This is a genomic window from Photobacterium sp. 2_MG-2023, assembly GCF_030547675.1.
GTDB classification, from domain to species: domain Bacteria; phylum Pseudomonadota; class Gammaproteobacteria; order Enterobacterales; family Vibrionaceae; genus Photobacterium; species Photobacterium arenosum.
This window is the reverse complement of the sequence record NZ_JAUOQQ010000009.1, coordinates 115,343-171,907: the sequence shown is the minus strand read 5'-3', so window position 1 is coordinate 171,907 and position 56,565 is coordinate 115,343. Positions and strand designations below refer to the sequence as shown.

At 48.7% G+C, this 56,565-nt stretch carries 41 protein-coding genes and 3 pseudogenes (1 of these 44 running past the window's edge); 24 read left to right on the top strand and 20 right to left on the bottom strand.

Annotated features, from left to right (window positions below; all coding sequences use genetic code 11):
• Positions 1-504: 504 nt before the first annotated feature.
• Both Q4491_RS09710 and Q4491_RS09705 read left to right on the top strand, forming a co-directional pair.
• Positions 505-666 (top strand): annotated as a pseudogene (locus Q4491_RS09710) (IS66 family transposase); the annotation flags it as partial.
• 340 nt (positions 667-1,006) lie between these two features.
• Positions 1,007-3,004 (top strand): hypothetical protein, encoded by a 1,998-nt coding sequence (locus Q4491_RS09705; protein WP_192017276.1) that lies wholly within the window; start codon positions 1,007-1,009, stop codon positions 3,002-3,004.
• A 313-nt stretch (positions 3,005-3,317) separates the two neighbouring features.
• On the opposite strand, the gene Q4491_RS09700 is transcribed toward Q4491_RS09705, so the two are convergent.
• The 6 genes and pseudogenes from Q4491_RS09700 to Q4491_RS09675 all read right to left on the bottom strand — a co-directional run bounded on the left by Q4491_RS09700 (position 3,318) and on the right by Q4491_RS09675 (position 8,314).
• The gene (locus Q4491_RS09700; protein WP_303457023.1) at positions 3,318-4,313 is read right to left on the bottom strand and encodes a GlxA family transcriptional regulator; all 996 of its coding nucleotides are present in this window, start codon (positions 4,311-4,313) and stop codon (positions 3,318-3,320) included.
• A 22-nt stretch (positions 4,314-4,335) separates the two neighbouring features.
• Positions 4,336-4,553, bottom strand: a pseudogene (locus Q4491_RS09695) (hypothetical protein); the annotation flags it as partial.
• Positions 4,554-4,564: 11 nt separating this feature from the next.
• Positions 4,565-5,656, bottom strand: a complete 1,092-nt coding sequence (locus Q4491_RS09690; RefSeq protein ID WP_192017274.1) for an alkene reductase — start codon at positions 5,654-5,656, stop codon at positions 4,565-4,567.
• A 10-nt stretch (positions 5,657-5,666) separates the two neighbouring features.
• Positions 5,667-6,296, bottom strand: a complete 630-nt coding sequence (locus Q4491_RS09685; RefSeq protein ID WP_303457020.1) for a GrxB family glutaredoxin — start codon at positions 6,294-6,296, stop codon at positions 5,667-5,669.
• Between the two features lie 80 nt (positions 6,297-6,376).
• A complete protein-coding gene (locus Q4491_RS09680) occupies positions 6,377-7,564 on the bottom strand; it encodes an MFS transporter (protein ID WP_303457016.1) in 1,188 nt (395 codons plus the stop codon).
• An 81-nt stretch (positions 7,565-7,645) separates the two neighbouring features.
• A complete protein-coding gene (locus Q4491_RS09675) occupies positions 7,646-8,314 on the bottom strand; it encodes an SDR family oxidoreductase (protein WP_192017271.1) in 669 nt (222 codons plus the stop codon).
• A 120-nt stretch (positions 8,315-8,434) separates the two neighbouring features.
• Between Q4491_RS09675 and Q4491_RS09670 the strand changes: the two genes are divergently transcribed.
• The 3 genes from Q4491_RS09670 to Q4491_RS09660 all read left to right on the top strand — a co-directional run bounded on the left by Q4491_RS09670 (position 8,435) and on the right by Q4491_RS09660 (position 11,638).
• On the top strand, positions 8,435-9,352 hold the full coding sequence (locus Q4491_RS09670; protein WP_192017270.1) for a LysR family transcriptional regulator: 918 nt from the start codon (positions 8,435-8,437) through the stop codon (positions 9,350-9,352).
• Between the two features lie 344 nt (positions 9,353-9,696).
• On the top strand, positions 9,697-10,779 hold the full coding sequence (locus Q4491_RS09665) for an L-dopachrome tautomerase-related protein (protein ID WP_303457012.1): 1,083 nt from the start codon (positions 9,697-9,699) through the stop codon (positions 10,777-10,779).
• Between the two features lie 76 nt (positions 10,780-10,855).
• Complete coding sequence (locus tag Q4491_RS09660; protein ID WP_303457009.1) at positions 10,856-11,638, top strand: glycine betaine ABC transporter substrate-binding protein; 783 nt, start codon at positions 10,856-10,858, stop codon at positions 11,636-11,638.
• A gap of 27 nt (positions 11,639-11,665) precedes the next feature.
• Here the strand turns inward: Q4491_RS09660 and Q4491_RS09655 are convergent, their stop codons facing one another.
• From Q4491_RS09655 to Q4491_RS09625, 7 genes and pseudogenes are all read right to left on the bottom strand, one after another.
• Positions 11,666-12,589, bottom strand: coding sequence for a LysR family transcriptional regulator (locus Q4491_RS09655; protein WP_303457006.1), 924 nt, complete (start codon positions 12,587-12,589; stop codon positions 11,666-11,668).
• 258 nt (positions 12,590-12,847) lie between these two features.
• On the bottom strand, positions 12,848-12,973 hold the full coding sequence (locus Q4491_RS09650) for a hypothetical protein (RefSeq protein WP_303457039.1): 126 nt from the start codon (positions 12,971-12,973) through the stop codon (positions 12,848-12,850).
• A pseudogene (locus Q4491_RS09645) lies at positions 12,962-13,117 on the bottom strand (hypothetical protein); the annotation flags it as partial. The pseudogene Q4491_RS09645 and the gene Q4491_RS09650, both read right to left, overlap by 12 nt.
• An 86-nt stretch (positions 13,118-13,203) precedes the next feature.
• On the bottom strand, positions 13,204-14,427 hold the full coding sequence (locus Q4491_RS09640; RefSeq protein WP_303457003.1) for an MFS transporter: 1,224 nt from the start codon (positions 14,425-14,427) through the stop codon (positions 13,204-13,206).
• Positions 14,428-14,919: 492 nt separating this feature from the next.
• Positions 14,920-16,944: an alpha-amylase family glycosyl hydrolase gene (locus tag Q4491_RS09635; RefSeq protein ID WP_303457000.1), complete on the bottom strand. Its 2,025-nt coding sequence runs from the start codon at positions 16,942-16,944 to the stop codon at positions 14,920-14,922.
• Between the two features lie 90 nt (positions 16,945-17,034).
• Positions 17,035-19,629 (bottom strand): alpha-amylase family glycosyl hydrolase, encoded by a 2,595-nt coding sequence (locus tag Q4491_RS09630; RefSeq protein ID WP_303456997.1) that lies wholly within the window; start codon positions 19,627-19,629, stop codon positions 17,035-17,037.
• Between the two features lie 399 nt (positions 19,630-20,028).
• Positions 20,029-20,628 (bottom strand): cysteine hydrolase family protein, encoded by a 600-nt coding sequence (locus Q4491_RS09625; protein ID WP_218384978.1) that lies wholly within the window; start codon positions 20,626-20,628, stop codon positions 20,029-20,031.
• Positions 20,629-20,842: 214 nt separating this feature from the next.
• Between Q4491_RS09625 and Q4491_RS09620 the strand changes: the two genes are divergently transcribed.
• Both Q4491_RS09620 and Q4491_RS09615 read left to right on the top strand, forming a co-directional pair.
• Positions 20,843-22,246 carry a lysine decarboxylase gene (locus Q4491_RS09620; protein ID WP_303456991.1) on the top strand — a complete coding sequence of 468 codons (1,404 nt, stop codon included), beginning with the start codon at positions 20,843-20,845 and terminating at the stop codon, positions 22,244-22,246.
• Between the two features lies 1 nt (position 22,247).
• A complete protein-coding gene (locus Q4491_RS09615) occupies positions 22,248-24,749 on the top strand; it encodes an AMP-binding protein (RefSeq protein ID WP_303456988.1) in 2,502 nt (833 codons plus the stop codon).
• Positions 24,750-24,816: 67 nt separating this feature from the next.
• On the opposite strand, the gene Q4491_RS09610 is transcribed toward Q4491_RS09615, so the two are convergent.
• The gene (locus Q4491_RS09610) at positions 24,817-25,677 is read right to left on the bottom strand and encodes a LysR family transcriptional regulator (protein ID WP_192017263.1); all 861 of its coding nucleotides are present in this window, start codon (positions 25,675-25,677) and stop codon (positions 24,817-24,819) included.
• Positions 25,678-26,375: 698 nt separating this feature from the next.
• On the opposite strand from Q4491_RS09610, the gene Q4491_RS09605 reads away from it, so the two are divergent.
• Complete coding sequence (locus Q4491_RS09605; protein ID WP_192017262.1) at positions 26,376-27,254, top strand: hypothetical protein; 879 nt, start codon at positions 26,376-26,378, stop codon at positions 27,252-27,254.
• Positions 27,255-27,317: 63 nt separating this feature from the next.
• Here the strand turns inward: Q4491_RS09605 and Q4491_RS09600 are convergent, their stop codons facing one another.
• The 4 genes from Q4491_RS09600 to bcsE form a co-directional block, all read right to left on the bottom strand.
• Positions 27,318-28,928 (bottom strand): methyl-accepting chemotaxis protein, encoded by a 1,611-nt coding sequence (locus tag Q4491_RS09600; protein WP_303456981.1) that lies wholly within the window; start codon positions 28,926-28,928, stop codon positions 27,318-27,320.
• A 184-nt stretch (positions 28,929-29,112) separates the two neighbouring features.
• Entirely contained in the window at positions 29,113-30,774 is a 1,662-nt protein-coding gene (gene bcsG, locus Q4491_RS09595) for a cellulose biosynthesis protein BcsG (protein WP_303456978.1), read from the bottom strand.
• A 22-nt stretch (positions 30,775-30,796) separates the two neighbouring features.
• Complete coding sequence (locus Q4491_RS09590) at positions 30,797-30,943, bottom strand: hypothetical protein (protein WP_192017259.1); 147 nt, start codon at positions 30,941-30,943, stop codon at positions 30,797-30,799.
• A complete protein-coding gene (gene bcsE / locus Q4491_RS09585) occupies positions 30,940-32,520 on the bottom strand; it encodes a cellulose biosynthesis protein BcsE (RefSeq protein WP_303456973.1) in 1,581 nt (526 codons plus the stop codon). Before bcsE ends, Q4491_RS09590 begins: the two co-directional genes overlap by 4 nt.
• A 483-nt stretch (positions 32,521-33,003) precedes the next feature.
• Between bcsE and Q4491_RS09580 the strand changes: the two genes are divergently transcribed.
• Genes Q4491_RS09580 through Q4491_RS09555 form a run of 6 tightly spaced genes read left to right on the top strand, consistent with a single transcriptional unit; the run spans position 33,004 to position 43,813 of the window.
• Complete coding sequence (locus tag Q4491_RS09580; protein WP_225445319.1) at positions 33,004-33,192, top strand: hypothetical protein; 189 nt, start codon at positions 33,004-33,006, stop codon at positions 33,190-33,192.
• Positions 33,189-33,974, top strand: a complete 786-nt coding sequence (gene bcsQ / locus Q4491_RS09575) for a cellulose biosynthesis protein BcsQ (protein ID WP_303456969.1) — start codon at positions 33,189-33,191, stop codon at positions 33,972-33,974. The genes Q4491_RS09580 and bcsQ overlap by 4 nt, the downstream gene beginning before the upstream one ends.
• Positions 33,975-33,978: 4 nt before the next feature.
• Positions 33,979-36,600 carry a UDP-forming cellulose synthase catalytic subunit gene (gene bcsA / locus Q4491_RS09570; RefSeq protein ID WP_303456966.1) on the top strand — a complete coding sequence of 874 codons (2,622 nt, stop codon included), beginning with the start codon at positions 33,979-33,981 and terminating at the stop codon, positions 36,598-36,600.
• A gap of 3 nt (positions 36,601-36,603) precedes the next feature.
• The gene (gene bcsB, locus Q4491_RS09565) at positions 36,604-38,892 is read left to right on the top strand and encodes a cellulose biosynthesis cyclic di-GMP-binding regulatory protein BcsB (protein ID WP_303456963.1); all 2,289 of its coding nucleotides are present in this window, start codon (positions 36,604-36,606) and stop codon (positions 38,890-38,892) included.
• On the top strand, positions 38,889-39,998 hold the full coding sequence (bcsZ, locus tag Q4491_RS09560) for a cellulose synthase complex periplasmic endoglucanase BcsZ (RefSeq protein ID WP_303456960.1): 1,110 nt from the start codon (positions 38,889-38,891) through the stop codon (positions 39,996-39,998). The genes bcsB and bcsZ overlap by 4 nt, the downstream gene beginning before the upstream one ends.
• Positions 39,989-43,813: a cellulose synthase subunit BcsC-related outer membrane protein gene (locus tag Q4491_RS09555; protein ID WP_303456957.1), complete on the top strand. Its 3,825-nt coding sequence runs from the start codon at positions 39,989-39,991 to the stop codon at positions 43,811-43,813. Before bcsZ ends, Q4491_RS09555 begins: the two co-directional genes overlap by 10 nt.
• Before the next feature lie 81 nt (positions 43,814-43,894).
• On the opposite strand, the gene Q4491_RS09550 is transcribed toward Q4491_RS09555, so the two are convergent.
• Positions 43,895-44,260 (bottom strand): VOC family protein, encoded by a 366-nt coding sequence (locus Q4491_RS09550; RefSeq protein ID WP_303456954.1) that lies wholly within the window; start codon positions 44,258-44,260, stop codon positions 43,895-43,897.
• Positions 44,261-44,350: 90 nt separating this feature from the next.
• On the opposite strand from Q4491_RS09550, the gene Q4491_RS09545 reads away from it, so the two are divergent.
• Complete coding sequence (locus Q4491_RS09545) at positions 44,351-45,034, top strand: YafY family protein (protein ID WP_303456951.1); 684 nt, start codon at positions 44,351-44,353, stop codon at positions 45,032-45,034.
• Positions 45,035-46,217: 1,183 nt separating this feature from the next.
• Here the strand turns inward: Q4491_RS09545 and Q4491_RS09540 are convergent.
• Positions 46,218-47,120, bottom strand: coding sequence for a hypothetical protein (locus Q4491_RS09540; RefSeq protein ID WP_303456948.1), 903 nt, complete (start codon positions 47,118-47,120; stop codon positions 46,218-46,220).
• A gap of 789 nt (positions 47,121-47,909) precedes the next feature.
• On the opposite strand from Q4491_RS09540, the gene Q4491_RS09535 reads away from it, so the two are divergent.
• From Q4491_RS09535 to Q4491_RS09495, 9 genes are all read left to right on the top strand, one after another.
• The gene (locus Q4491_RS09535) at positions 47,910-49,175 is read left to right on the top strand and encodes an ABC transporter substrate-binding protein (RefSeq protein WP_303456945.1); all 1,266 of its coding nucleotides are present in this window, start codon (positions 47,910-47,912) and stop codon (positions 49,173-49,175) included.
• Between the two features lie 140 nt (positions 49,176-49,315).
• Positions 49,316-50,236, top strand: a complete 921-nt coding sequence (locus Q4491_RS09530; protein ID WP_120512530.1) for a carbohydrate ABC transporter permease — start codon at positions 49,316-49,318, stop codon at positions 50,234-50,236.
• Positions 50,233-51,090: a carbohydrate ABC transporter permease gene (locus tag Q4491_RS09525; RefSeq protein ID WP_161458743.1), complete on the top strand. Its 858-nt coding sequence runs from the start codon at positions 50,233-50,235 to the stop codon at positions 51,088-51,090. Before Q4491_RS09530 ends, Q4491_RS09525 begins: the two co-directional genes overlap by 4 nt.
• Positions 51,091-51,095: 5 nt before the next feature.
• Positions 51,096-52,199 (top strand): ABC transporter ATP-binding protein, encoded by a 1,104-nt coding sequence (locus Q4491_RS09520; RefSeq protein ID WP_303456935.1) that lies wholly within the window; start codon positions 51,096-51,098, stop codon positions 52,197-52,199.
• Positions 52,200-52,633: 434 nt separating this feature from the next.
• Positions 52,634-53,863: a hypothetical protein gene (locus Q4491_RS09515; RefSeq protein WP_303456932.1), complete on the top strand. Its 1,230-nt coding sequence runs from the start codon at positions 52,634-52,636 to the stop codon at positions 53,861-53,863.
• A gap of 11 nt (positions 53,864-53,874) precedes the next feature.
• Positions 53,875-54,675 (top strand): hypothetical protein, encoded by an 801-nt coding sequence (locus Q4491_RS09510; RefSeq protein WP_303456929.1) that lies wholly within the window; start codon positions 53,875-53,877, stop codon positions 54,673-54,675.
• A 110-nt stretch (positions 54,676-54,785) separates the two neighbouring features.
• Entirely contained in the window at positions 54,786-55,214 is a 429-nt protein-coding gene (locus Q4491_RS09505) for a VOC family protein (RefSeq protein WP_303456926.1), read from the top strand.
• Between the two features lie 19 nt (positions 55,215-55,233).
• On the top strand, positions 55,234-55,833 hold the full coding sequence (locus Q4491_RS09500) for a pentapeptide repeat-containing protein (protein WP_303456923.1): 600 nt from the start codon (positions 55,234-55,236) through the stop codon (positions 55,831-55,833).
• 270 nt (positions 55,834-56,103) lie between these two features.
• Positions 56,104-56,565 carry the 5' portion of a carbonic anhydrase gene (locus tag Q4491_RS09495; RefSeq protein WP_303456920.1) on the top strand. The gene runs 288 nt beyond the window's last position, so only the first 462 of its 750 coding nucleotides appear in the window; its start codon is at positions 56,104-56,106; the stop codon falls past the right edge of the window.

The window sequence follows — 56,565 nt, the reverse complement described above, 5'->3', positions numbered from 1 at the left end:
TTCTTGATTGTCATATTCACCTCGATAAGTCATTTTACTCACTTAACGCGGTGTCCAAAAGTATTGGATCAGATCACTGCTTTCATTGATAGGCAGCATGATGATAATCGGCTCCTTTAACGTACAGCCGTAGTTCATCACTTTGCCAATGTTTTTATCTCTAATTCCTACTGTTCTCTTTTTTGGATTTCTTCCATCACTAATAGCTGTAAGGCTTGGCGTTTATTCCAAGAGTAAAGTGCAGGAAGCGTGGCGGTTAGTAAAAATATTCTTTCGCCATAATCAAAAAATAACCATTAAGGGGGAATTACATGGCTCTGCGAAGTAAGCAACTAGTGATTAGTGATTCAGATATTAACGCAGCCTTACAACATCTAAAATCGTTACCTAATACCGTGACTGCGACAATGCCTAAATCATGGGCTAAACAAACATTTTTGGAATGGCTGCAAAAAACGCTTCCTAAAAAAATTCAGTACGGGGTCAGTTTTGATGTTGCAACGCACCAGGTCCCACCGGGGAGAGCAGTTCCGCTCGCGGGTTCTGTCGGTGGTCGATACCTGCAAGAAACGCGGGATGTCAGCGCTAGATACCATCAGCGATATAGTGACGGCTGTTAACCGAAAGCAACCGTACCCGGATGTGTTCGGGCTGGCTACTGGCTAGTCAATGCCCCACTGGTGAATGGTTACGTATTTATTGCCCAATGAAATATTGATTGCATCAGTAAAATACACTGTTATTCCGCACAATACCCATCCGATACCCGACATCTCGCTCATTTAATATTGAATAGTTAATATACAATAAGTAGCATCTTGAATGCACGAATGATAACCATGACCTTCTTTGTGGTATTTAAAGTGTATTGCTTCAAATAAGTTTAAATAACAATCATTATTATCAATAAGCTGGTTGGGTTATTAATAATAGTGTGAACTTCGTTATTCATGTTTTAAGAAGAAATAACAACACCTAACATAGAAAATAAGTCTGGAGTGACATTATGAATGTCTTACGATCTATCATTTACTTATCGCTTGCCGGCTATATGTCGGCTCCGTTTGCTGCTGAGGCGAGCTTTGCCCCTATAGTGGTTGGGGCGCCATATGAAGATAGCTTAGCTTCGCAGCCAGGGTCAGATTCTGCGCCCAATTCTGGCGCGGTTTACCTCAAATGGAAAACGCTACAAGGACAACTCGGTACTGCGCTCATTAAAGCCCCCAATGCAGAAAGTTCAGATAAGTTCGGCGAAGCGGCCATTCTATCCGGGAACAATCAAGTTTTGGTGGTGGGTGCGCCAGGCGAATCGGGCTGTGGGGCCAATGTTGGGGCGACCGAACACGCCAACCTCATTGGCACCAACAGCAGAGTTACTTGTTTCTCGTATGGGATGGAAAGTAATGCAGATTCTGGTCAGCCATTAGATTCCGTCTCCATTGGCGCGGCCTATATATTCGAAGGGCAGGGGGAGTTTGCAAACAACAGTCAGTTTGAAACAAGTGCAGGTCATAAGTTGCTTGATTTTACCACTTACATCAAAGCGCCTAACCCCAGCCTTTGGGATAACTTTGGCGGTGTGGTCCATATCAGTGGTGACGGCAATACCATCGCTATTGCCGCAACAGGTGAAGACAACTGCGGCATCGGTGTTGGAGGCACGGGCGACAATCCGAATCAGCGTCTAGGTGGTCACTCGGTCTGCGGCCAGTACGTACACCCGGGTATGGATGACAACAGTGCCCGAGACTCAGGGGCGGTGTACATCTATAAAAAAAGCAACAACACTTGGGTGCTGGATGCGTACCTAAAAGCGCCAAACACCGATCCTGGTGATATGTTTGGTTCTGCCTTGGCATTGGACTCCGATGGGGATCAACTGCTTGTGGGTACCCCGGGTGAAGATAACTGCGGTACCGGTGTGGGTGGCCAGGGGGCGAACGCAAATCAACGCCTTGGTTATGGCTCCGTGTGTGGGACAAATCCTAACCCAAGCCTGTGGGATAACTCGGCGAGGGATTCTGGGGCTGTGTATCACTATGCGCGAGAGAATGGGCAGTGGGTGCTGAAAGAGTACATTAAAGCCTCAAACACCGACGCGGGGGATTTGTTTGGCAGCGCACTGTCGTTTGATCATCAAGATGACAAAATCGTGATTGGTGCGCCAGGGGAGTCTGGCTGCTCAGCAGGGATTGATGGGGCGCTGCAAAACCCTAACAAGAAAATCAATGGTGAAAGTGTTTGTGGTAACTCGCCGCTTAACAGTAACGTCAAATTGGACAACCGGATTGGCAAGTCTGGCGCGGTTTATGTGTTTGCTTACGATGACAACAATGCCAATTTGAAGGAAGTGGCCTACATCAAAGCGCCAAACCCTGACGCGAACGATCAGTTCGGCGCTAACTTGTTCATCGACAGTGTGGGTGGTCTGATGATCGGTGCGCCTGGTGAAGATAACTGCGGCACGCATGTGGATGGCACAAACAACAAAGCCCCATGTCAAAACCCCGGTTTGACCAACAATCAGGCTCTGGATTCGGGGGCGGCTTACATCTACAACGACAACAATTACGCTAACACCAAAGTGGCGTACAGCTTCTTCAAGTATGTGAAAGCGCCGAGCGTGCATGGGGGCGATGCGTTTGGGACCAACCTAGCGGCGGTAACCGCATTAGATGCTCAAGATCCGACGATTCAGATGGTCTTTTCTGCGCCGGGTTATGATAAACCGGATATGACGGACACGGGCAAGGTCTTTGTTTACACCAAAGAGTCGGCCAACAAGTTGCGCAAGAGCTTTGGCTTCAATGGCAAGCTACCAAACGTTGAAAACTCAGTGAGTAATTTTGATTACTTTGGTGGTTCAGCGCTTGGAGGCAGTGACACCTCTGTGACCAGTTCGGTCGGCAACCAATGTACGATCGTGACTGACTACCTAGAGGGCAGTAAGATAAGTATTAAAGACTTTATTGACTGTATTGCAGGGTTCGGACCTGGACATTAATTCCTATTTGATGTTGTTTAATGGAGTGAAGGATGAGTTCGCAAGATGTGGGCTCATTCTTTTCGCCTTTTTAAGGGGCCTTATGCGAGAGTGGCCAGCCTACTATGAAGAGATCTGGCAGAGCGAGGTCAATATTCATTTGGTAATTGCGCAGTGCTGCATGAGAACGTATCAAAGGCTTAAGGTTGCGTTGTCAGCATTCTAACTCACTAGATCTCTGGGGTGCACCTACGCCAACACAAGATAGCCGTTTACCAAATCATTCGTGGTGAGAAGGTCGTCTTGATCGAACGTTGACGGATAGGGCCCGGCTTCAGTGGGCGGGTTTGTGTTCACAATATGACTGTGTAACTTTACGGTATTGTGTTGGCGTCATTTCATAAAATTTCTTAAACAGTAATCGGAAATGATTGATGTTGCTGTAGCCCACCTGGCGACTGATGGTCTCAATGTTCAACTTAGTCGTACTCAGTTTGTCCCGTGCGTAAGAGAGACGCAGACGTTGAATATAGTTAACCGGAACGTCGCCGGTTGCCGCTTTGAACCGTCGCGTCATCTGTTTTTCGCTCAAAAAACTCTTGCTCGCGCATCGCGCCACGGTCAGATTGCCTGGATGTTCATGATGCATCCAGTCTTGCAGTTCATGGATCAGAGTGTCATTGTGCTGCCGATATTGGCCGAAACTGGTCAGGCAGATCCGCGTCATACAGGAAATATCGCCCCCAATGTAGCGCTCGCAGCGCGTACGATGCTCACTGCCGAACAGATCATCAATTATCAACAAAGTGGCGTCGTAATAGTCCCGCACACTCGACGAGCAGATAAACGGGCTCTCATGAGTGATTTTTAGGTGGGGCATCAGCTTGACACTGGGGTAGCGTTCACGAAAGTACGCTACATGTGCCCAGTGGGTGGTGGCGCTACGATGATTGAGCAACCCCAGCTCTGCCAATAAAAAAGTGCCCGTGCATAAGGAAACGACATATTGGCTATCAACCAGTTGCTGCGTCAACCATGTTTTGATTGTCTCTGGCAGCAGGTAGGTCTCATCACTCGGCTCGCCACAGCAACCGAGCAAGAAAATATCTGTTTTATCAACCTGCTGCCATGGTTTGGGAAAGGCAATCGTCAATCCGGCAAAGGTTTGAATGTGCGTATCGGACGGGGAAATATAATGTACTTCTGGTTTGGGAAGCCCTGCTAGTTTGGCGGCGATCATTAACATCTCTGCTGGACCGGTTATCGCGGTGCTTGGGACGTTATTGAGCAATAAAGCAGTGATACGTAAAGGTTTGCTAGGTTTTACCATCAGCTCGAGATCCCTTGTTGAGTCAGTCATAACTGTAGTGGTCAACTAAAATTGGCCGCAGTTTAGAGTATTTCGCAATACAGCCTTCAGACTCATTGGGAGTCAGCCCTTCGTTATACTGATGAGGGCTGAGTTGGCTGTAATAGCAAGAGGAAATGTAACGAGTTATATTTCCTCTTGCTTCGGCAGTGCTTGATAACCCGATACTGGGATCCACTCCGTTTTTAGGCCTCTAGTAAAGAATCAATTATTCAATCCAGTACTGAATAATCCGTATATCCATTCTCGTTGCCACCAAATAGCGTTGAGCCGTCCAGTTCAGCCAGAGGCTGTTGTTGCTTTAAGCGCGCTACCAAATCTGGGTTAGAAACAAATGGGCGTCCGAACGCCACTAAATCAGCATAACCTTTCTCAAGTACCTCATCAGCGCGATCTTGGGTGTAACTGCCTGCGACGATAATCGTGTTTGTGAAGTATTCGCGCAGTTCGATTCGGAAACTCTCTGGAATCACTGGAGCGTCGTCCCAATCCGCTTCAGATAGGTGCAGGTACGCAATATCGCGAGCTTGAAGTTGTTTCGATGCTTCGAGGATAGTCGGCACAATGTCAGGACAGTTCATGTCCTTAAAAGTAATGAAAGGAGCGAGTCGTACTCCCACTTTGTTGGCACCAATGGCTTCGCTCACCGCATCGACCACTTCCAATAAAAAGCGAAGTCGGTTTTCGCGAGTACCACCAAAGTTATCGGTTCTGTGGTTTGAGTTGGTACGCAGGAACTGATCAATCAGATAACCATTACCACCGTGGATTTCGACGCCATCGAAGCCGGCTTCAATCGCACGTTTAGCGGCATAGGCAAAATCACTCACCACACGGTCAATATCGGCTTGGGACATGGCTCGTGGCGTTACGCAATCGACCATATTGCCATTACCTTGTTCGTCGGCAATCCATACTTGGGTTTCTACCGGTTTGAGTGCCGATGGGGCAATAGGCTGTTCGCCTTTTTGGAATGTTGGGTGCGATACTCGGCCCACATGCCACAACTGACAAAACATTGCAGCACCTTGTTCTTTTGTTGCTTGAGTGACTGCTTTCCAGCCTGCCACTTGCTCATCGGTGTATACGCCTGGCGTGAACGAGTACCCCTGTGAATCGTCTGAAATCTGGGTGGCTTCAGAGATAATTAAGCCCGCAGTCGCACGTTGCTTGTAGTAAGTCGCCATCATTGGGTTTGGAATATTACCCGGTTGGCTAGTGCGTGCCCGGGTCATTGGTGCCATCACCACGCGGTTTTGTAGAGCCAGTTGTTTTAACTGTATTGGTTCAAAAAGTTTGCTCATGGTCGGTTCCTTACTGAAGTAGTGGTACTTGGGTTTTATTGCTTACAGATTCCATCCAATCTTTCACTGTGTTGTCCCATTGGATTTCTGTTGCACTAAAGAACCCACGCAAAATAGAAAACAGGATGGCTTCGTCTACCAAAGTCACATGCTGGCAGGCATCGAGATTCAACACGCTTTTCGCACCTTTGATGAGCGCTTCTACCTCTTTGGCAATGTTTGGTGTGTCTTGTAGGAGCGCATCAAAATTGAGTGCGGCAGTTTCTTTTTTGGCGCGCCAAGCTTGTTGCGCTGGCAGAGTGGCAAACTCTGGTAAATCCATATTTGACCACCTTGGGTAACCCACTTTTTGCAGTGGAAGAAACGCGATTTTTTGCCAATCCAACACTTGTTGTGACGGTTGGCTTGTTTCGCTGGATGTTGCCAGCTCAAGGAAGTAAGCGATGATATCTAGGCTCTCTGCCATCACTTCTCCGTTGTCTTTGGCAAGAAGTGGGACTTGCTTGGTTCCGATAAGATCTGTCGTGGTTTTGTCATCGTCATAAGCAATATTGATGACGTCGAGTTGGATATTCAGCATGCCAGCAACATAGCGGACGCGAGCACTAAATGGGCAATGTTCGTAAATGTAGAGTTTCATAGTGTTTTCCTAGTGATTCGTATTGGGTAGCCCCGCTTTGTTCGGGAGGCGTTAAATCAGGGCTACCGGTTGGGATGAAATTAGTTGTTGAAGCTTGGAGCTAACTCGGCTTGTTTGCTTTCTTTGCGGTTCGCCTTGGCGATGAATAGCAAACCAATCAGTGGAATAATGATTGCCGCGTAAGGGATCATGCCCGCGCCCATTTGGCTATCGAGCACCATACCGCCTAAGAAACCGCCAAAGGCATTGGCTAAGTTGAACGCTGAGATGTTTGCCGTCGCCGCTAATTCTTGGCCTTCACCACCGTGGTTCATTACTCGGAGCTGCATCGCTGGTACGTTAGCGAATGAAGCAATACCAAACACAAAGGCGGTGGCGATGAACAGTACTTTGTTGTCTACGGTTAAGCCGACCAGTATTAGTGAAACAATCATCGCGATAGCCCAGAACATGGAGGCTTTTTGTAGGTTTTTATCTGATGAACGGCCACCCATGGTGTTACCAACAATCAGACCGACGCCAACGATAACCAGAATCCAAGTCACCGCACTTTCACCAAAGCCAGTGATGTGCATGGCGATAGGGGCGATGTAACCATACAAAGTCATGAACCCCGACCAAGCAAATACAGTGATCGCAAGGCTGATAAGTAGCATTGGGTTTTTGAACGCTGCCAATTGCGCTTTGACATCTTTTGCTTCGCCATGACCGGTCGATTTGACCACTGAAGTGATGAAGAACAGAGCCACTAAGCCAAAAGCTGCAACGGTTAAGAAAGTGGTGTGCCAGCCGAATTGCAAGCCAATCCAAGTACCGCCAGGCACACCTAAAACGTTAGCCAATGTTAATCCCGCGAACATTTGTCCGACCGCGCGACCTGCCATTTTTTCTGAAACCAAATTGGTCGCTACCACGGCACCAATGCCGTAGAAAGGACCTTGAACCAAGCCAGTGATCACTCGGCTTACCATCAACACAAAGTAGTTTGGTGCGAAAGCAGACAATATGTTGCCGAGGATAAACAACACCATTAGCCCAGCCAGCACGGCTTTCTTGTTAAAGCGTGCAAAGTAAATCGTAAGTAGTGGACCGCCAAACACAATGGCAAGCGCGTAGGCACTGATTAAATAACCCGCTTGCCCTTCTGTGATGGACAATGAGTTGGCGACTTGAGGAAGAATTCCTGCAATAACAAATTCCGCGGTACCGATAGCAAAAGCTGCAAGCGTCAAGACCCATACCTGCAGCGGCATTTTTTCTTTATTCATGGGGAGTCTCTTTTTTTATTTAGTTTGAACCCATTGGTGCCATGCATTTTTGTTGCGATGGCACCTTGTTTCTATTTGGTGTTAGCCAAGCAGTGCACCACCGTCGACATCAATCACGGCGCCAGTCATGTAACTGTTTTCAATCAGAAGTCGGTAAGCTTTTGCAACGTCACTGGCTTCGCCAACTTTGCCTACTGGCAAGCTATTTTGCGTGCGTTGGTACATGGCATTTCTGTCGTCTTCGTTCATGCCTTGATACGCCTCGGTTTTGGTTAAACCCGGGCTGACCGCATTCACTCGGATAGGAGCCAATTCTTTCGCCAGTACTTTCGTGGTTGCTTCAATGGCAGCGTTAATAGCGGTTTTTACATAGGTGTTCGCTACAACTTTGCGAGATAACATGCCGGAAGTAAGTGTGATTGAGCCGCCTTTTTTGATGTAGCGTGCTCCATGTTTAGCTGCGTTGATGGCGCCCCAAAATTTGGTATCAAAAGCGTATTTTGCTTGGGATACTTCCACATCCATCACTTTGCCCGCAGGAGCATAAGAACCTGCTGTGACGATCAGATGGTCAAAAGCACCAATGGTTTCGAAGTAGTGGTAAACCGATTGTTCATCACTGAGGTCTAAACCTGTTTTACGGCTGGCTACGTGGACAACCGCATTTTCGCTTGCAAGTTGTTGGCTAAGTTCAGCACCAATACCTGATGTGCCACCCAGTACGACATAAACGGTTTTTTCTGTTTTCATGATTTGTTTCTCCAATCTTGTTTCGATGGGGTCAGTATATGTATTGGAGTGAATTTGATAATTGGGTAATATTTAAATTTATTATTCAGCTAAGATGAATAATAAATTTAAGGAGAGATCGTGGACAAGTTTTCAGATATGACGCTGTTTGCCAGCATTGTGAAGAACCAAGGGCTGGCCGCGGCTGGCAGAGAGCTAGGCTTATCGCCAGCGACGGTAACGGCAAGATTACAGTCGCTGGAAGATCGTTATGGGGTGAGATTGCTTAATCGCAGTACAAGGCATATATCGTTGACAGACTCTGGCGCGATGTACCATCAGGCATGTCTGGAAATTATCGACAGCGTAAAAGAGACGGAAAACTTACTCCAAACTGGCACCAAAGAAGTGCGCGGGACACTTAAAATCTCGGCTCCTCGTGATATTGGCAAGCAATACATTTCGCCAATACTGTCGGAATTTAATCAGCTTTATCCCGAAGTGATCCCTTATCTGTATTTGAACGATAACTTATCCAACTTAGCAGAATCCGGTTTGGATATCGTTATCCGATACGGGGAGCTGGCCGACAGCAATCTTATCTCTCGCAAGCTTGCATCCAGTCGCCGAGTGCTTTGCGCTTCTCCTCAGTACTTGGCAAAGAAAGGGACGCCGATTACGCCGCAAGATTTAGCACAGCACGATTGTTTAGCTATGGTTCGCAGCAATGAAGAACTGAAAACATGGCATTTTCAAGATGAAGAACAACACAACGTCATCACTGTGCTACCAAAGCGTTTTTCTGATGATGGTGAAGTGATTCGTCAATGGGCGTTGGATGGGGCGGGTATTGCGTTGAAATCGATTTTAGATGTGCAAGAAGACATCAAAAAGCAGCGTTTAGTGACGGTGTTGAATGGCTACATGAAGAACTTCAACGCATCGACCTCTTCAGCAGGTGCGGATTTGAATGTGATTTACCTGAGTCGCCAGTATCAACCCAAGCGACTTCGTTTGTTTGTAGATTTTTTAATTGAGCACTTTAGTAGTTTAAGATGATAATTGTATAACCAGATCTGCTTGATCAGCGGCGTGAGCGGGCCATCCTTGCCATTGAGGTTTTGCCCGGACTGCAGCGCTTTGGCGAATGCCTGGATATCAATTTCGTATTTATCAGCCATGATGTGTCTCTCCCTTTTTTTAGGACGTGCAGGAAAAGACACAAAACTCTGAACACTAGCCCTCAACTCTTACCCTTCGACAGGTATCCCCTCCTTTATATTCAAATAATATTTGATAATTACTCAATCATTAGCTTGTTTTTAGGTTTGAATATCTCGCGTATTGTCGAAACATATTCACATAGAGCCCAAACTGAGTGTGCGAGCTTACAGAGGTACAATATGAACATACTGAAAACAGGGATCGCCTTCATGGCTGCGATAGGATCCAACGTGGCTACAGCGACGGATTTAGAGGTAGTTGCACAGTTAAATGGCACACGACCGGGCAACCTGACCGTCACGGAGCAAGGACGTCTGATCATGTCAATGCATCCATTGGAAAACCCAAAATATCGAGTGATGGAGTTGCTAGACGACGGCACAACACGGCCGTTTCCTACCGAGGACTGGGCCGATGGACCTGAGATCGGGGAAGTGGGGCTGTCGTCGGTCATTGGCATTGATAGCACGAAAGAGGGGACGGTTTGGATGTTGGATATGGGCAGTGCCACTACGCCCGCTCAGATTGTCGCTTGGGATAGCGTCAACCATGTGCTTGCTAAGCGTTTCACGCTCAGTCCTTCAGTGATGGTGGATAACTCTTTCTTTCAGGACTTTGCCCTCGATACTTCGCGTAATCTGATGTATATCGCTGACACCACCTTAGGCAACATCGCCGGGTCGGCCGCTCCGGCATTTGTGGTGGTGGATCTCAATACCGGTCAGGCGCGGCGCGTGCTGGAATCGAACAAAGCGTTGATGGCGCCTCAGCATCAAATCAATATTGATGGGTCGGCGTTGGCTACGAAGCGCCAAGACGGCAATTCCGATCCCGTGTATCTGGGTCTCAACCCCATCACGATCGATATCAATAATGAGTGGGTGTACTTCGGGACGGTCAACGGCAGTGCTATTTATCGTCTCCCAGCTGCGGCTTTGGCTGATCCCAAGCTCGCGCCCGAGCAGCTTGCGAAAACCATCGAATTTTACAGTGAAAAACGACCGAGTGATGGCATGGTGATGGCAAAGAATGGCCGAATCTATGTGGGTGATCTGGAGAAAAATGCCATCGGTGTAGCCGACGAAACTGGCTATCGACTGATCGCGCAAGATGATCAGTTGCTCAACTGGGTTGATGGCTTTGCATTAGGTAAAGGCTATTTGTATCTCACGCAAAATGCGTTGCACCTGCATCCAATCATGAACGAGGGCGAGGAAGAGGCGATCAAGCCTTATCGCATTGTGCGCCTCAAGCTGGAGTGATGAGCACTACGTGCCGCAGCCGTGGTGGTGCTCACATCGCCACGACCTGAAAGGTTATGTCAGAAGAGGAAAAGTAATGCCACAATCAATCACAATAGGGGTCACGGATCTCTCCTTCCACCGGGTGACAGCCTCACTTGTTCGTCATGTGCTCGTCGACATGGGGTTTGAGGTCGATCGCGTGTACGCACCGCACCAGGAAAACTTTGCGCAGTTGGCCTCTGGTGAGGTGGACATGTTGAGCTCTGCTTGGTTGCCATCCAGCCATGGTACCTACAAAAGCCAAGTCGAAGCCAAGGTGCCGTTGCTAGAGCTCGGCCTCCATTATCAACCGTATGCCCTGTGGGGCGTGCCCGATTACGTGCCGGTTGAGCAGGTCGCCAGTGTCGAGGATTTGCTGAAGCCGGAAGTGCGAGCAAAAATGCACCGAGATATTCAAGGCATTAATCCAGGCGCAGGGATCACGCGTTTCTCAATTCATATGATGGTCGCGTATGGTCTGGAGGAGGTGGGCTATCGCTTTCATACCGGCAGTGAAGAAGCGTGTTTTGGTGCATTTGAACAGGCGGTCGAACACCAACAATGGGTCGTGGTACCGCTGTGGCAACCCCAGTTCTTGCATCATAAGCATCGCATACGCGACTTGGACGACCCCAAGGGTTTGCTGGGCGGTGTTGATCGCGCGGTACTGTTATTACGTGAAGATCGTCGCGCTCGGTTTACGCCGGAGCAATTGGCGCGACTGGATGCACTCTGTTTCTCCAACGCCATCATCGCCGATTTCGACTACCAGGTTCGTCGAGAGGGGCAAATCTTAGATACAGTGACTCGAGCATGGCTTGATGCACACCCGTTTTAATCCCAAGCTAATCGAGAGGCTGCTCGCTTAGCTCGGGATGAGGTGGCGCGCCGCGAGCGCTGAAAGTAACGCCTGAGTGCGGGTTTTGAGATAATCCCGCAGTAAACGGACGGTGGGCGTGATGGACTGACGACTGGGGCAGACTAACCATAACTCTGTCGGCGTCGGCGTATAACCAGGCATTACACTGATCACTCGTTGATTGAGCAAATCGTCCGCCATATCGAGGCACGACTTGATGGCCATTCCATATCCGGATACACACCAGCGGCGTACTAGATCGCCGTCGTTAGATATACGATTCCCGCACAGTTTGGCTTTGATGGTTTGCTCGTAATGGGCAAACTGCCATTCATTCTGGACCACATCGTTCAATTGATAGCACAAGCCATTGTGTGTCGCCAACTGGTGAGGATGCGACGGTGTGCCATGCGTTGCGAGGTACGAAGGGGCCGCGCAAAGCAAACGAGGGACATCACAGATTTTAAAACCATACAGGTTGTTTTCCGTGGGTGAACCGTAACGCAAAGCCATATCAACGGTATCGCGATAAAAATCGATGATACTGTCGCTTATGTGACTGCGTAGAGTGAGATTCGGGTGTTGATCAAGGAACTCATTGAGCCAAGGGGTAATGACATTTCGGCCCAGATCGGAAGACAGAGCAATCCGCATTTCGCCGCCCAACTCATCCAAATCTGACTGAATATTGAGTCGTGCGCTCTCGAGTAATTGCAGAGCCTGCTGGCACTGAGGCAGGTAACGCTCGCCAGCAGGCGACATCCGCAACTGACGTGTCGTACGGATAAACAGCTCAAGTCCCAGATTTTTCTCAACGCGTTTAAGCGCGGCACTCGCGGTAGCGACTTGCATGTCTAAACTGTTGGCGGCTGCTGTGATACTGCGAAGCTCCGCCACTTTCATCACCACGAGAAGATCGTTTAGTAGCATAAATTCAATACATGTTTGGTAATGTATTCATTGTTATCAGTTTTTCGTTCGTATCACAAGTGAGGCCCTGTTGTGGCGTGGACATAAACTCGTTACTTGTTGTAGAACATACGTTGTTGGTTTGAGTGATCTGACTTTGTAACTCGTGGACACCTCGGCGGGAGGCTGTTCATCGTTCTGTGCCAGCGTAAGTCACAGACCCACATATTGATAGACCCTGTTAGGGCAGTGAATGCTCACCTGGGATAGCGTCTGATTTCAGTTGAGTACCTGCGTCCACTTCTCGGAAGCCTTCAGCATCCCCCAACGCTCAAACCCCAAATCCAGCTCTCCACCTTCAATTCCGATATCCAACGGCACGATCACTTTCGCTGTGAAAACCACCCCTCGGCTCTTAACACTGCCGCCGATTGCGATGGGAATATTCTGGAGATGAGGGTTATCCCTCATCTCGATTGCTGCGAAAAAGCAGTCCATGTCGATATGAATAAACTTCCTGTCTCCGTGTTGCTCTCTCTCAGTGTGCATCGTTTTTATCTCAATACATTCGCGTAGAGACGAAGCTTGTTCTTTCTGAAACGATTATCTCCTTTGCTTCCCGGCAAAGGGCGATTTTACACTGTTCGTTCATGTGCTTTTTCTTCTTTTCTGAGTTTAACCAGTGCCCATTTGGCCGAAATGACAATGGAAGTCGCCATGCAGATAAAAGAGAATCCGCCAGCTACTATGGTCAGAGCACCAGCCACAATGCCTGATAAGGATTCACCTGTGTTAGCAACGGTCGAGTAGAGGCCGTAATTTTTGCCAAGCTCTCCCTGGCGGGATAGGGTCTGGATATTGGTGATGATAGAAATATCCACAATGGCGCCAACAAACCCCAGTATGAAGACAGAGGTGAACAGCGCAGGCTGGTTGATGTTAATAGCTATCGCCACCAGTACAAACAGCACGCCATATAACATCCACGATTTCATCACCAGTTCTGGTGTCGTGTCTTTCACTATTCTTGGATATAAAATGCCGCCTATGACCGTTCCTGTTGCCATCACTGAAAAGATATAACCAACCAATTCCTCACGCAGGTAATGTTCAACAATGATAGCCGGGAGCACATATTTCAGCAGCGCGGCTGTAAAGAGTACACACGCAGTCGTGCCAATAATCACCATGAATAAATCAGTTTGATGATTTCTTAAATTCGATATGCTTTCTTTGGTATCAGTAAACAAAGCGGTAAACGAAAGTTTTTCCTCTCTGTGTGTCTGATTCTTTTTCAACAAAAGCAGAAAAATAAGAGAAAGTGCATAAGTGATTGCATCGGCAAGCAAGACAAAACTTTTGTCGGTAACAGAGATGATCAAGGCACATAGCAATGGTCCGATAATGGATGCGACATCTTCGATGATTTGAAACAGACTGTTTCCTGCAGGTAATTCTTCTTTGTTCAACACAAATGGCAGGTAGGATCTGAAACTTGGTTGAAACAGGCTGCGTCCTATCGTCATCAGCATAGCGCAGACAACCAGTCCGGCTATATTCAATATGCCCAAGTAGTAAGTGATAAACATGACGAAAGTCACACTCAGCCTGAGTGTATCACTGAGCAGCATGTTTCTCTTGAATGGAAATACATCGGCAATCCAGCCACCCACAGGTCCGGAAAAGAGATAAGGGATAAATTTTAGAAAATAGACTAGCCCAATATAGAATATATCGCCTGATAATAACTCAATGGTGATCAACGCGAAGACAACTTCATGTGCGAAGTCGCCAATTTTGGATGTGAGGCTGGCAAGCGATAAGGGAAGTAATTTTCGATTAAAGATTACTTCTTTCATATAATGTCTCCGGGAGTGGTGATGTATATTTAAATAAAAATCATCATTTTAAAATGGAGTCGATTTTTGTGGGTGGATAGAATGTGTTTATCATTACCAGGATTTTTAAATTCTGACTTTTTCTAAGTCGGTGAAATTTAATAGATAAATAATTTGATATATTGATAAATTCCAAAATATACAACTGTTCGCCCCGATCGCAATCATCGTGTAATTAAAAATTTAATCTAGAAGAAAAGATCTTTTATGTGTGAATAGTCACAATAAAACAATCTATTTTTTATGGGTTGTAAATGAATGTAAAAAAGTATGTTTTATATTTTCTTTTATTGAGTAAGCGATTGATATTTTTGGCGGTTATTATTAATTCTATCAGAATATTTGGAGGCGAAAATATTCTGATAGAAGCCGGGTTGCAGGCGGATGTGTTATTATTTTGACGTTTTGATTGAGCTGATCATGGCGAGCGCACCGCACTCGCCATTTAATTGTTTACTCACATTTCGACACCATCACAGCGTCGGGTAAGCCGTTATCCTGGAAAGTCAGGCTCCACACATAACGTCCGGCTTCAGGCAGCATGGCAGCTGTGTCTTTGCCATAGCTGCCAGCCGTGAGCGGTGTTTTCTGACCCGGCCGGAGTTCCAGCCCTTCGGCCGTATACTGAGGCGACCAATCTTTACTGGCGTACTGCATCCGGAAGCTTCCGGCCTGTTCACTGACCACCACCTGATACAGGTTCTGGCCTTTGTATTCGAACTGCCGGTTGTCTCTGTGCTTCCACCCTGAATCGGTGAAATCACCCACCACATACAGCGGTTTGCTGACCGGACCTTGCTCAGTCACAGTGGGATTATCGCACTTTGCCATCAGGCCTGTACCCGTTAAGATCAGGGCTTTGGCTGTCAGATCCTCGGCAGGCTGTACTGGGGAGACAATATGCAGGAAGCGTGCTTCAAAGCCATTGAGTGCAATAGTGTAGTGTCCACTGCTGACGTGGAAGCGCTCACCGCTTTGCAGGTCGATCAAATCTCCGGCTGATCCCAGCGTGTCTGCTTCTAAAGCCAGTTGTTGCGAAGCGTCTGTGGTGCTGACCAGATAAACCACGACGTCCTGATCTTTTTGCTTGCGATCCACATACACTTTGTTATTGGCCACAATGTTCAGGCGTTCACCTTGGTATAACGCCGGGTGCGCCGCCCGCATGGTCATCAGCTCAGTGACATAGGCTTTGAGATCGCGTTGGCGTGCATTCAGCGTGGTACTGACGCCGTCAATCTTGCCACTGGAGCGGGCCACATGATCATCACACAAGCCCTGAATGGCGCAGATATCGCCCGGCACTTTCTCGGCAAAATCGTCAACCTGATCGCCAATTTCATCGCCGTAATACAAGGTGATGGGGCCGGTATACGCGGCGAGGAAGGATAAGGCGGCTTTATGGCGCTGCCAGTATTGATCGTCGGTGGGCTCTGCAATATTGCCCCGTTGCAGCAAATCACCAAAGCGGACGAGATCATGGTTGCCCAGCATCAGATTGGGTCTGGCATGATCGGGATACAGCCGATGTAAATCCATGCCTTCTGCCAGCCAGCTGCCGCCTTTGCCACCGTTGCTGTTTTCATTCACGGCGAAGGTTTCGACTAACCGGTAGCGGACTGGAAAATCAAAGGCTGAACACAGCCCCGGTGTGCCATGCGGACCATAACCTGTCTGATTGATGACGTTTTCGTTATTCCATATTTCAGCCACCATGTAACCCAGCGGGTGAACTGTTTCGCCAAGGTGATTGACGTAAGTGACCGACTGCGAGGCTTCATCAACTGTCTGGCGAATATCCTGCCAGGCCTTCAGAGGCACCTGATAAGCCTGATCCAACCGCCAGCCATCGATTTTAAGTGTTTTTATCCAGTAAGCTGCCACTTCCTGATAAAAAGGCAGGCTTTCCGGGTAGCTGACCGGATTGCTGCCACCCACGGGCAGTTTCCCGGTTGGCGATGGCACCACATTCTCTTTGTGGTGACCAAACACGCCGTCAAAGAACACATATAACCCCCGGGTATGGGCCTGTTCGACTAATGCTTTCGCGGTCTCTATCGTGCCAAATTTCGGATCTATCGAAAAATAATCGGTGGCATAATAGCCGGTGGCATCCAATCGGTCTGCCCAGTGGTCCTGGCCTGTTTTGGCCACTGACTCAAACACAGGCGTCAGCCAAATCGCATTAACACCTAACGACTGGATATAATCCAGAGAGTCGATAATCCCCTGCAAATCACCCTGATGATGACTGGTGCCGTAGCCGGTGCCATGACCAATATTCGGGTCACCATCGATGAAGCTCTCGACCATGATCTGGTAAATCCGTAGCTGTTGGCTTTGCTCGGTAACGTTTGTGTTACAGGCATAAGGCGCAATGGTTGGGTTTTCGTCCGCAGATGGGGTTGAGCTTCCGCATCCTGCCAGGGCTGCGGCTATTAGTAATGAGAGTGTGGAATGAGCAATCCTTTTGTTCACGTTTCAATTCCTGTCGTTATTTTTTGAATGTCTGATCGCTGTTTGTTTGTGGATACGTGCCCCTTCATTCAGGGACACGCACCAAGGCAATTAACGGGGTTGGGTAAACACAGTCACCGCAGTGCCTTCAACCACCACACTGCCGGATAACCCAGTCTGATGACGGGCGCCTGATGCATCGGCAACCAGCGTCCAGTCGCCTGCAGGCAAGCTGATGGTCTGATTGTTGCCGCTGTTGTACACCACAAACAGGTTATGCGTGTCTTGCGGGTAAGTGATAAAACCTGTGACCAGTTGCCCGCCAAACTCAGCCGGTCGGGAGGCCGTAAGGTAATTGGCAATGTCCTGATTCGTGGTCATGCGCAAGCCTGGGTGATTACGGCGCAGCGCGATCAGTGCTTTGAAGTAATCATAGATCGCTGCGTTATCAGCACGGCGCTGCCACTTGATACTGTTAAAGCTGTCCGGCGCATTGTAGGTATTGTGCGTGCCGCCGTGCGCACCGAAATTCCAGGCATCCGGATAACTCATCTGTTCGTTGTCGGTTTTGGTCCGCAAGAATTCGTCACCGGCATGGACAAACCCGATGCCCTGACTGGTCAGCACCATGCCCATGCCAAAATTCACCACGCGTTTGGCATAATCGAGGCTGGTCGGTGGCGTCAGGCTGAGAATCTGGTGCGAGCTGTTCTGTACAACATTGCCCGACAGGCTTAAATACACCTTATCCCACAGGCCGAAATTATCATGGGCAGAAATATAGTTGATGCTTTGCTCCGGATCGGCGGCAAAGTTTCTGAACCAGGTGCTGTTGCGGCTGTCATTGGGATCGTACGCTGAACCGCGCATGCCATCATAGACAGACCAGCCCGCATCGGCGCTGCCCAGATTGTTGAACATATAACCCGTCCGGGTATCGTCGTTCGACCCTTTCAGGGCTTCACGATACGCGCCGTTGAAAACGCCGACATGCTCTTGCACCATATGATGCGTGGTGCCGTAACGAACACGTTGTGCTTCTTTCGGATCACTGGCGTAACCATTCCAGGGTTCGCCGTAAAGGAGTAAATTGCGATCAGGGAATTGTTGATTCAGCGCGCGCCCCCACTTTTCCACTTCCTGAAAAGAAAAAATGCCAATCAGGTCGAACCGAAAACCATCAATGCCATATTCATTGACCCAATAAGCCAGTGAATCCTGAATCATGCGGCTGACCATAGGCTGGTCGGCATCAATGGCGTTACCGGTACCTGAAAGATCGGTTGGGGTGTAATAGCGGCTGCTGATGTTTTCAAACATCTCTTTGGCATAAGTGTGGTTGTACACCACATCCATGATGACCCGGATCCCGGCTTTGTGGAACTCGTTCACCATGGTTTTAAACTCGCTGGCGCGAGCCTCGTAGTCGGTCGGTACCTGTGAATAGCGATCTTCCGGGACGTTGTAATTGCGCGGATCATAACCCCAGTTGTAACAAGGATCGCTGTCAGGAAGTCCGTCGCAGGTGGCAAAATCATAGACTGGCAGCAGCTGAACGTGAGTGATGCCCAGATCAACCAGGTGATCAATCCCCGTTTTCAGCCCGCTGTAGCGGGAGCCGCTTTCGACCATTCCCAGGAACTTACCGCGCTTGTCTGCGCTGACGCCAGAGCTGGCATCTATGGTGAAATCGCGGACATGAACTTCATAAATCACGGCATCTTCGCGGTTCAACAATGCCGGGCGTTCAGCCCAGCCGCCATCAGGGGCAGTGCGGGACATGTCCATTACAATGTTGATGGCTTCATTGTCTCCTGTGCCCGGTTTTGCCATTTTCCCGTATGGGTCGCGCACCGGAATGCCATTGACTTTAAAGGTGTACTCGGCCAGGTGCAGATCGCCGCTGACGTCAACCTGATAGATATCTGTGTAGCCGTTGGCATCGCTCACTTTGCTCAGTGGGTATTCTGTGCCGTTCACGGTAACCGTCACATCGCTGTGATCCGGCGACCAGATCGCAAAGGTGGTTTTATCAGGCTGATACTGTGCGCCGAGGGTGGGAAGCGGGGTGCAATCTGAGGTACATGGGGTCACGGGCGTGAGGGTATAGTTCAGCGTCTGGTCGTTCACTGTGACCAGATATCCACCGTTGACCTGGGTATAGATGTCATCGCCAGACGCGTCTAACACGCCGTCGTTTAGATTGTCACCATAGTTTTGCGACCAGTCTCCGGTCAGGTCAAACTTAAAACGCTGATTGGTTTGTCCGTCAAAATGGACTAACAATGCCCAGGTGTTGTGATCGACCAGGGTCATTGCCTCTGCGGCCCATTGATTCGTCGTGCCGCGAAAATGCAGCGTTGCGAAGTTTTGCGCATGAGACTGGCTGTCGCAACTGGCCACCGGCATGGTGAGAATCGTCTGGCTGTCGGTGTAAAAATCAATCCGGTAGTTCTGATCACCGGCAACCGTGTAATCGCCGGCGGGGTAGCTTTCCTGCCAGTCACCGTAGCGGTCGATTTTAAACCGGGGACCGCCGGTAGCATCTCCTTGCAGAAATGTCTGGCAGGTTTGATAGTGAGTGGTCGTTATTTGTGTCATTGCTGCCGCGTTCCACTGGTTCGGAGTGCCCCGGAAATGCCAGTCGGCGAGTGCGGGGGCGCTGAGCAGAGTCGCACCAACAATAAGCGTAGGTAAGGTTCTCATTTCAATTTCCTTTTGCCGTCCTTTGCAAGAGAGATAACTCCCGAACGGATCGAGTTATTGTTTATGGTTATTCACACACCTGATGCGGACATTTCATCCAGCCAGGTGAGTTGTAAATAGCACAAAAAATAACGCTGAAAATGCTGTTACCGGAGAAATTGAATTGAAATGTGAACCGATTAACTCATTGTATGGCAAGAAAGAAATTGAACTGTGATCTTGTTATCTCAGCCTTTGTCTACGCCCCCCATTCTACGCCCTGGGGGAGATGGCTATTGCCGGATACTATAATTATTATTGCGGTAAGAAAGAAAAAACCTCCAAAAGAGAAGGAGGTTAAATTTGCTTTTTATCTTATTTCTAACGTTGAATCGGGTTAAGAGATCGCCGATCAGAAGGTTATGTAAAATCAGAAAGTTTCATGATAGTGGCATATCGATCACTTAATGCCGCGATGGATACATCATGAACCAGTTTCCCATCAAGCTCGTTATTATTTTGATCCGGAAGACTTCGAGTTGCACAAGCATCTTCACAAACAATAACGTCGTATCCAAGCTCAACAGCTTTGATAGTTGTTGCTGTAACGCACATATGACTCATGAAACCAGCCACAATAATTTGCTTACGGCCAGTCAAGCGTATCAGCTCTTCTAACTCTGTGTTAAAAAATGAGTTTGGAAGGGTTTTGTGCACGATTTGTTCGTTCTCAGATGGTTCGACTAATCGAATAACATCAGACATTGTTGATTCACAGTTAAACACTGGTGATGCAGAACTCGCTTTATGCAACACATGAAAGACGGGGGTCGATTTATCACGAGCAATATCAAGAAGCATTTTTGCTTTATCCAGTGCAAGTGTACCATTTTCACCTAACTTCAACTTTCCGTCAGCATACTCATTTTGAAAGTCTATATATAGAAGAACCATATTGTTCCAATCAAGCGTGCTATCGGATAAGCCTGATATTTTCCGTAAAGTATTTAAATGACTCATTGTAGACTCCTTTTTTAAATTCAAGCCTAGTCTAAGAAAATTTATCGGAATAGTTAACGAACAATTTTGCATGCGTGATGAGCAAAAATTCTTGTAGCAATTCGTTACCACTACAATTCCATTCCAACTGTTGGCGCACGACCTATGTGCAAAAATTCTCATAGTTATAGTGATAAGAATATTTTAAATTGAATTGTAATTAACAGGAGGTTATATGGTTGATAAGATTCGATTGCCAATATATGAATCGCTAGCAAGTTCAAAGAAGAGGATGAATGGAAGTTTTCATGCTCTGCCAATTCAAAATGTGGGCAATATTAAAAATGTAATACTTGAAGAAGGTTTTTTGAGTGCTTTTGAAAAGATAAAGCATTTAGAGTTGTCAATAACAGGACCTTTTTTTGACAGTTTGTCAGACCCTTCCAGGGTGATTGATGAATCCTCAAATATTATTTCTGATATATATGGTTCAGATCTGTCTTTATTTGTAACTTGTGGTTCAACGATAGCAAACAACATTGTCATTGAAGCATTATGTAAGAATGATGATAAAGTGATATGTCAGAAAGGGGTACATCAATCAATCCATTTTACTTTGAAATCCTCTAATATTGATGTGAATTTCGTAGAAGATATTTTATGCAATAATGAGTCAAGTATTTACAGAGGGAACGCTGAGAAAATATTAGACGAATTAAAAAATGCTGAAGAACTGAACAACCCTTACAAAACATTAATAATTAATAGTCAGTCATATGACGGTGTATGTTTTGATTTGAGTAGGTTTCTTGATCAAGTTTGCCAGATTGCGACAAGATTAGAAAATATCATTATTGATGAAGCGTGGGGAGCTTGGTCAGCATTTGATCCCTATATGAAAGAAAAGAGTGGTATTTATAACTCAAAACGCCTTTCACAGAAGTATGATAAAAACTTCATCGTAGTACACTCTATACATAAGTCACTATTTTCATTTAGACAAGCAAGCTTAATCAATGTTTATGGTTCAGATCATTGCCTTGATAAAATGATTAGCAGTCATTATAGAAACCATACAACCTCACCAAGTTATCCAATCCTGGCCAGTACTGAACTGGCTGTAGTACATGCTAAAAACTATGGACATCAGTACACTGAAAGAACACTTTTCTTGATTGATAAATTAAAAAATTTTGTAGTGAAAAATCTTAATCATTTCAAGGTTGAAGAGCTAGAAGTGAACAGTGAATTCTTTGTCAATGATCCCACAAAGATTTGGATTACTTGCAGTTCCCCATTATTAAATGGTGAAAAAATAAGAGAGTATTTATTTAATAATCAAGGTGTTTACATTAGTCGATACAATGAAAAATCATTTTTATTAAACTTTCATTGTGGCGTAACTGATGAGTTGGTCGATTATTTATCACTTGGATTAGAGTGTCTGGAAAAGAAAATAAAAGCAAATACAAATAAGATGAATATAAGAGAAGGTGATGTCTCATCATCATTTTTTATTTTATATCCTCCAGGAACTCCGGTTTTAACACCAGGGCAAACGGTTTGTAAGTTTGACTTAGATAAAATAAATAGCTCATTGATAAATAATATTTCACTTTTAGTTGTTGAAGGAAATTAAGATGATACCACTAGGGAAAATTAAAGAGATAGCATCAGCTCGTGGTGACAAGAACGCATTGATCTATGAAAAAAGAAAAATTACTTGGAATGAATTTTATAAGGATGTCAATGAAATCACCTTGAATTTAGCAAGTAAAGTTGACTATAATTCAGAGATATCAATGTGTTACATTTCTCCTAATTGCATAGAACTCATTTATTTGATGTCTGCAGCTGCCACGTTAAAAATACCATGTACAGGTATCGATTATACTCAGGATTCCAGTAAGCTAGAACCAATGCTGAAGGCTACGGGGTGTAAAATCCTGGTTGTTTCCTCATCGTATTGTATTGAAAATAACATAAACATACAGGGATTATCGAATCAGGTAACTATTATTGATATCGATAATAATGTAAGAAATAGCATTTGTTATGATGAATTGGCATGTGAGTCAGACAAGACTATTGATAGCCTTCAGCTGCAGCATAGACCTTTTAAAAGTATTTCTTTTACATCGGGAACGTCTGGAGTTCCTAAATCTGTAATTCGAAACAAGTCATTTGATGGACGAAGGTTTTCATTTTTCACTGCTCGCTATGGTTTCTCATCAGAAGACAGGCATTTGCTTGCAATGCCTTTATATCATGCAGCCGGTAGTGGGTGGTCCAGATTGTTCATGCAGCTTGGTGCGACAGTTATTGTTGCCAAACCACATGATACTGAACACATGGCTCAACTTCTCAAAAGCGAATGGATTTCAACCAGTGCGATGACGCCTCCTTTGTTAAATGAGGTTGTGAGACACTATGTGGATGGCGGATATTCTGCGAAAGAGAATAATTTAAAATTTGTCATCGTTGGAGGTAAGCATTTTCATCCTCAGGCTAAGCTTCAGGCTATCAACTCTCTAGGTCCTGTCATACATGAATACTATGGAACGACCGAAACCGGTGTGAATGCTTTAGCTGAACCTAGCGACTTAATCACTAACCCTACGAGTGTTGGCAGGGCATATGACGGCAATAACATTCTTGTTATAGGTAAGGATGGAAATGTGCTTCCTGCCCATGAAGTTGGCCGTATAGCGATTGCCAGTTATATGAACATGGATAGCTACGGTAATCAAGATTCCGAATTTGTTGTTATTGGTGATACGAAATATTTGATCACTGCTGAAACCGGTGAAATGGATTCCAGTGGTAATGTCTACTTGAGGAACAGAGCTCAGGGTGAAAGTGCTTTAAATATTTATGAGTTAGAGAATGAAGTCAGACATTTGCCAGGCATAAAAGATGTCGCAATGATCCCTTCAAATAAGAATACAGTCCACTGCGGGTTTGTTACCAATAGTGACTTTGTTGTGGATGATTTTGAGCTTATTCGAAATATTAAATATATCTGCAAGAAAATGAAAGTTAAACTGGAAGGCGTCGGTCGTGTTGATTCAATTCCTTACTCACCTTCAGGGAAAGTGCGAAATGAAGAGTTGAAAAACTTGGTTTTGAATCAAGATAAAAATGTGTCAGATGATAAATCAAATCCAGAGCATAAAAACAGAATAAGCTTAACTCAATATATTATTGCAATTCTATGCCTGATGGGTACTGCAATGTCTTGGGGAGGGATGTTTCCGATTGCAAAAAATGCTTTACAATCCATGGATGCAGTTCATATCAGTTTGATCCGCTATGGTGCGGCTTCTATGATATTGGTTTTAATGTTATTTATGAAAGAAGGTATTCATTCATTATTGCCGGGCCGAAGCGTTTTCAAATTATGGTTGTTTGGTTCGTTTGGATTCGCAGGCTTTAGCATTCTGGCATTTGCGGGGCTCGCCTATACCAAAGCGCAGCATGGTGCGATTATCATGGCACTGATGCCTTTAATTTCTGCAATCATGATGTGGACACTGAAAAAAGTAAGGCCCGCTAAATTTACCTTGATATCAATCGTGTTCGCTTTGTTTGGTGTGGTACTCGTGATAACTAAAGGTGATATGAGCGCTTTTTCAGGAGGTAATTTATTACCGTCACTTGTGATACTTTCAGGTGCTTTCTGTTGGGTTACGTACACGTTAGGAGCGAGTTACGTTGAAGGGTTCTCTGTGCTCAGGTATACAGCGTTATCTTCTATACTTGGAGCGTTTACTATCTTAATTATTGCTTTAATTACGAATTCGTTAAGCATTACACATGCACCAAGCTTGGAGCAGATATTCTCTGTCAAATGGGAGCTGCTGTACCTTATCACGTTTGCAGGTGTGATCGCTGTATTTTCCTGGAACTATGGAATCAGCACGTTAGGACCAATAAATGGTGTTCTGTTCATTAACTTAGTGCCAATTACAGCCTTTGCTATTGGTATGGCAAGAGGTGAGACTATCAGTCATTCTGAAATTGTCGGGGCAGCCATAACAATTGCAGTACTTCTAATGAATAATGTCTATACGCGTTGGTCAACTACAAAGAAAGATAAACATGTCCCAAGTTCGTTTAAGGTACAGCTGTCAAAAAGTTAATCAATTATTTGTTTAACCAGTAAGGTGAAATAAAGCGACAATCATAATTATGGTTGTCGCTTTATTATTATTTCGAAAATGCATTTCTGAATATCCTGACTAACTCGTCCATAACAAGTTTTTTAGGCGTGGAATATGATGTTTTCTTAGAGGTTAGCATCCATATTTCACGGTATATTTCTTCCGAAGGCCTGATAAATGGATAGGAGTCATTTCGAAGTACAATTCTTGGGATTAACGAGATACCATAACCGCTTTCAGATGCTCTTTTTTGAGCTGAAACAGAGTCAGATTGAATTCGTATTGATTTTGTTCCAAATTTTTCGATGAGATACTTACATTCTGGCAGATGACTATACAGATTAGAGTATGTAATTATATTGACGTTTTCATTTTTTACGAGTTTGTCCAGCCAATACTCGTTACCATAGAGCACATATTCTATCTCACCCAGTTTTTTACAAATGGACTCGCCTTTTTCTGGCAACTCCATCCGTAAAGCGATATCAGCTTCCTGTTTAGATATGTTGACATTTCGACTCGAAGTGTCAATTTCAAACCTTAATTCGGGAAACCTCTGGTGCAAGCTATGCAAATTTTCTATGACGAAATGTTCTGCTAAAAATGGAACCATTGATATTTTAGTATTTTGATTGAACTTTGATTCAGGCGAGAGCTCTTCTTCGAGGCTGTTGATTTTGTCTCTCATAGTGATGGATTTATCGTAAAGCAATCGCCCTTCAATCGTAGAAATGAACCCATCCTGTGTTCTGTCAAAGAGTTTTAGTTTTAGAGCATTCTCTAACCGGTCAATTCTTCTTGATACTGTTGCATAGTTCACATTTAACCGATTGGCTGCCACACTGACTGTATTTGTTTCATATAACGTGAGGAAAAATTTTAAATCGTCCCAGTTTAATTTGTTCATGAATAACCTAACTATTTGATTTGTATTGTTTTTGTCAATGTAATCTTGAGTTTGCTCTGTATGTTTGCATCAACTGTGCATATAAAGAGAAGTCAGTTTTTCTCTATTCGTATCCATGAAGCTTAACCTTCATTCTCTTGTGTCTGGCATCCATGTATTTATCTTTTTATAAAATTTATGGTCTCCCCCAATAATCAGTACTTACGAAGCATGCACAGAATAGGATGAATCCCCGTTCGCGTGCTGAAGAATACTTTCGATTAACCCTCTTCAGATCCATAAAAACCATAAATGATATGCTTATTGTTTACTATGCTTGCATAATGTACGTGTGAAGTCCACACCCCGGTTGGGGAAATTACCGGGTGGTCATGATAAGAATCATATCAAAGGCAAGACTGCCACGATAAAAACACATCGAAGGCAAGAAGATTTCGGCTGGAGTACGGGCGGGTGATGCATATGAAACTGAAATCTTGACTCCATACATGAGGGACATTGTCACTTTAGCTAATCTTATATTTAATTAAATGCATATGTGATCAGTATATTAAATTTATTCATAATTTCCCGTTATTATGCGTTTCTTCTTGCCTAATCATTTCTGATTCTGTTCAATCGCGATGTTGCACGTGTGTTTGTGTGCATATCATGGGGTTATGAAACTCCCATTCAGAACGATCACAAGGATGATGACAATGAAGTTGAAATTCTGTCTTACTTTTGCTGCTTTAGCGCTCTCTGTAACTTCAGTGAGTGCTCAGGCTCGTAACTTTGATTTACCCTCTGGCTGTGAGTACGGACGAGTAAAATCTTATGATTTTAAATCAGAGGATGTGAGGGGTGCTGTCGAGAGTGGCTACAATATTTATAATGATCCACAAACCTACCCGGATCCTTCTAACCCAGATCAAACTGATTATAATCAGGAAGAATATGCCAACTTTTTTGAGTCGCTGATTAACCTTTTCAACTCGTTTGACTATTTGCGGGTGGAAGTGCCAAAGCATGTGGTTCAGGATGAAGTATTCCGTGCCAAAGGCAATTTATTTGACCGCTATGCTAACGTGCATTTCAACAATTCAGAGTTCGGCTATGTCGGCAAAGATAAATCAAACCTCGATGCCAATTCCTATCTTAATATGAAGTTTTCACGTACTTACGGTTACGGCCTGGTTTGGATAAACCGAGCTGGCGGTATGTGTTCAGCTGAAGGTGTCTGGGTACAGAAAAAACCAAGAATTGTGAGTGGAAGTGCGACCCACGCTTCGGGCAAAGTGCAGGCCAATATACAGTACCTGATTGATAAATATTCAACAGCAGCGAAGGACACCAGCGTGAATGCCCGCTTGATTATTCGTGTTCGGGATGATTTATATGGCCAGACTGCCTCGACATCTGTGAGCCTGAGTGCATTGCAGGGCAATACAACGATCAGTGTTACGCCAGCTAATCCAGGTATAAATAGTGTCAGCGTTACTTTGTCTGACGGAAAGTATACCGATGGTATGTCTTTAGGTTATGTGAGAGTGCCGGGTACGCCGAAACCGCCATGCCCAAGATGTCAGCCACTTTAAGTATGGCAAGTAAGTAATTTATTTATTAATAGATCAGGCCCGGTGCTGGGCCTGATATGTATATTAACTGACTTTAAAAAAAGCCATTTCTTTTCTGAGGCGTTGGGTTAATGTCGAAATATCATTATTTGCCAGTGTCGTCTGGCTGGCATTCTCAGAGTTTTTCTGCACGATCTGGCTGATTTCTTCCAGCCTGTGAGAGATATCATTCGTGACAGAAGATTGCTCTTCCGAGGCGGTAGCGACTAAAGCATTGACGTCTGAAATTTGTCCAACCTGCTCTGAAATCGTTTTGAACGCATCGGACAAGGCCTGAGTAATAACCTGAGACTCTGAAACCATGTCTGTGTTGAGTTTCATGTGTTCATCTGCAAGTTTGGATTGTTCCTGAAGCTGGCTGATGATTGTTTGAATATCTATGGTCGACTTTTGTGTTTTGGCTGCAAGTGCTCGGACTTCATCGGCAACAACCGCGAACCCCCGGCCTTGTTCGCCGGCCCGGGCTGCTTCTATAGCGGCATTGAGCGCCAGTAGGTTGGTCTGCTCTGATATGCTGTTAATCACATCCACCACTGAGCTTATCTTTTCTGAATGCTCTCTTAATTCGTTGATTATTCGTGCGGACTCTTTCATGGATACACTGACACTTTCAGCAATAGAATCGGAGCGTTGTAGTGTACTTGAGCTGGCGTTGATGATGGTGATAGCTTCAGTCGCTGCAGTTTCCGCCGAGTGCGCGTTGTGAGCAACATCAGATGCGGTTGAAGACAGTTCTGTGGCAGCGGCTGCGACTTGCTCTATTTCAGATAATTCGCGCTGGGCATTCTCTGAGTTGCTGTGTATCACTGTCGATATTTGCGTTTGGTTTACGGCTAACTGCTCCTGAATTCGCTCTGAAGACTGGATGATACTGAAAATACTTTGCTGAAGTGTAGACAAGGACGACGATATCAAATCAAGTTCGTTATTGGCTTTCGTCATTTTACGTGGAGTGAAGTCGCCATCAGACATTTTTTGAATACTGTCAGTAATTTCAGGCAGTACACGTAATTCCTTACGTATGATCCAGAATGAAAAAATGAACCCGGTAATACAGGCAGCGATAAGCAGTAAGATTCCCAGCTGAATATCTGCCTCATACTTTCTTTTACTTGTTTGGTAAACCTGTCCAGAAGCCGTTATCTGAATGTTAATTAAGTTGTCTATTTTATCAGAGAGAGGCTCTATACGGTTGTAGACTCTGTGGACGATTTGATGTTTAGCATCAGGCTGGTTTCTTGCCTCTTGTAAAAGTGTAACAAGATCTTTCTTTATAGCATTGATTTCAGCTGTCAGTGTTTTTGATATGGCTTTTTCATCGGCAGTTAACTGGGTTGAGTAATAGCTTTCCCAGGTATCTGCAACTACGTCTTTTGCTTTTAATACGGAAAATTCCAGTTCTTGCTGTGAGAGTGTACCGATATTCCACTTGTTGAATGCATCAACAATATCAACCGCAAAGGCATCAGAAATTGTTTTTAATTGTTGCAAAGGAATGACACGATCAAGATAGATTGAGTTCATTGCATTAAGTGTGTCTTTATTTCCAGACATTTGATTCCAGAAAAGTATGAACATAAATACACACAGTGTGACAGGGACGGCGAGAAGTTTTGTGAATATATTTTTTTTCATATGAATTTAAGCTTGATGCTGAAAGCGTATAAGAGAGGTAGTTTGCATGGTTAAGATAAATAATAATATCTTTTCTAATTTATTTTTTATGCAAATGACTGAAAATCACGCTGTTGTCGTTCAATCTGCCGTTGTAACTGCCACGTCCCGGTTGGGGCGTGGCAGTGCCATTGCGTACCGTCGGTTATTTCGACGGGTATTCAGACCAGCTGCTGCCATCCAGTGTGACGTAGTTTTTTCCCTGAACCCTGATGACAGTAGAGCCTTCGTTTTGAGCCACCACAGGTGTGACTGGCAGGTTACTGATCAGTGAGGCAGGGTCGACGCTGCCACTCAGGTACGGGTTTTGCTCTAAAACATTGGCAATGAGCTGAGATAACGCCAGATAGCTGGACGGTGATGCCACACGCGCTGTCTCGCCGGTACGGACGATGTTCTTGCCAAAAACTCTTAAGCCAACAGGGGTATGTACAATTGAAGGCGACGGAATTTCCCGCATCCCGGTTATCTGCATCCGATCGCCTTTCATACCTGCACCATGTTCTGGCACCAGTACCACCACGATATTGCGGCCCGATTGTTCCAGCGACTGGAAGAAAGCGTACAGATCGTCGAGCAGGTTTTTCAACCGCAATTTGTAGCTCACCAGCCCGGTGGATTGGTTACCGTGAATGATCCGGTTACCGTCATGCAAGGAAATGGTGTTATAGAGTGCCACAACTTTGTCGCTGCCTGCTTGCTGGCGCTGCTGCCACCAGTGATTCAATACGTCTTTATCGCGGTAAATCGGTGCACCGTCAAAAGACTTCTGGTACGGGCTAAAACCCGTTTGTGGCATCAGATCAGCCACCACATTACCTTCGGTTTTAATCAACTCAAGGAAGTTGTCGAAGATCCCGTCGTGGTTCATCACCAGATTTTCTTCAAAACCCAACTGCTTCAGGTTTTCGAACAGATAGCACTGCTCAGACGGTGCACCCGCAAAGAGCTGGCTGTGGCTTTCCTGCCCGCAACTGGCTCGTAGCAGACGGATCACGGCTGGCCCGCTGTAGGAGGTTGCCGCATTGAACTGATCAAAAAGGATATCGAATTCTTTAAACAAAGGATGATCGTCCAGCCCGGCGATATTGATATCGTCCCAGGCGACTGAGCAGATACTCAGGAATAAGAGATCGAAGGGCGCTGCATTAACGGCGTTGTCATCCAGCAGGACTTGTCGTTTTGATTCACGGGAAAAAAATTCAGTCACGTACTGGTTCAGGGAGGCATCATCCGTCCCCGCCGGCACGTTGGCTGCATTGGCATTGGCATTGGCATTGGTATTGGCATTGCCGGCAGGCCGGGTGATCGGGGTATTGTTCTCAACCGTGCCCTGATCTGCAATCACAGGCGTTATCTGGCCGGATGGCAGACTGAAAAACAGCATCGCCGCCATGACCAGTACCGATACACGTAAAAAGCGATTGAGCAGGTAATAACCTATGCCAACGGCAAAAAGGCCCAGCAGCGCCTGGAAAGAGAAAAACCGGCCTGCCAATTCGAACAGATAACCCCATTCGAAATGCATCAGTTGGTTCATTTGCGCCCACAGGCGGTCTAAAGGCGGCAGAAAAGAATCATAGTGCAGCAACCAGGCCGCGGCAGGTACTGCAATGACGATCTTGATGGCTGCCAGCAGGCGAGAACGCAGCGGCAATAATAAAAAGAGAGCCAGCGCTATGTTTTCCAGCGGATGGAAATCAATCGTGCCCTGCAGATACAGGGCGAACTTTGCAATGAAATAAACATTCCACCACCCCAGTCCTTTAACCTGCTGTGATGAATGAGAAGAGAGTGTAATCGTCATAGTCTCTGCTTAGTAATAAAATTCAGTCTTGTTCAAAGTAGCGGGAACGCCCGAAATACTTGCGATGGAAACGCTTGCCCAGTGTGATCAGGTGGCGCAGGTAATAACCCAGTACCATGCCTGTTAACAGGCTTAACCCTGCAGTGAGCAGAAAATCATCAATGTTCATGATTCACCTTTTAATCGAATGCGTTTGGGTGCGGCAAAAAGGGCCGTCATCTTATCCTCGGTGCTATTGTTTTCTGCAAAAATAGCCGGTTCAGTGGTGATTTTTTTTATGTCGGCACACACCGTCAGTGCCTCTTTGCCGACCACTTCCAGCTCTTTTTCCAGATCATGATGCGCACTGATGACGCGAACGGTCTGGAAGAGATCCCGCACCGGCGCATCAAAAATATTATTGAGTGCCGTATGGATATCCGTTTGGCGAATGGCGCTGAACAGAACATATAACGCATGGTGGCAGGCGGTAATCACATCGCCATCACGCCGGATATGGCACAGCCGCAGACACTCATCCGGTTGCATTCCTGGCAGCAGCTTGAGTTTAACCAACACCACGTCCAGCTGAGGCGAGGTAAATTGCTGCATCACAGTATGGCAATATTGGATAAAAGTCTGATTGTCCAAGTATCCCCTGGCATTATAGTTCGGGTCGTTTAACAGCAGCTCTTCAGTATTGTCTGGCAGCAGGCGTGTCATGCGTTGCCCTTGTATCGCATCAACCTGGCTCATCATCCTTAAAAAGGGCAGGTGATAAGGTACAATCAGGTTCACGCCGGCACTCAGCAGGAAGGTTTCATCGGCATAGCGCAGGCACTGCCTGACTTCTCTGATGATGATCTTGAGCCGCGGCCCGGCTTTTTGCCGTAAATGCAGGCAGTCGACAGCCAACTGACGGATCTCCTCCGGCGACTGGCAGGACAAGATCAATGTCGCTGAAGGTGGGGTTGTTAAATCACTGATGATCTCTGCATTGTTCGCCGCCAGCTGGACGTGCGCAGGAAGCGGGATATCGTCATCCACAACGGCATGACTCATCACAATCAGCGCCGTGTCATCCTGGCTGCTGAGTGCCGCAATATTGGGTGTTGACACCGGCACGGCAGCCAGCACGCCATGGGCCGTTTTCTGCACAACGAATGTTTTATCGGATTGAACACCATCGGATTTCGCCCAGAAATGTACCTGGTAGCTGTATTTATCGTCACTGATCATACTCATGGAAGCCAGCCCCGCCAGGTGGTGGTTCAGTGCCAGTAACGCCGGTTTCAGTGAGGTGGAGGTTATAGAGCCGTACACCAGAAGTTGAATAGTCAGATCATTGCTGGTTGCGTGATCGTTAAGTTTTTTTAAAACAATAGTGAGATTATCTTTATTAATATTGGCGAAAAATATATCCGGTACAAAAAGGACGGCGAGCGATTTTTTCGTGGCTTTTAACTTGATGATATCATCGAGCAGCAAATGAAAATGGATACCATTTTGGCTTTTATTCCGATTCAGAAATAAGATTTTCTTACACTTTTCCTGTAACGCCGCTGAAATTTGACTACCGTCTTGTTCGCTCAGGCCGGAGTAAAAATTATCTTTGTTTGTAAAGCAAGTGAAGCTATTGTTTTTATTATGTTTAATAATTGATGTCAGATAATTAATGGCCAGAGTTTTTTGGGCAAAAAGATTGACATAAACAGACGGAAAATTGTTTATTTCGACAAAGTGTGTAAAGTCTGGATTTGTAGACATATAAAATACCAGTTGCTCGCTATCGGCACTTTTCCCGCTTCTTTAAGCTTGCAGAGGCACCATCACAGTAAGAACACGACAGAAAAAGATGTTACTAATATAATAAGATCATATAGAATTTACTCAAAATGTCGAATCATTCATCTGGTTTATCTTTGCACCGACTGAAACCTATAAAGAACTGTTCGTTTTACATGTGGCCAATGTACTGATGATGAGATTTGATTATGAACCGAAAGGCATACATAATTAACTGTAATATTATCGTTGTTTTCCGGTCACAGTCATTAGCGTTTATAGCTGCAAGTATTAAATCTAATAAATAGGGACATGATTTTTTTGTGGACCAAATGTTAATAATGAACAGGCGATAATGTAATAAACGTTAGTGCCTGTTTGTTTCTTTGAAAATTATGTACTTAAATATAGTTTGTATTAATGGCATTGATAAATTCTATTAAGTAGTGGTGAATTATTGTGGTAATGCCTGCGAAAGATGTTGATGCAATTTATGCGTCTTATAACATGACTAATCATGATTATGTCGAATTAAATGAAAGCGAGACCTATTCAAAAGTAAAAAATAAGTGGTTGATATTAAAAAGTAAAAAATCACCTCACGGGACAAAGCAAGCCAGAACTGAAAACAGCAGCCAGGCCGATATGGTATGAAAAGGATCGGGATTCTCAGCTTGCGTGGCGGCGCCGGGGCGACAACAGTCACGGCAAATCTGGCACAGGCACTAGTGCAAGTACAGAAAAATGTGCTGGTGGTTGATGCTGTTGATGCTAATTTGCTGCGTTTACACCTCGGATTGCCTATTTCCAGCGTTGAGGGGTGGGCCAGTCACATGTGTGCGAATACCGATTGGCAGTCAGCGGGCTTTGAAAGTCCCAATGGTGTGACTTTTTTGCCTTTTGGCCAACTGCCATTGCATAACGCCAGACAGTTTGAGGCTAACCGCGGCCCTTACCTGGCTGAGATCCTTGAAGCGCTCGGGCGGTTTGAGGTGGGTGGCAATCAGGATCACTGGCAACTGATTCATTTGGGATCGTCGGATCTGGCGTTACTGGAGGATGAAGCCTTTGGCTATTTTTTTGATACCGTTTTGGTGGTGCTAACCCCTGATGCCGCCTGTTACAGCGTGCTGCAAGATGTTTTCGAAACCCAGGCTGTTTTTAACGATGCGCCTGTCTCAGCCAAAGTGCGCTATGTGCTCAATCAGTATCAGCCTGAAACCGAGATCAGCCGCGATTTCATGCTGGTGATGAAAAGAGAGCTTGGCGCTGAAATGTCACCGGTATTGTTACACCGGGACATCGCTCTGATGGACAGTGTGGCAAATCTGACCACAGTGCAGCAGTTTGCCCCAACCAGCCAGGCGGCAAAAGATTATCAGTCACTCGCCTTTTGGTGCGTGTCGCAATTGTCAGCCATCCAGTGTGTTTCCTGAGTCTATGTTCAACACCTTAAATCTGATTTTTAAATCCTGGGTTATTGAGCAGTTCAAAGTGCAAAAGCTTGCTTATGAGCGCGAGCGCAATACGCCTGCTTCCCGCACAGGAAATCTCATACTCGGGTTGTGGTTTACCTTTGCGTTTGTGTGCCTCAAGCCGCAGATTGCCGGCGTGCCTGCATGGCGTTTACCTCTGATTTACTATCCGCACATCAATTTTGCTTCCCCTTCGTTGCTGGATCCTGTGCGTTTTGCGCTGCAGAGCCTGTGGCTGCTCTGTGTTAGGCCGCAATCGCCGGGCCATCTTAAAGCCCAGCTGCAGGCGGGCACCAAACAGCTGATCCGCCGTGTGAAAGGCATTTTCTATTTACCCTTGGGGCGCATTGCCAGCCTTATTGAATGGCTGGAAAAAAAAGCGACCGACGCCGACACGGAAGATCTTAAAGCGGTATTGAAAGAAACCAAAACCGGGCGGATGATCAATGTTCTGCTGCTGATAGCAGTGGTCTCACTTGCCATGATCTGTTTTACCGTGCCGTTCGGGTTGGAAGCCCAGATGGTGTTTGTTCTGTTGTTGTGGGCGCTGGCCATGATGTGCCGGCGAATGTCAGGCCATTTTCCGACCTTGCTGTTGATCATCCTGTCGGTCACAGCTTCGTGCCGCTATCTGTGGTGGCGCTATTCTTCCACGCTGAACTGGGACGATCCACTGGCGTTCATACTGGGCGTTTTACTGTTACTGGCAGAAACTTACTCTTGGATCGTGCTGATTTTAGGCTACTTTCAGAATATCTGGCCGCTGAACAGAAAACCGGTTGCACTGCCACCAGAGCCAAAAGTTTGGCCTACAATTGACATAATGATACCGACTTATAATGAAGATCTGGACGTTGTGCGTGCCACTGTGTACGCCTCTCTGGGCGTCGACTGGCCAAAGGATAAGCTGAATATTTATATTCTGGATGATGGTAAGCGAGACAGTTTTCGCGATTTTGCCCAGGAAGTTGGCGTGCATTATCTGCGACGGCCAACGAACGAGCACGCCAAAGCGGGCAACATTAACTATGCCCTGCAGCGCTCACAGGGAGAATTTGTGGCCATCTTTGACTGTGACCACATTCCGGCCAGAGCCTTTTTTCAGCTGACAATGGGCCTGTTCCTGAAAGATCCGAAACTGGCGTTGATTCAGACACCACACCACTTTTTCTCGCCGGATCCGTTTGAGCGTAATCTGGCCAATTTTCGCGATGTGCCCAACGAAGGCAACTTGTTTTACGGCCTGATTCAGGACGGTAACGATCTGTGGGATGCCACTTTCTTTTGCGGCTCATGCGCCGTTCTGCGCCGAGGGCCACTGGAAGAAGTCGGTGGCATAGCGGTGGAGACAGTCACTGAAGACGCGCATACCTCACTGCGGATGCACCGTCTGGGCTATCACTCGGCGTATCTGAAACAACCGATTTCAGCCGGTCTGGCAACGGAAACCCTGTCGGCGCATGTCGGCCAGCGAATCCGCTGGGCCAGGGGCATGGCGCAGATTTTCCGGGTGGATAATCCGCTGACCGGCAAAGGACTCAAGCTGTCCCAGCGGCTGTGTTATGCCAATGCCATGCTGCATTTTTTGTCGGGCATTCCCAGGATCATTTTCCTGACCGCGCCACTGGCGTTCTTATTGCTGCACAGCTTCATTATTTATGCACCGGCGCTGGCGATCATTCTGTACGTGTTACCGCACATGGTGCATGCCAGCATGACCAACTCGCGGATGCAGGGGGAATTTCGCTATTCATTCTGGGGCGAAGTGTATGAAACCGTTCTGGCCTGGTATATCGCGCGCCCGACCACAGTGGCACTGTTTGCCCCGCATAAAGGGCAATTCAATGTCACCGCCAAGGGCGGGCTGGTTAAAGAATCCCATTATGACTGGGTGATTTCCCGGCCCTATCTGGTGCTGGTATTGCTGAATGTGGTTGGGCTCGGCATGGGCCTGTACCGGTTGGGATGGGGGCCGGAGAACGAAGTGGCCACTGTGCTGGTGAATATTGTCTGGACCCTCTACAACCTGCTGATCCTCGGCGCGGCAGTGGCGGTGGCTGTTGAAGCCAAGCAAATACGCCGTGATCACCGGGTTGACGTTTCTATGCCGGTGGCGGTGAGACTCAGATCCGGACACCTGCTGCAGGCTGAAATGAAAGATTTCTCGCTCAGTGGCTTGCGAGTCCAGCTGGGTGAGCAGGACAGTGAGCGTCTGGATGTTCAGGTGAATCAGATACTGGAGGTGGTGCTGAGTCGCGGTCTGCAATCCTATGTATTTCCGGCAACCATCGCCTTTAGCGGCAAAGGTATGCTGGGGCTGCAGCTCAGTGAGCTCAGCACGCAGCAGCAAATTCAGTACGTGCAATGTACATTTGCCAGAGCAGACATCTGGGCGAAGTGGCAGCAGTCTTATCAGTCTGATAAGCCCATGTCGAGTATGAAATCTGTGCTGCAGGTCGGCTGGAACGGATACCGCCGCCTTATTCAGCACAGCCCGGCACCAGTTGCTGCGCTGGCACAGGGTGTTTCACTCTTTGGTGGCCTGATTTGGTCACTGAGACCACGTAATGTCCCCAACAGGGCTTAAAAAATGAAAATCAATAAAACAATAAAAACAACGGTTGCCATACTCAGCAGTCTGGGTACGGCGGCAATGGCCAGTGCGCAGGCCACGGCAGTTAACACCGATTCAGCGGGAGTCACGACACCTTCACATATTCACTCGCCTATTATCCAGCGAGATCTGCCCTTCTCACAATTGGGCTTTAATGGCTCTATCGGTATTTACGGCAGTGAAGCCAACGCCAATGTCGGTTTTGGATCGCGTCTGGATGAGGTGATAGCCAAAGCCAACCTGCATTTTGATGTCACGTCATCCCCGGCGCTGCTGGCACTGGTGTCTCACATCAAGGTGTACCTCAACAATGAGCTGATGGGGGTCGTGCCGGTCACAGATGGCCAGCAGGGCAAAAAAAGCAGCGTGTCTATGCCGCTGGACTCACGTTATTTCAGTAACTATAACCAGATCCGGTTTGAGCTGATTGGTAACACCCATAAAACCTGCTCTAACCCCAATGATGCCAGTATCTGGGCGGAGATCAGCCAGAGCAGCCGGGTCGAACTGTTTGTGCAGAAAACCCGGCTTGAAAGCGATTTGAGTGTATTGCCGGCGCCATTTTTTGATCCCCGTGATTTTGGCAGGTTAACCCTGCCGGTCATTATGGGGGCTGACTATGATCTGGCGGAGATAAAAGCGGCGGGCGTGTTGGCGTCTCATTTTGGTGCGCTGTCGGGGTGGCGGGGAGCGCAATTTTCGCTCTTGTTCGATCAACTGCCAGAGCAGCATGCTGTGGTGTTTGTCACTAATGACAATAAACCCGATTTTCTGCGTGACTTCCCGGATGCCGACGGGCCGTATTTACAGGTGATCACCCATCCGACCAACCCTTATGTAAAGCTGCTGCTGGTGCAGGGGCGCGACAGTCAGGATCTCAATACCGCGGTTCAGGGGCTGGCACTGGGTACCCAGTTGTTAACCGGGCCAATGGCGAAGATCAATCAGGTGCTTCAGGTCAAACAGCGCGTCCCTTATGACGCGCCCAACTGGGTTGATACCTCAAGGCCCGTGGCGTTCACCGAGCTGGTGGAACAGCGCAGTCAGTTGCAGGTGGAAGGCCGCACCCCGCCACCGGTACGGTTGAGTTTTCAGCTGCCGCCGGATTTGTTCACCTGGCAGAGCCGCGGTATTGCTATGGATCTGCACTACCGTTATTCGCCGCCAATGAAAGATAACTCTGGCTCTCGGCTGACTCTGGGGATCAACGATGAGTTTGTCGAAGCGTTCAACCTGACAACAGCCGGTCAGGGTGGTGAATCCAAGCGTGTCCGGGTGCCATTACTGGATGACGGTTTGCTGGGCGGCAGTGACCGGGTACGGATTCCGGCGTTTAAAGTGGGCAGTAAAAATTTCATCGATTTCGAATTCGGCTTTGCCTCTGTCACGGAGGGGAATTGCCAGATCACTCAGCCGAGCAAACAGTATGCCGTGGTTGACGGCGACTCGACCATTGATTTCAGTGGCTTCCCGCATTATATCCAGATGCCGAACCTGCGCTCCTTTGCAACCTCCGGGTTCCCGTTTACCCGCATGGCAGACTTGTCGGACACGGCAGTGGTTCTGCCCGCCTCTTCGTCAGTTGAAGCGCTGCAAACCTTTTTGAATGTCATGGGCCGGTTGGGTGCGGATGTCGGTTACCCGGCTATCAAGGTCACGGTGACAGACCAGTGGGACAGTGCGACGCTGAAAGGCAAGGATATCCTGAGCATAGGTGTGGCACAGGAACTCACTCAGGCGATTGGCGAACCGGATCAGGTGAATCTGGTTCTGCAGTCCGGGTTGCGCCAGATCCGCCTGCCGGGCCGCAACGAAACCTTATCAGGCATGAACTGGCTGGGCAGGGCGTCTGACAATCCGGAGGCTGTCGATCTGGTGTCGGTCAATGCCAGCGGCAAGTTTGCCGCCATCACAGGCGTGGAATCTCCGTTCACCAAGAAGCGCAGTCTGGTTGCGATCATGGCTGCCAGTCCGCAGGCATTCAGCCTGGTGGATAATGCCATCATTGATTCGGGGAAAGTGGAGCACATGTCAGGCTCTGTGGTGATCCTGCGTGATCAGGAAGTGGCCAGTTATAACGTCGGCCAGCATTATTTTGTCGGCCAGTTGCCGGTGCTGAAATTGATCTGGTATCACTTCTCCAATCACCCTGTGCTTGTCGCCAGCCTGGCGGTGTTGCTGGTGGTGATTGTCACTGTCTTCCTGTGGCGGGTGCTGCGGAAAATTGCCGCCAGAAGACTGGCACGCAGCGGGGAAGAGGCATGAAAAGCCTGATAATTGTGCTGAGTCTGCTGTTCAGTTCCCACAGCCTGGCAAACCGCTGTGAATGGCCGCAATGGCAAGAGTTTAAATCGGCTTACCTGAACGATGGCCGTGTGATCGATGGCAGTGACGAGCGCCGGATCACCACATCCGAAGGTCAGTCGTACGGCTTGTTCTTTGCCCTGATAGCCAATGACAAACCGGCCTTTGCCGCCATGCTGGACTGGACGCAAAGCCAGCTGGCAGAAGGCGATCTGACGGCGCGCTTGCCGGCCTGGCTGTGGGGAAAACAGCCATCGGGACGCTGGGGCGTGCTGGATGATAATCCGGCCTCAGATTCAGATCTCTGGATTGCGTACACGCTGGCAGAAGCGGGCCGCCTCTGGAATAACCATTACTACCAGTCGCTGGGCCATTTGATGGCCAGCCGGATATTGCGTGAAGAAACCGTGGATATCGACGGCCTGGGCACTGTGCTGCTGCCGGGTTCGTTGGGTTTTGAGCTGGAGAACGGTCAGTATCGGGTCAATCCGAGTTACCTGCCGCTGCAACTGATTGCCCGGATGGCACACCTTTACCCGCAATACCGCTGGACGTCGCTGTACCGCACCAGCCTTGCCATGATTCTGGGCACTATGCCTGCAGGTTTCAGTCCGGACTGGGCCACGCTGGCCAATGGCCGTTATAGCGCAGATCAGCAAACCGGGCCGGTGGGCAGCTATAACGCCATTCGTACCTATTTATGGGCAGGCATGCTCAGCGAAGATTCGAAAGATAAAACGACACTGGTGAAGGCAATGCAGCCCATGGTGGCGGCTACTGCGGCTTTGTCGGCCCCGCCACGCACGGTGAACACTCAGTCGGGCCAGTATCAGGAGCAGGGCAGTGCCGGATTTTCTGCCGCCATGCTGCCCTTGCTGGCCGCGTCAGGTGAAACCGAGCTGTTGCAGGCTCAGGCCGGGCGGGCAGCCAAGCACCTCATCAGAAACCAGGACGATCATTATTACGACAATGTGCTGGCGCTGTTTGGCGAAGGCTGGCACCAGCAACGTTATCGCTTCGGCGTACAGGGTGAACTGGAGCCAGCATGGGAAAAGGGATGTCAGTAACTGTTTCGCTAAACGCAAGTATTCTGATTGCACTGGGTCTCAGCGCCGGGTCAATCAGCCTGTCCGCTTACGCCGGTATTGTGCCGGCAACACCCCTGACACCGCAGCAGCTTGAGCAGGTCTATCAGCCGGCAGACGCGGTGACCACATTTTCCGCCGTGCCATCAGATAACAGTTCGGAGGCGTTTCTGGTTAATCAGATTGAGCTGGCCACGGCGTTAGGTCGCGATGATATCGTTGAGAGTGCGCTGGAGCGATTACTGGCGATTGACAGCCAGCACCCGGACGGGCTGTATTACCAGGCACGGCTGCTGATCAAACAAAACCAGCTTCAGCAGGCGCAGGAAGTCCGAAGTCAGTTAAGAGCCAGCTCGCCGCAGTCGGTGCAGCTCAAGGCGCTGAATGATCTGATTGCCATTAACGGCCGCAAAAAAGCCGACTTGCAGCAAGCCAGATTACTGGTGCGCGCCGGTCGTTATGAGCAAGCGTTGAAAGCCTATGATGCGCTGTTCCCCAATGGGATGCCCTCGGCCGAGTTGCAGCTGGAATACCTGCAGGCTGAAAGCAGTCTCAGTGAACGCTGGGAAAGCGTGAAGCAGGGGCTGGAGCAGCTCAATGCCGCGTATCCCGGCGTGCCTTCCTTTCAGCTGGCGCTGGCAAACCATATTCGCCGTCGCGATGCTGCCGATCCCTGGATTCTGGCGACTTACCGCCAGCTGGCACTGCGTTCGGATATCGGCACAGTGGCCGCCAATGCCTGGTTGCGCGCGCTGGATCAGCAGCCGATATCGGCAGAAGTGGCCGAACAGTACGCCATTGTCGCCAGCTATTTTCCGTCTGATACCGCTATCAATCGCGCCAACCGCAATGCGCAGGCTCGCTGGGAAACTGAGCAGACGCTGCGCAAAGATCCCACCTATCTGGCCAAACTACAGGGGCTGGCGCTGATAGAGCAAGGGACATACCCGCAAGCCAAAAAACAACTGGAATACGCTTTAACCACGCGCCCGGACGATCCTGACATTCTGGGCGGCCTCGGCATGGTGTACCTGCGCCAGGGGCAGCAGGGTACAGCACTGGATTACTTCCGACAGGCGCAGCAGCTCGACGATGATCCCGACAATGTCAGTAAGTGGCAGTCGCTGGTGGAAGCCTCTTCTTACTGGGCGTATCTGGATGAAGGTGATGCGCTGAGACAAAAAGGCCAACTGAATCAGGCAGCGCGCGCGTATCAGAAAGCCATGCCAGTGAATGCCGCTGAACCCTATGCCTACCTCAAACTGGCAGAACTGTATCAGCAGCAGCAGAAATTTGCTGATGCTGAACAGGCTTACCGGCAAGCTTTGCAGCGTGATCCCGGTAATGCGCAGATCGTACGCGGCCTGGTGAATCTGACACTGGAAAGCCAGGGGCTGGCGGCGGCGATTACCTTTGCAGAGCAGTTGCCCCCGGCCCAGCGGCGGCAAATTCGCGGCACCTTACTGGAGATGAAAACCCAGTTAGTGGTGCAACAGCTGAGCAGCGCGCTGGCTGAGAATGACACTCAGGCTGCAGAGCAATTTGCCAAACAATTACTCCAACTGGATCCTTCCTCCCCCTGGCAGCGTCGCGATATTGCCGATGCTTTAGTCGCTGCCGGGCAGCGCAACCGGGCTGACGCTCTGATGCAGCAATGGGCCGCCGGCAGCCGCGATCCGGAGATGCAGTTCGCCTACGCCTTATACCTGAGTCAGGCCGGTCGGGACGATGAGGCCATTGCCGTGCTGTCTCGTGTGCCTGCTGCCCGACGCAGTGAGGCCATGCAGGGTAATTTGCTGCGGCTGCGCCTTGATCAGTCACTGGCTGATCTGCCTGCCCGCTATCAGGCCAACCCGGATGCCGTGCGCCAGCAGCTGCATGCGCTGGCGCAGCAATATGCCAGTCAGCCAGCCGTGCTGGCGCGGCTGGCCATGAGCTGGTCCGGTTTAGGTGAACGCCAGCAGGCTGAGAAAATCTACCGCCAGTTAACCCCGAGTGACAACTGGCCGGAAAACGCCCGGCTTGGCTATGGTGAGCTGATGATTGAGCTGGCGCACTTCAGCGCCTTTGATCTGTGGCTGGCGCAGCAGGGACAGGCGCGTGTCAACGGGGAGCAGGACGCCGTATCGCGTACCGAACTGGATACCCTCAATACCCGGCGCTTGCTGGCAGAAGCGGCGATCCTGACTGAACAGCGGCAGTTTCGCCGGGCGCAGGCGCTTTATCAGAATGTGCTCAGCGACGCTAAACCCGTCCCCGAGCCTTACCGCACCGATGCCCGGCTCGGCGTGTTACAAACCAGTGCCGCACTGGGCGATGGGGCTGTCTATCAGCCGGTGTCTGAGCAGCTTTATGCCAGCCGCTCCCTGCTGACGGCCAGACAATTAATGGCCGCCGCCCCTGTGATGAACCGTCAGGGCGAAGATGACAAAGCCCGTGAACTGAACCGCTTACTGAGCCAGCGGCCAGACGCGGATGCGATGGATTACCGTAACAGCATGGCCCTGGCGATGGATAATCAGCAGTGGGCGCTGGCCGAGCAGCGAGGTTATCAGGCACTGAATGCGGATCGCAGCGAAAAAAGCGCGGATGGACAGGTGGTGCAGGCCCAACCACCCGATTTACGGATACTGTATCAAGAGGCTGAGGATTACTGGCTGACCCGTAATGTTAAAGCTGACATCGACCGTCTGCGCGATCGCAGCGACGGCCACCTCATCATCGGCTGGGATTACAGCGCCCGTGACGGGGAAAACAAGGCCAGTCAGGTGCCGATCGAAGCGCGGATCCCACTCGAACAATGGGACGGCCATCTGATCATGCGGGCCGATTATGTCTCACTCGACTCCGGCGATCTGGACTATTACGACAAGTTTGACGATTCCAATGCGCAGTACGAGGTGCTGCGCGCCCGTGACACCGGGCTGGCCTTTGGCATCGGCTGGCAGGCGGACAACTGGCAGGCCGATATCGGCACCACACCGCTGGGTTTTGCCCAGTCAACCTGGGTGGGCGGCGTCACGCTTGAAGGGGACATCGGCGATTTCGGTGTGTCCGGCACCTTGTCACGCCGGCCGGAAACCAGCAGCGTGCTGTCGTATGCCGGGATGAGTGTGCCGGGATCTGCTCCGGTTGATGATGATCCCCCGGTGACAACCAAGGTTGACCCAGCCGGGACACTCTGGGGCGGTGTGGTCAGCACAGGTGTCAAACTCAATGCCAGCTGGGACATTGGCGGCCCGTACGGGTTCTGGAGCAGTGTGCAACATCATCTGATCACCGGCGAAAAGGTGGCCGACAACACCCGGCTGGCCCTGCTGGGCGGCGGGTATTACAAACTGATTGCCACCGATGATCAGCGTTTAAGTATCGGCACCAATCTGCTGTATTTTGACTACGATAAAAACCTGAGCGAGTACACACTGGGCAGCGGCGGCTATTACAGCCCGCAGCGCTATGTGTCGCTGTCGCTGCCGGTGAATTATTATGGCCGCTACAACAGCAGCTGGTCTTATCTGGTCAGCGCTTCTGTGTCCAATTCCTGGTCGCGAGAAGATGCGCCCTATCAGTCGGACGGTGAATCAGATAAAGGTGGCGGTTTTGGTTATTCACTGGAAGGCGCACTGGAAAAGCGGGTCAGCAGTCGCTGGTATGTCGGGGTCGCCGTGGACTTGCAGCGCTCTGATTTTTACGAGCCAAACCATTTTATGCTGTATACCCGATTTACCTTCAATGATCGCTGGCAACCGATCGATTACCCGCCTTCAGTGCCCCGCCTGTACAGCGATTTTGACTGATACGCGCAACCGTCACTGACATCGCAACAAATAACAACAGGCGCAAGCAGATGCGCCTGTTGGTCAAGGGCTTATTCCCTGTTACTCATCCGGTGTGCAGACCCGGATTCTGTGCCCGTCAGGATCCAGTGCCACAAAAGTCAGGCCGAATACCGCGTCATGCAAAGGCTGCTCAATCACGACACCGGCATTCTGCCATTGGTCATACAGCGCCCTGACCTGCTCGTCATCCGGCACCATAAACGCGAATTCACTGCGGTGGCCCTCACCGCCGGAAACAAAATTGCGCGCCTGTTCCGACCACAAGCTCAGATTAAAACCGTTTTCAAACTCATACGCTACGTAAGTCGGGTGCGCCGCCACAGGCTCACGGCCAAGCAGGCGGCTATAGAAATCTGCGCTTGTTTCCGGGTTTTTCACATACAGCAGCAACAGGTTAGGTGTCATTCTCTCTTTCCTCTGTGAGTTAATCGTCTGTGTGTACAGCGCTGAGATTAGCGCGTGACACTGTCAGAAAGTGGCAGTATCCTTTTGCATATGCGTACCGAACGATTACTCCAGCTACTCCAGATTCTTCGTCAGCACCGTCAGCCTGTCAGCGGACAGCGGCTGGCCGACGAGTTGAACATCAGCATTCGCACCCTGTACCGGGATATCGCCACACTGCAGGCCCAGGGGGCGCAGATCGACGGCGAACCCGGCATGGGCTATGTGCTGAAGCCCGGATTTTTCCTGCCACCGTTAATGCTCACTGAAGCTGAAATCAGCGCCATCATGCTGGGCGTCCGCTGGGTCTCGGCCTTTGGCGATGTGCCGATGGCCAGCGCCGCCGACTCCGCGCTGGCGAAAGTCACCGCCGTGCTCCCCGCCGATCTGGTGCAGGGCGCCAATGAGGTGCCGCTGCGCGTCGGCTCGCCGGCTGAGCTTGCCACTGAAGATCTCACCCTGTTCAGAAAGGCCATCCGGCTGGAAAGAAAACTCGCCATCCGTTATCGCGCCGCCGATGGGAAAGAGAGTAACCGGGTGATCTGGCCGTTTGCGATCGGCTATTTCGCCCAGGGCAGGATACTCGCCGCCTGGTGCGAACAGCGGCAGGATTTTCGCCACTTCCGCACGGAGTGGGTTGCGGATGCTTTGATGATGGATCAGAGGTATCCGAGGCGGCGTCATGCGTTGTTTCGGGAGTGGCGGGGGAAGGAGTTAAGACTGCGTCAGGGCTAGGGTGCACAAAGGTACGGCTGGGGATTTTGGTACGGGGGAGGTATGTCGCGCTTGAGTCTGGTGGTTCTTTTGGCATGGTGCGATGCGCGCCAGGTACTCTTTTGAGGCAAAAAGAGTACCCAGAAATGCCTTGTTGTTCTTTGGTGTGGTCCGGGCCGGTTGTAGGCGCTCCCGGCGCCGACAACCTAAAAATTCGTCCTGAATTTTTCCCTGAGGGAGTGGGTTTCTTTTTGCTTTTTGGTGTGTTGTAGCTGGTGGATTTTGGTACGGCTGAGGTATGTCGCGCTTGAGTCTGGTGGTTCTCTTGGCATGGTGCGATGCGCGCCAGTGACTCTTTGCTGGCACAAATGTATGGTCCGCCCCGTTTTTGCAACTACAATTTTAACGGGAGTGGTTTGCGCTAATGTTGTCCGGGTCGGTTGTAGGCGCTCCCTGCGCCGACAACCTAAAAATTCGTCCTGAATTTTTCCCTGAGGGAAGTGGGATAATCTGATTTTGGCCAATTTCACATTAGAGTCGAGGCTCGAAGTTGTCTTCTTGAATTTAGGCAAAGTGAAGTTGACGGTATGTTTGGTCGAGAGTCATTTCAATTAGAGTGTGCCCCTATTCTTTTAATGGTTCACTATGATCTTTCACTGACTCGCTGAACATAGTCCGCAGTCAAATCATCAAGTTTCTTTTGAGCTATACTTATTGATTTTTCTGACTGCAAGGGGCAACTCAAAACAGCATTGCAGGCTCGTACCTGAAGCCTCCAAGCGACCCAATTAAAAAACAGTGAACCTAAAAATCGCGCGGAGGACACCAATTTAGTAAATACTACGGTTGCCATAGTCGCAATCGCAGAAACCGTAGCATCAGTAATATACGGCTTCCAAGGAGAATCATCCCCAAGTCCAGCTGACCAAGTGAGTAGAATGAAAGTTAAAAAACCAGTAAACGGTGCACCCAGTATTAGATCGCTTTTTGTGATTGGAGGTTTTCTACTAGCCAAGTCAGAGCCCCTTCTCTTTCTTTAACTGTAGATATAGCGGGTCGTCCTGACGCAAGTACACAGTCTTGCTTTTTGTTTCCCCGTCTTTGGAGACGAACTTAATTCTTATCCCCTTTAGGGATAACAAATAAGAAAAAAGTGGTTTAAGGATAAAGAGCAGTACTATTAACGAGTATACTCCCAGATAAATCAGAACATCTTGCATTGTTCCATCTGCTCCCCTTCATAGTGTTCTATGCTCGTTACAACATAGGTCGTACTAGCTCGTGCAGTCAGGCTTTTTCTGCATTTTTTCCAAGAAACCGAGAGCTTCATTACATCATCACGTGCAAATCGTTCTTCGTTTGCAGCTACACTAGACCAAAACTGCTCATCATCGATAGTTCCATTGAAAGTGTCACTTGGCTTCTCGATCGATATGAATTTCCATGCTTTTTGAGGATTGTAGGACAAGTCTTCTACGCGATAGAAGCCTGTAAAATTCCCGTCCTCAACCACATAGAAATGTTCGCGCTTCTGCGTTAAGTTAACCGCTGCATCTTTATTTACTTCAATGTCAGAAAACGATGATGTACAGCTTTGTATGGTTAACTTGTCGATTCCCTCAAGAGCTAATGGCTTTGCTAACTCACTAATGGCTTTTCGAACCTTGGAATTTGTAATGAGAGAGCACACCAGCTCATCAGCTACGATGTTTTTATCACCAAGTTCTACTTCAAATCCGTCCTTGCCTTCCTTGATTACGATTTCAGGAATACTCGTATCAATACGGAGTAATATATGAACTGCTTTGGATATGGCCTGAGTAACACGTAACTGAATTGAGCATCCATCAGTCTCAATCTGAGCTTCATTCTGAGATGTCACTAACTTTTGGAGCCACTTTAATGACCCTTTATCAAAGCCTCCCTCGATGTAAGTACCAGTCTCAACCTTACAGTTATAGACCCTATTAGCTTCTTTGAAAGCTTCTGTGCATAACGCATCAAAAGCTTTTACACTGCTTGCGACCAATAGCGATGGCATGAGGTGAGACTTTATATCTTCACCGTTACCGTCGTAGTGCACTTGAATAGAGTCTTGTAGTTTCATAGCTTTATTGTCATTTTCGAGAGTTAGGAAATACTAAGGTATCAACCTGAAAATACAAAGAGAAATTGTAAACTTCCCCCAACCTCATGGAAAAATTCAGGACGAATTTTTAGGTTGTCGGCGCCAGGAGCGACTACAACCGTCCCGGGCCACATCAAAGAACCCAAAGGGCTTTTCTGGGCACTCTTTGGCCCCACAAAGAGTGTCTGGCGCGCGTCACACCATGCCGAGAGATGCACCGATCTCAGCGCGACATACTCACCCAGCCTTAAAAATCGCACTCGCTGTGTGGATTCCCGCCTGTCGCGGGAATGACGGTTTGAGAATGTACATTGATGGTACAAAATCAGGGAAAAATTCAGGACGAATTTTTAGGTTGTCGGCGCCGGGAGCGCCTACAACCGTCCCGGCCCACACCAAAGAACAAAAGGGCTTTTCTGGGCACTCTTTGGCCCAACAAAGAGTGTCTGGCGCGCATCACACCATGCCGAGAGAAGCACCGAACTCAAGCGCGACATACTCACCCAGCCTTAAAAATCGCACTCGCTGTATGAATTCCCGCCAGCCCTGCACAGGGCAATCCCCCTTACTGACATCACACTTTTTATCATCTATTTAACATCCTAACTCACTGATAAAAAACAAAACACACCCAAATGTTACGCGTGTGTTACGTTCGGGTTTCCTTTTGTTACAGTGCGCTTTTCTTGCTTGGGTAGACTCTAACCAACTGGCGATCTGTACCCTACACGCCAGTCATCACCCTTATAAACAAGGAAGAGCATAATAATGACAAAGCAACGTACCTTTACTCTGAAAAAATCGCTGATCGCTATGACATTCGCGGCAGCCAGTTCCGTGGCGAATGCCGGTGAAGTGGAAGTACTGCACTGGTGGACGTCTGGCGGTGAGGCCAAATCGGCCGCTGTGCTGAAACAAATGCTGGAACAGCAGGGCGACAGCTGGAAAGACTTCGCTGTGGCTGGTGGCGGCGGTGAGAGTGCGATGACAGTACTGAAAACCCGTGCCGTGTCGGGCAATCCGCCGTCTGCGGCGCAAATCAAAGGTCACGATATTCAGGAGTGGGGCGATCTGGGTTTTCTGACCTCGCTGGATGATGTGGCAGAAGCTGGTCAATGGGACAAGGTGCTGCCAGCCGTGGTGACCAAAGTCATGAAGTATAACGGCGACTACGTGGCTGTGCCGGTGAATGTGCACCGTGTGAACTGGCTGTGGGCCAACCCTGAAGTGTTCAAGAAAGCTGGTGCGACAGTGCCTGCCAACATGGACGAGTTTTTTGCCGCGGCCGAGAAGATCAAAGCTGCAGGTTTTGTGCCTCTGGCGCACGGCGGTCAGCCCTGGCAGGACGCAACGCTGTTTGAAGCGATTGCGCTGGATGTTTTAGGTTCGCAAGACTATAACAAGGCGTTTGTTGATCTGGATATGGACGTGCTGTCCGGTCCGAAAATGGTCGAAACCTTCGCGACCTTCCAGCGGATGCATGACTACATCGACGAGAACTCGCCGGGTCGTGACTGGAATATCGCCACCTCCATGGTGATCAATGGCGAGGCTGCCATGCAGATTATGGGTGACTGGGCGAAAGGTGAATTTGCGGCGGCCGGTAAACAGCCGGGCAAAGATTACATCTGCGCACCCGCGCCGGGCACAGCAAACCAGTTTACCTTCAACATTGACAGCTTTGCCTTCTTCAAACTGAGCAACAAAGACAACGAAGAGGCCCAGAAACATCTGGCCAAAACCATTTTGAATAAAGACTTCCAGGAAGTGTTTAACCTCAATAAAGGCTCGATCCCGGTGCGACTGGACATGAACATGGACAAGTTCGACAAGTGTGCGCTGGATTCAATGGCCACCTTCAAAGCCTCGGCGCAAACGGGCGATCTGGTGCCAAGTATGGCCCACGGTCTGGCCACCACCAGCTATGTGCAGGGTGCGGTCTATGATGTGGTGACCAACTTCTTCAACGATACATCTGCCGATCCGAAACAAGCCGCGCAACAGCTGGCTCGTGCAGTCAAAGCAGCCATGTAACCCTGTCGGCGGGCTGAAGTTCAGTCCGCCGAATCACCTATGCTTTTTACCTCTGCGGTGAATGAATCCGACGATTCATGCCCGGGCATGCGTGTGCCTGAGAGGTGATATTGAGACGAAACCAGAATCAAGGACGCACTATGGAGCAAACCTTGTCGCTCACCAAACAGAAAGCGGCCCGGCCCAGCCTGGCGGACAGATTACAGAAGTGGCTGCCGAAAATCGTGCTGGCCCCGACCATGCTGGTCACTGTGGTGTGTATTTATGGCTTTATGTTTTGGACCTTTTATCTGTCGCTGACCAACTCACGCTTTCTGCCCAGCTTTAATTTTGCCGGGCTGATGCAATACGAGAAGCTGATGGACAACGACCGTTGGATCACCTCGGTGACCAACCTTGGCATTTTTGGCCTGATGTTTATGCTGATTGCGATTGTACTGGGGGTCGGTCTGGCGATTTTGCTGGATCAGAATATCCGCCAGGAAGGCGCAATCCGGACCATTTATCTCTATCCCATGGCGCTGTCCTTCATTGTCACCGGTACGGCCTGGAAGTGGATTCTCAACCCGGGTCTGGGGATCGAAAAACTGATGCACGACTGGGGATTTACCGGCTTTGAATTTAACTGGCTGGTGGATCAGGACATGTCGGTATACACCCTGGTGATCGCTGCGGTGTGGCAGTCGTCGGGGTTTGTGATGGCCATGTTCCTGGCGGGCCTGCGCGGGATCGATTCTTCGATCATCAAAGCCGCCCAGATCGACGGGGCCAGCATGCCGACGATTTACTGGAAAATTGTCCTGCCATGCCTGCGTCCGGTCTTTTTCAGTGCGGTGATTATCACCTCGCACATTGCCATTAAGAGCTTCGATCTGGTCACCGCGCTGACCGCGGGTGGTCCGGGCTATTCGTCCGATTTGCCTGCACTCTTTATGTACGCGCATTCCTTTACCCGCGGACAGGTGGGTCTGGGTGCAGCCAGTGCCATCATGATGCTGGCGGGCGTTCTGGCGATTCTGGTGCCTTATCTCTATTCCGAATTGCGGGAGAAGAAATCATGAATAAGCATTTCACTCTGGGCCGGATGGCGATTTACAGCGGACTGCTCTTTTTCTGTGTCGTGTACCTGATGCCGCTGTTTGTGATGGTCATTACCTCGTTCAAAACCCTGCCCGATATTAAAAGCGGCAATCTGATGTCCTTGCCGCAGGAGTGGGTGGGCTATGCCTGGCATAAAGCCTGGTCCGGCGCCTGTACCGGCGTGAGCTGCGACGGTATCAAAGGCTATTTCTGGAATTCTTTCCAGATGGTGATCCCGGCGGTGGCGATTTCGACTCTGCTGGGGGCCTTTAATGGCTATGTGATCAGCAAGTGGCGTTTTCGCGGCTCTCAGCTGTTTTTCAGCTTGCTGCTGTTCGGCTGCTTTATTCCGTTTCAGGTCATTTTGTTACCCATGGCTGCCTTGCTGGGCATGCTGGGGCTGGCCAACACCACAGCCGGTCTGGTGACGGTTCACGTGATTTACGGTCTGGCGTTTACCACACTGTTTTTCCGTAACTTTTACGTTGGCGTACCCGATGAGCTGGTTAAAGCCGCCAAGCTGGACGGAGCCGGTTTCTTTACTATTTTCTTCCGTATTCTGCTGCCGCTGTCGACGCCTATCTTCATGGTGACAGTGATCTGGCAGTTCACCGCCATCTGGAACGATTTCCTGTTCGGCGTGGTGTATTCGGGGGCGGAAACCCAGCCGATCACGGTGGCGCTCAATAACCTGGTCAATACCAGCACCGGGGTGAAAGAGTACAACGTCGACATGGCCGCCGCCATTATTGCCGCATTGCCAACGCTTCTGGTGTACGTGCTGGCAGGGAAGTATTTTGTCCGCGGTCTGACCGCGGGATCAGTGAAAGGATAACAAGCATGGCTACACTCGCTTTAAAACAGATTCGTAAAACGTACCGCAACGCCGAGATTGAGACCCTGAAGGGGATTGATATCAGCATTGATTCCGGTGAATTCCTGATCCTGGTTGGCCCTTCCGGCTGCGGCAAATCCACCCTGATGAATACCATTGCCGGGCTGGAAAATATCTCCTCCGGCGAGATTCTGATTGATGGTGTCGATGTCGCCCAGGTGGAACCGAAAGATCGTGATATCGCCATGGTGTTCCAGTCTTATGCCCTGTATCCCAATATGACGGTGCGGGACAACATCGCTTTTGGTCTCAAAATCCGCAAGCTGGACAAAGCCAGAATTGCGCAGGAAGTGGATCGGGTTGCCGCTATGCTGCAGATTGATCACCTGCTGGATCGCAAACCGGCGCAACTGTCAGGCGGCCAGCGCCAGCGTGTGGCGATGGGGCGGGCACTGGCGCGTCAGCCTAAGCTGTATCTGTTCGATGAGCCGTTGTCGAACCTGGACGCCAAGCTGCGGGTTGAAATGCGCACCCAGATCAAACGTCTGCATCAGCAACTGGGCACCACCATAGTGTATGTGACCCATGATCAGATAGAAGCCATGACCCTGGCCGATCGCATTGCGGTGATGAAAGATGGCGAACTGCAGCAACTGGGCACCCCCAAAGAAATTTACAACCAGCCCAATAACATGTTTGTCGCCGGTTTTATGGGCTCGCCGTCAATGAATTTTATTCAGGCCAAAGTGGAGCACGATGCCCAGGACAAGCCGGTTGCCAGCGTGACAGTGGCGGGAGAGCCGCACCTGCTTGCCCTGCCCGCCGCGCTGCGTGAACGCGATGGCCAGTCGATTGTGATTGGCCTGCGTCCGGAAAACATCACTGAGCAGCTGGTGGAAGGCGAGGGCTGTACCACGCTGCCGCTGACGGTGGATGTGCTGGAACCGACAGGCCCGGACACCATTGCCATGGTCACCATGAACGGTCAGGAAGTGGCGTGCCGCATTTCACCGGACTATGAGGCTAAGGTCGGCGAAACCATGCCTTTCCACATCGATCTGTCAAAAGCGGTGTTTTTCGACGCGCAATCCCAGCAACGCATCATCTGATTTTTTGGGGAAGGCTCACTTGAGCTGTTTTGCCCGCTCTGGTCTGTGCCGGAGCGGGCTTTTTTGTCTGAAATCAGTGTTGAAAACGCAGCATGACACAATGAAATAGTCCAGAAATACAAGGCTCTTGTTTACGTTAGACGTCATGGTTGTCGGGAAAATGTGTCACATAGGAGCTTGTTAAAATTTCGGGCGCTTGAGAGTTTACGCTTTATAACTTCTGCACGATTCATATTCTTACTGTGATTTGAGTCATGCTGCCTGAAAAACCGTCAAAGTGTCAGTGCTATCCGGTGAATCCACAGCCTTCACTGTCATTTTGTCATCTGTCTGATATTTCATCAAAGTGCTATTTTAATGTCTTGTTTCTACGTGGTTTTTATCCCTGTTAGGTGTTGCTGCCGTCATGGGCAGTAATAGAAGAGGCGATGAGTATGCGCTATGAGTTAATTGAATCACACAGGTTGTCGCTGAGTGACTTACATCGGGTTCTCAGCCCAGACATTGCGATGTGGCACATTCGGGGCGAATTCGGTATTAATGTTAAAGGTGTCGATGGGCTGCCGCTGCAAGACGGACAATCACGCGATGACATTCTCCGCAAAATTCAGAGTGGCGATCTGCTTGTGCTGGGGGACAGAGGCGACTTGTATGATGCTTCAGGTAATCTGAAATCGCATTTACCTTTCGGATTTTCCAGTCGAATTAGGTCTTTGCAGAGAACTGCACGGCCAACCCGGCACGTTAAGGCGAATTACGCTCCCTTCGATCCAGATACAAATATGTACGAGGCGGTATCTGAGGTCGCCTCGCGTGCCGTTGGCGCCGGTAAGCAGTTCGTAAACGATTTTGTCAGGCACCAGGCTGCCCAATTAGGCGAACACCTGGCCGATGAAGGTGTTATTGTTGCCACCAGCACGGAAACTGGGAAAATATTGAGTCCGGAAGAGTTATCTCAGGCATATATTGATAATGGCCAAGAAATGTATGCCATTGAAGGGGAGCTGGAACTGCAGGGGGCTGAGACGCTCAAGCGTTACGAGAGCTATCAGGCGATGGTTCCCATTGTCAGTGCAGCTGCTGGGGGTTATAAGGGCATCTTCAAGCTCGCAAAAGACCCTCAGATACTGTCTGATTTGCTGGAAGCTGCTCTGCGCGACGCACGGAGTATACCTGAAGCACTGGGACAGCTCGGAATGGAGCATGCCAAGCACCGATTGGAGATCGCCACTCATCCGGATTTTGTCAATCGATATCATGGACCGGACTGTATTGGCCTGGACAAGAATTGCGCCCTGGTTGAGATAGAGAGCAAGGGAACAACCGGATCGAGCCGGACTGTCTCCTTAAACACCCAGGGCATGAAGCAAGGTTCAGCTGACAAGAATATGTATCGTGGCCAGCAGATGCGTCAGAAGCGTCATAAAATAGGACTGGACAGCAATCGGCAGGGTGGACCCTACCGGGAAGATGAAATTGGGTTATGGCGTGACATCTACTCATTGAACGGAGAGAAACGTCATATCCTTGTGAACACAGATGTTTCTACGGGTAAAGTCCGCGTATACGAGCAGGATGTCGATGGTAATATTCTCCATACGTTGGATGAATTCGTGATCGAGGGATTTGCTGAAGCCAAATCAGTGATCAGTAAACTATTTTAGTGGGTTAATTTATGAAGCAGCCGACAGCGGAACAAATCCAGGAATGGATAGACGACGCACACTATGACATCGAGAGCCAGAAACGGCGTCTCAAGGAAGGGTTTCGCGAGAAACATAATCTGACATTGGAAAGGTTTTTTCGGGCTAGGGGCCTGTATTATCGCGATATGGCCCTCGGTCACGCCATGCTTGGCGAACGACCGCAAGCGGAAGAGGCGCTGACAGAATCCATCCGGTACCTCGCACTCCCTTACAGGATGGCCTACGATGAGACCTGCGAGCATCGCGACCAGGCTGTACCGCCTGAGAAAAGCGGCACGATCGGTATTCCTCAGACAAACAGTCTTCTTCTGGCCATGGCGGCACTCGACAACGATGAAATCAATGCCGAGTTGATCCCCTTTGTTCAACTTGCTGAACGTTATGAAAAAGATCAGGAGCTTATGGAAATGGTGCAAACCATCAGGGCTCTGCAGGTGATGCTATCTCGGGGAGAGGACAGCTTAAGCGCGTCGATTCTCAAGACGGCACTGGACCATAGCAAGAGTCACCCGATTAAGGGTGCAGGCTGGCGAAGAAGGACCTACACGATTAACCTGACGCTCTGGTCAGTGCTGCAGCGCCAGCAGGAGACATTTGACGAAGCGCTAAAGCTGTTCCTGAAAGACTATGAGACTGAGTCGAGAGGTGAAAACCGTGATTTGGCGTTTGCTTATGCCAGCCTGGAGGCTGTGGGCATGATCAAACTGGCCCGGCGGTATGGTTTGAAGTATGAAGGTGACCATCCATTGATCCCTGCGGCGCTACTTTGATTCATGTGATGCAAAAATAATCTCAGTAAAACATTACTTGGCCGCTATGTGCGGCTTTATTGTATAAGAACACGGAAGTTAACCGCAGAGTCAAATAAGGAGCACAGAGTATGAAACCCCGAATCAGTGTCCTGACACTCGGTGTGGATGAGCTTGAGAAAGCGGTGCGCTTTTACCGGGACGGCATGGGGCTGCACACAGACGGCATTGTCGGCCAGGAATTCGAGCGCGGTGCGGTAGCCTTTTTCGATTTGCAGTCGGGGCTCAGGCTGGCGCTCTGGCCGCGCAGCAGTATCGCACAGGATACCGGCTTGCTTAAGTCAGAGTCTTCACCCACAGGGTTTACGCTGGGGCACAATGTCGGTTCGAAAGCAGAGGTCGACAGTGTCATGAAACAAGCTGAATCTGCCGGTGCCACTGTGATCAAAACCGCGCAGGATACTTTCTGGGGCGGCTACGCCGGCTATTTTCAGGATCCGGACCAGCATGTGTGGGAAGTGGTGTGGAATCCGCATTTTCTGCCAGATGAAGAAGTATAACGATAACCAAGGATATACCGTGAAACACATCGACAATGATGAGCAATACTACAACCAAACCTTCGATAAGCTGTCGCTTTCTTTATATGAGTTTGCAGACGTTGAATTTGAAGACTGCGAATTCAACGACTGTAATTTTACCGAAGCCGTATTCAAAAACTGTAAGTTCATCAATTGCCAGTTTCATCAATGTAACCTGAGTTTGCTGAAGATCCCGCACACACGTTTTTTCGACGTTAGTTTTCTGGAATGCAAACTGGTAGGTATCGACTGGACACAGGCCAACTGGCCCTCGTTTAATATCGATCATGAATTGCGGTTCCGAAAATGCATTATCAATGACGCTTCCTTTTTCGGCCTGACATTGAATGAGCTCAGGCTGGACGATTGCAAGCTGCACGATGTCGACTTCAGGGAAGGCGACTATAAAGACTCTGTCATGACCTTCTGCGATTTTACCCACAGCCTGTTTATGCGTTCCGATTTACGACGGGTCGATTTCACTGAATCCACCCACTACAACATTCACGTGCTCGACAATCAGGTTGAAGGTGCCAAATTCTCCCGTTTTGAAGCGTTACATCTGCTGGAAAGCTTGGGCATCGAGCTGGTGGACTAGCCTGGCTTGAGGGCGATTTTCAATCCACTGATTAGATGAAATGAGACAAACTGTTCACATTTTCATGTAACAAAAGTTATTGCAATCAGGTTTGTCGATGCAGATATGAAAATAGATGTATCATGACGCTTTTATGACAATGTGTTTTTTTCTTCGCTTTTATCATGTACCGCCTTTGAGGGTGGTTGAACGTTATCTGGCTGACACCGGACATGTCGGCCGTGGTTCATCGTCTGACGTTTGTTTTTTTGATGAAAGTTTGGAGAGAAAATGAAAAAGCACCTTGTTTTAACTATGTCATGTTTGATTGCAGCACTTCAGGCCGGTTCGGTTCTCGCAGCTGAGAATCCACACTGGAGCTATAGCGGGCACGATGGCCCCAAGCATTGGTCGACACTGGATCCTGAATTTAAGGTCTGTGCCACTGGCAAAAATCAGTCCCCGATTGATGTAACCGCTGCCGTTGCAGGCGCCCTAGCGCCGCTGGTAATCAGTTACCAGCCTTCTGGTGCCAGTGTAATCAACGATGGTCACACAGTGCAGGTCAATTATCAGACCGGCAGCTATATCACGCTTGATGGCGAGCCGTTTGAGCTGAAGCAGTTTCACTTTCACACCCCCAGTGAAAATCTGATCCGGGGTGAGTCTTTTCCGTTGGAAGGGCATTTTGTCCATGCTGATAAAAACGGCAGCCTGGCTGTGATTGCAGTGATGTTTAAAGAAGGCAACGCC

Excerpts from the sequence above, each read along its gene's own strand:
- Q4491_RS09630 (WP_303456997.1), bottom strand. The coding sequence starts at position 19,629 with ATGAGAACCTTACCTACGCTTATTGTTGGTGCGACTCTGCTCAGCGCC.
- bcsQ (WP_303456969.1), top strand. The coding sequence starts at position 33,189 with ATGAAAAGGATCGGGATTCTCAGCTTGCGTGGCGGCGCCGGGGCGACA.
- bcsE (WP_303456973.1), bottom strand. The coding sequence starts at position 32,520 with ATGTCTACAAATCCAGACTTTACACACTTTGTCGAAATAAACAATTTT.
- Q4491_RS09675 (WP_192017271.1), bottom strand. The coding sequence starts at position 8,314 with ATGAAAACAGAAAAAACCGTTTATGTCGTACTGGGTGGCACATCAGGT.
- Q4491_RS09680 (WP_303457016.1), bottom strand. The coding sequence starts at position 7,564 with ATGAATAAAGAAAAAATGCCGCTGCAGGTATGGGTCTTGACGCTTGCA.
- Q4491_RS09640 (WP_303457003.1), bottom strand. The coding sequence starts at position 14,427 with ATGAAAGAAGTAATCTTTAATCGAAAATTACTTCCCTTATCGCTTGCC.
- Q4491_RS09580 (WP_225445319.1), top strand. The coding sequence starts at position 33,004 with ATGCCTGCGAAAGATGTTGATGCAATTTATGCGTCTTATAACATGACT.
- Q4491_RS09690 (WP_192017274.1), bottom strand. The coding sequence starts at position 5,656 with ATGAGCAAACTTTTTGAACCAATACAGTTAAAACAACTGGCTCTACAA.
- Q4491_RS09655 (WP_303457006.1), bottom strand. The coding sequence starts at position 12,589 with ATGCTACTAAACGATCTTCTCGTGGTGATGAAAGTGGCGGAGCTTCGC.
- Q4491_RS09535 (WP_303456945.1), top strand. The coding sequence starts at position 47,910 with ATGACAAAGCAACGTACCTTTACTCTGAAAAAATCGCTGATCGCTATG.
- Q4491_RS09505 (WP_303456926.1), top strand. The coding sequence starts at position 54,786 with ATGAAACCCCGAATCAGTGTCCTGACACTCGGTGTGGATGAGCTTGAG.
- Q4491_RS09545 (WP_303456951.1), top strand. The coding sequence starts at position 44,351 with ATGCGTACCGAACGATTACTCCAGCTACTCCAGATTCTTCGTCAGCAC.
- Q4491_RS09510 (WP_303456929.1), top strand. The coding sequence starts at position 53,875 with ATGAAGCAGCCGACAGCGGAACAAATCCAGGAATGGATAGACGACGCA.
- Q4491_RS09525 (WP_161458743.1), top strand. The coding sequence starts at position 50,233 with ATGAATAAGCATTTCACTCTGGGCCGGATGGCGATTTACAGCGGACTG.
- Q4491_RS09600 (WP_303456981.1), bottom strand. The coding sequence starts at position 28,928 with ATGAAAAAAAATATATTCACAAAACTTCTCGCCGTCCCTGTCACACTG.
- Q4491_RS09610 (WP_192017263.1), bottom strand. The coding sequence starts at position 25,677 with ATGAACAAATTAAACTGGGACGATTTAAAATTTTTCCTCACGTTATAT.
- Q4491_RS09615 (WP_303456988.1), top strand. The coding sequence starts at position 22,248 with ATGATACCACTAGGGAAAATTAAAGAGATAGCATCAGCTCGTGGTGAC.
- Q4491_RS09705 (WP_192017276.1), top strand. The coding sequence starts at position 1,007 with ATGAATGTCTTACGATCTATCATTTACTTATCGCTTGCCGGCTATATG.
- Q4491_RS09555 (WP_303456957.1), top strand. The coding sequence starts at position 39,989 with ATGTCAGTAACTGTTTCGCTAAACGCAAGTATTCTGATTGCACTGGGT.
- Q4491_RS09550 (WP_303456954.1), bottom strand. The coding sequence starts at position 44,260 with ATGACACCTAACCTGTTGCTGCTGTATGTGAAAAACCCGGAAACAAGC.
- Q4491_RS09700 (WP_303457023.1), bottom strand. The coding sequence starts at position 4,313 with ATGGTAAAACCTAGCAAACCTTTACGTATCACTGCTTTATTGCTCAAT.
- Q4491_RS09625 (WP_218384978.1), bottom strand. The coding sequence starts at position 20,628 with ATGAGTCATTTAAATACTTTACGGAAAATATCAGGCTTATCCGATAGC.
- Q4491_RS09685 (WP_303457020.1), bottom strand. The coding sequence starts at position 6,296 with ATGAAACTCTACATTTACGAACATTGCCCATTTAGTGCTCGCGTCCGC.
- Q4491_RS09620 (WP_303456991.1), top strand. The coding sequence starts at position 20,843 with ATGGTTGATAAGATTCGATTGCCAATATATGAATCGCTAGCAAGTTCA.
- Q4491_RS09660 (WP_303457009.1), top strand. The coding sequence starts at position 10,856 with ATGCCACAATCAATCACAATAGGGGTCACGGATCTCTCCTTCCACCGG.
- bcsB (WP_303456963.1), top strand. The coding sequence starts at position 36,604 with ATGAAAATCAATAAAACAATAAAAACAACGGTTGCCATACTCAGCAGT.
- bcsZ (WP_303456960.1), top strand. The coding sequence starts at position 38,889 with ATGAAAAGCCTGATAATTGTGCTGAGTCTGCTGTTCAGTTCCCACAGC.
- Q4491_RS09540 (WP_303456948.1), bottom strand. The coding sequence starts at position 47,120 with ATGAAACTACAAGACTCTATTCAAGTGCACTACGACGGTAACGGTGAA.
- bcsA (WP_303456966.1), top strand. The coding sequence starts at position 33,979 with ATGTTCAACACCTTAAATCTGATTTTTAAATCCTGGGTTATTGAGCAG.
- Q4491_RS09590 (WP_192017259.1), bottom strand. The coding sequence starts at position 30,943 with ATGAACATTGATGATTTTCTGCTCACTGCAGGGTTAAGCCTGTTAACA.
- Q4491_RS09520 (WP_303456935.1), top strand. The coding sequence starts at position 51,096 with ATGGCTACACTCGCTTTAAAACAGATTCGTAAAACGTACCGCAACGCC.
- Q4491_RS09515 (WP_303456932.1), top strand. The coding sequence starts at position 52,634 with ATGCGCTATGAGTTAATTGAATCACACAGGTTGTCGCTGAGTGACTTA.
- Q4491_RS09665 (WP_303457012.1), top strand. The coding sequence starts at position 9,697 with ATGAACATACTGAAAACAGGGATCGCCTTCATGGCTGCGATAGGATCC.
- Q4491_RS09605 (WP_192017262.1), top strand. The coding sequence starts at position 26,376 with ATGAAGTTGAAATTCTGTCTTACTTTTGCTGCTTTAGCGCTCTCTGTA.
- bcsG (WP_303456978.1), bottom strand. The coding sequence starts at position 30,774 with ATGACGATTACACTCTCTTCTCATTCATCACAGCAGGTTAAAGGACTG.
- Q4491_RS09530 (WP_120512530.1), top strand. The coding sequence starts at position 49,316 with ATGGAGCAAACCTTGTCGCTCACCAAACAGAAAGCGGCCCGGCCCAGC.